The organism is Deinococcus depolymerans, assembly GCF_039522025.1.
Lineage (GTDB): Bacteria > Deinococcota > Deinococci > Deinococcales > Deinococcaceae > Deinococcus > Deinococcus depolymerans.
The window spans coordinates 55,270-112,940 of sequence record NZ_BAAADB010000021.1 but is presented as its reverse complement, the minus strand read 5'-3'; the positions used below and the strand labels follow the sequence as shown (position 1 = coordinate 112,940).

At 73.0% G+C, this 57,671-nt stretch carries 42 protein-coding genes (2 of these 42 only partly in view); 13 read left to right on the top strand and 29 right to left on the bottom strand.

Annotation, left to right across the window (positions count from 1 at the left end):
- From ABDZ66_RS11575 to ABDZ66_RS11560, 4 genes are all read right to left on the bottom strand, one after another.
- Positions 1-297 carry the beginning of a CheR family methyltransferase gene (locus ABDZ66_RS11575; protein ID WP_343758998.1) on the bottom strand. It extends 786 nt beyond the left edge of the window, so only the first 297 of its 1,083 coding nucleotides appear in the window; its start codon is at positions 295-297; the stop codon falls past the left edge of the window.
- Positions 285-617, bottom strand: coding sequence for a chemotaxis protein CheW (locus ABDZ66_RS11570; RefSeq protein WP_343758996.1), 333 nt, complete (start codon positions 615-617; stop codon positions 285-287). Before ABDZ66_RS11570 ends, ABDZ66_RS11575 begins: the two co-directional genes overlap by 13 nt.
- Before the next feature lie 220 nt (positions 618-837).
- Complete coding sequence (locus ABDZ66_RS11565) at positions 838-2,049, bottom strand: VanW family protein (protein ID WP_343758994.1); 1,212 nt, start codon at positions 2,047-2,049, stop codon at positions 838-840.
- 67 nt (positions 2,050-2,116) lie between these two features.
- Positions 2,117-2,593: a fasciclin domain-containing protein gene (locus ABDZ66_RS11560; protein ID WP_343758992.1), complete on the bottom strand. Its 477-nt coding sequence runs from the start codon at positions 2,591-2,593 to the stop codon at positions 2,117-2,119.
- Between the two features lie 236 nt (positions 2,594-2,829).
- On the opposite strand from ABDZ66_RS11560, the gene ABDZ66_RS11555 reads away from it, so the two are divergent.
- The 6 genes from ABDZ66_RS11555 (at position 2,830) to ABDZ66_RS11530 (ending at position 8,792) form a co-directional block, all read left to right on the top strand.
- Positions 2,830-3,558, top strand: a complete 729-nt coding sequence (locus ABDZ66_RS11555) for a hypothetical protein (protein WP_343758990.1) — start codon at positions 2,830-2,832, stop codon at positions 3,556-3,558.
- Between the two features lie 105 nt (positions 3,559-3,663).
- Positions 3,664-4,689 carry an ATP-grasp domain-containing protein gene (locus tag ABDZ66_RS11550; protein WP_343758988.1) on the top strand — a complete coding sequence of 342 codons (1,026 nt, stop codon included), beginning with the start codon at positions 3,664-3,666 and terminating at the stop codon, positions 4,687-4,689.
- Positions 4,686-5,861, top strand: a complete 1,176-nt coding sequence (locus ABDZ66_RS11545; protein WP_343758986.1) for a phosphoribosyltransferase domain-containing protein — start codon at positions 4,686-4,688, stop codon at positions 5,859-5,861. The genes ABDZ66_RS11550 and ABDZ66_RS11545 overlap by 4 nt, the downstream gene beginning before the upstream one ends.
- Positions 5,858-6,631, top strand: a complete 774-nt coding sequence (locus tag ABDZ66_RS11540; protein ID WP_343758984.1) for an HAD family hydrolase — start codon at positions 5,858-5,860, stop codon at positions 6,629-6,631. Before ABDZ66_RS11545 ends, ABDZ66_RS11540 begins: the two co-directional genes overlap by 4 nt.
- Positions 6,632-6,834: 203 nt before the next feature.
- Positions 6,835-7,866, top strand: coding sequence for a cysteine protease StiP domain-containing protein (locus ABDZ66_RS11535; protein WP_343758982.1), 1,032 nt, complete (start codon positions 6,835-6,837; stop codon positions 7,864-7,866).
- The gene (locus ABDZ66_RS11530; RefSeq protein ID WP_343758980.1) at positions 7,863-8,792 is read left to right on the top strand and encodes an HpcH/HpaI aldolase/citrate lyase family protein; all 930 of its coding nucleotides are present in this window, start codon (positions 7,863-7,865) and stop codon (positions 8,790-8,792) included. Before ABDZ66_RS11535 ends, ABDZ66_RS11530 begins: the two co-directional genes overlap by 4 nt.
- A 134-nt stretch (positions 8,793-8,926) precedes the next feature.
- On the opposite strand, the gene ABDZ66_RS11525 is transcribed toward ABDZ66_RS11530, so the two are convergent.
- The 8 genes from ABDZ66_RS11525 to pelF all read right to left on the bottom strand — a co-directional run bounded on the left by ABDZ66_RS11525 (position 8,927) and on the right by pelF (position 20,067).
- Complete coding sequence (locus ABDZ66_RS11525) at positions 8,927-11,140, bottom strand: AfsR/SARP family transcriptional regulator (protein ID WP_343758978.1); 2,214 nt, start codon at positions 11,138-11,140, stop codon at positions 8,927-8,929.
- 209 nt (positions 11,141-11,349) lie between these two features.
- Positions 11,350-12,174, bottom strand: coding sequence for an endo alpha-1,4 polygalactosaminidase (locus tag ABDZ66_RS11520; protein ID WP_343758976.1), 825 nt, complete (start codon positions 12,172-12,174; stop codon positions 11,350-11,352).
- A complete protein-coding gene (locus ABDZ66_RS11515) occupies positions 12,174-14,258 on the bottom strand; it encodes an Agd3-related carbohydrate-binding protein (RefSeq protein WP_343758974.1) in 2,085 nt (694 codons plus the stop codon). The genes ABDZ66_RS11520 and ABDZ66_RS11515 overlap by 1 nt, the downstream gene beginning before the upstream one ends.
- Complete coding sequence (locus tag ABDZ66_RS11510) at positions 14,239-15,168, bottom strand: NAD-dependent epimerase/dehydratase family protein (protein ID WP_343758972.1); 930 nt, start codon at positions 15,166-15,168, stop codon at positions 14,239-14,241. The genes ABDZ66_RS11515 and ABDZ66_RS11510 overlap by 20 nt, the downstream gene beginning before the upstream one ends.
- The gene (locus ABDZ66_RS11505) at positions 15,165-15,947 is read right to left on the bottom strand and encodes a nucleotidyltransferase family protein (RefSeq protein ID WP_343758971.1); all 783 of its coding nucleotides are present in this window, start codon (positions 15,945-15,947) and stop codon (positions 15,165-15,167) included. Before ABDZ66_RS11505 ends, ABDZ66_RS11510 begins: the two co-directional genes overlap by 4 nt.
- 67 nt (positions 15,948-16,014) lie before the next feature.
- Positions 16,015-17,010: a GDP-mannose 4,6-dehydratase gene (locus ABDZ66_RS11500; RefSeq protein WP_343758969.1), complete on the bottom strand. Its 996-nt coding sequence runs from the start codon at positions 17,008-17,010 to the stop codon at positions 16,015-16,017.
- Between the two features lie 160 nt (positions 17,011-17,170).
- Positions 17,171-18,616 (bottom strand): hypothetical protein, encoded by a 1,446-nt coding sequence (locus tag ABDZ66_RS11495; protein ID WP_343758967.1) that lies wholly within the window; start codon positions 18,614-18,616, stop codon positions 17,171-17,173.
- Positions 18,613-20,067, bottom strand: a complete 1,455-nt coding sequence (gene pelF, locus ABDZ66_RS11490) for a GT4 family glycosyltransferase PelF (RefSeq protein WP_343758965.1) — start codon at positions 20,065-20,067, stop codon at positions 18,613-18,615. Before pelF ends, ABDZ66_RS11495 begins: the two co-directional genes overlap by 4 nt.
- Before the next feature lie 198 nt (positions 20,068-20,265).
- Between pelF and ABDZ66_RS11485 the strand changes: the two genes are divergently transcribed.
- Positions 20,266-20,466 carry a hypothetical protein gene (locus ABDZ66_RS11485; RefSeq protein WP_343758963.1) on the top strand — a complete coding sequence of 67 codons (201 nt, stop codon included), beginning with the start codon at positions 20,266-20,268 and terminating at the stop codon, positions 20,464-20,466.
- Positions 20,467-20,693: 227 nt separating this feature from the next.
- Here ABDZ66_RS11485 and ABDZ66_RS11480 read toward each other — a convergent pair whose 3' ends face one another.
- The gene (locus ABDZ66_RS11480) at positions 20,694-22,154 is read right to left on the bottom strand and encodes an endo alpha-1,4 polygalactosaminidase (RefSeq protein ID WP_343758961.1); all 1,461 of its coding nucleotides are present in this window, start codon (positions 22,152-22,154) and stop codon (positions 20,694-20,696) included.
- A 749-nt stretch (positions 22,155-22,903) separates the two neighbouring features.
- Between ABDZ66_RS11480 and rsgA the strand changes: the two genes are divergently transcribed.
- Positions 22,904-23,926, top strand: a complete 1,023-nt coding sequence (gene rsgA / locus ABDZ66_RS11475; protein ID WP_343758959.1) for a ribosome small subunit-dependent GTPase A — start codon at positions 22,904-22,906, stop codon at positions 23,924-23,926.
- A gap of 80 nt (positions 23,927-24,006) precedes the next feature.
- Here the strand turns inward: rsgA and ABDZ66_RS11470 are convergent, their stop codons facing one another.
- Genes ABDZ66_RS11470 through ABDZ66_RS11460 form a run of 3 tightly spaced genes read right to left on the bottom strand, consistent with a single transcriptional unit; the run spans position 24,007 to position 28,360 of the window.
- Positions 24,007-25,191, bottom strand: a complete 1,185-nt coding sequence (locus ABDZ66_RS11470; RefSeq protein ID WP_343758957.1) for a sugar ABC transporter substrate-binding protein — start codon at positions 25,189-25,191, stop codon at positions 24,007-24,009.
- Between the two features lie 29 nt (positions 25,192-25,220).
- The gene (locus ABDZ66_RS11465) at positions 25,221-26,291 is read right to left on the bottom strand and encodes a glycoside hydrolase family 53 protein (protein WP_343758955.1); all 1,071 of its coding nucleotides are present in this window, start codon (positions 26,289-26,291) and stop codon (positions 25,221-25,223) included.
- Positions 26,288-28,360 carry a beta-galactosidase gene (locus ABDZ66_RS11460; RefSeq protein ID WP_343758953.1) on the bottom strand — a complete coding sequence of 691 codons (2,073 nt, stop codon included), beginning with the start codon at positions 28,358-28,360 and terminating at the stop codon, positions 26,288-26,290. Before ABDZ66_RS11460 ends, ABDZ66_RS11465 begins: the two co-directional genes overlap by 4 nt.
- Before the next feature lie 417 nt (positions 28,361-28,777).
- Between ABDZ66_RS11460 and ABDZ66_RS11455 the strand changes: the two genes are divergently transcribed.
- Positions 28,778-29,851: a LacI family DNA-binding transcriptional regulator gene (locus ABDZ66_RS11455; RefSeq protein WP_343758951.1), complete on the top strand. Its 1,074-nt coding sequence runs from the start codon at positions 28,778-28,780 to the stop codon at positions 29,849-29,851.
- Between the two features lie 19 nt (positions 29,852-29,870).
- Here the strand turns inward: ABDZ66_RS11455 and ABDZ66_RS11450 are convergent, their stop codons facing one another.
- The 11 genes from ABDZ66_RS11450 to ABDZ66_RS11400 all read right to left on the bottom strand — a co-directional run bounded on the left by ABDZ66_RS11450 (position 29,871) and on the right by ABDZ66_RS11400 (position 50,202).
- The gene (locus ABDZ66_RS11450) at positions 29,871-30,605 is read right to left on the bottom strand and encodes an ABC transporter permease (RefSeq protein WP_343758949.1); all 735 of its coding nucleotides are present in this window, start codon (positions 30,603-30,605) and stop codon (positions 29,871-29,873) included.
- Between the two features lie 49 nt (positions 30,606-30,654).
- Positions 30,655-31,428, bottom strand: a complete 774-nt coding sequence (modA, locus tag ABDZ66_RS11445) for a molybdate ABC transporter substrate-binding protein (protein ID WP_343758947.1) — start codon at positions 31,426-31,428, stop codon at positions 30,655-30,657.
- The gene (locus tag ABDZ66_RS11440; RefSeq protein ID WP_343758945.1) at positions 31,425-32,612 is read right to left on the bottom strand and encodes a substrate-binding domain-containing protein; all 1,188 of its coding nucleotides are present in this window, start codon (positions 32,610-32,612) and stop codon (positions 31,425-31,427) included. The genes modA and ABDZ66_RS11440 overlap by 4 nt, the downstream gene beginning before the upstream one ends.
- A gap of 55 nt (positions 32,613-32,667) precedes the next feature.
- On the bottom strand, positions 32,668-34,890 hold the full coding sequence (locus ABDZ66_RS11435; protein WP_343758943.1) for an HD domain-containing phosphohydrolase: 2,223 nt from the start codon (positions 34,888-34,890) through the stop codon (positions 32,668-32,670).
- Positions 34,891-34,993: 103 nt separating this feature from the next.
- A complete protein-coding gene (locus ABDZ66_RS11430) occupies positions 34,994-36,490 on the bottom strand; it encodes a sensor domain-containing diguanylate cyclase (RefSeq protein ID WP_343758941.1) in 1,497 nt (498 codons plus the stop codon).
- 188 nt (positions 36,491-36,678) lie between these two features.
- Complete coding sequence (locus tag ABDZ66_RS11425) at positions 36,679-37,323, bottom strand: hypothetical protein (protein ID WP_343758939.1); 645 nt, start codon at positions 37,321-37,323, stop codon at positions 36,679-36,681.
- A 187-nt stretch (positions 37,324-37,510) separates the two neighbouring features.
- Positions 37,511-40,354, bottom strand: a complete 2,844-nt coding sequence (locus ABDZ66_RS11420) for a Tad domain-containing protein (RefSeq protein ID WP_343758937.1) — start codon at positions 40,352-40,354, stop codon at positions 37,511-37,513.
- Positions 40,355-40,362: 8 nt separating this feature from the next.
- A complete protein-coding gene (locus ABDZ66_RS11415) occupies positions 40,363-45,120 on the bottom strand; it encodes a COG1470 family protein (protein WP_343758935.1) in 4,758 nt (1,585 codons plus the stop codon).
- Positions 45,117-46,661, bottom strand: coding sequence for a hypothetical protein (locus ABDZ66_RS11410; protein WP_343758933.1), 1,545 nt, complete (start codon positions 46,659-46,661; stop codon positions 45,117-45,119). Before ABDZ66_RS11410 ends, ABDZ66_RS11415 begins: the two co-directional genes overlap by 4 nt.
- Before the next feature lie 6 nt (positions 46,662-46,667).
- Positions 46,668-49,382 carry a beta strand repeat-containing protein gene (locus tag ABDZ66_RS11405; RefSeq protein ID WP_343758931.1) on the bottom strand — a complete coding sequence of 905 codons (2,715 nt, stop codon included), beginning with the start codon at positions 49,380-49,382 and terminating at the stop codon, positions 46,668-46,670.
- 382 nt (positions 49,383-49,764) lie between these two features.
- Positions 49,765-50,202 (bottom strand): RrF2 family transcriptional regulator, encoded by a 438-nt coding sequence (locus ABDZ66_RS11400; RefSeq protein WP_343758929.1) that lies wholly within the window; start codon positions 50,200-50,202, stop codon positions 49,765-49,767.
- A 45-nt stretch (positions 50,203-50,247) separates the two neighbouring features.
- Between ABDZ66_RS11400 and ABDZ66_RS11395 the strand changes: the two genes are divergently transcribed.
- Both ABDZ66_RS11395 and ABDZ66_RS11390 read left to right on the top strand, forming a co-directional pair.
- Positions 50,248-51,264: an imelysin family protein gene (locus ABDZ66_RS11395; protein ID WP_343758926.1), complete on the top strand. Its 1,017-nt coding sequence runs from the start codon at positions 50,248-50,250 to the stop codon at positions 51,262-51,264.
- Positions 51,257-53,542, top strand: a complete 2,286-nt coding sequence (locus tag ABDZ66_RS11390) for an FTR1 family protein (RefSeq protein ID WP_343758924.1) — start codon at positions 51,257-51,259, stop codon at positions 53,540-53,542. Before ABDZ66_RS11395 ends, ABDZ66_RS11390 begins: the two co-directional genes overlap by 8 nt.
- Positions 53,543-53,714: 172 nt before the next feature.
- Here the strand turns inward: ABDZ66_RS11390 and ABDZ66_RS11385 are convergent, their stop codons facing one another.
- Positions 53,715-55,583, bottom strand: coding sequence for an ABC transporter ATP-binding protein (locus tag ABDZ66_RS11385; protein WP_343758922.1), 1,869 nt, complete (start codon positions 55,581-55,583; stop codon positions 53,715-53,717).
- 84 nt (positions 55,584-55,667) lie between these two features.
- On the opposite strand from ABDZ66_RS11385, the gene ABDZ66_RS11380 reads away from it, so the two are divergent.
- Positions 55,668-56,705 carry a PIG-L deacetylase family protein gene (locus ABDZ66_RS11380; protein ID WP_343758919.1) on the top strand — a complete coding sequence of 346 codons (1,038 nt, stop codon included), beginning with the start codon at positions 55,668-55,670 and terminating at the stop codon, positions 56,703-56,705.
- Here the strand turns inward: ABDZ66_RS11380 and ABDZ66_RS11375 are convergent.
- Positions 56,656-57,171: a GNAT family N-acetyltransferase gene (locus tag ABDZ66_RS11375; protein ID WP_343759014.1), complete on the bottom strand. Its 516-nt coding sequence runs from the start codon at positions 57,169-57,171 to the stop codon at positions 56,656-56,658. The genes ABDZ66_RS11380 and ABDZ66_RS11375 overlap by 50 nt on opposite strands.
- 416 nt (positions 57,172-57,587) lie before the next feature.
- On the opposite strand from ABDZ66_RS11375, the gene ABDZ66_RS11370 reads away from it, so the two are divergent.
- A protein-coding gene (locus tag ABDZ66_RS11370) for a glycerate kinase type-2 family protein (protein ID WP_343758917.1) crosses the window boundary here: on the top strand, positions 57,588-57,671 show its start. The gene runs 1,197 nt beyond the window's last position; 84 of the gene's 1,281 nt are visible here — the first part of the coding sequence; its start codon is at positions 57,588-57,590; the stop codon falls past the right edge of the window.

Below are 57,671 nucleotides of genomic sequence, written 5' to 3'. Positions count from 1 at the left end.
GGTCGAGCAGCCGGCACTCCAGGCGCGTACGTGCGGGCGGTCGGCCAGCAGCTCCGGCAGCGCCTCAAAGTGCGCGCCGATTCGCTGGAACCACGTCTCACCGACCGTGAAGGCCGCCGCCACCTGCGACGCCACGTCCGGGCGGACCGTCGCGGCGCGCAGCAGGTCGTCCAGTCCGCCGTGCGCGCGGGCCAGTTCATCCAGACGGGCGCGGGCCAGGCCGTGCAGCTGCTCGGTCCAGCGCAGCCCGGCCGTGTCCGCCAGCAGTTGCGGCAGCGGGCCGGTCACGGGTGCCATACCACCGGCAGCACCTGACCGTCCAGGACGGCGTGGGGCGCGCCGGCCGGGACGTCCGCGAGCGGACCGACCTCATCCACCCACCACGCCTCGCGGCGCGGGCGGGTCACGACGATCAGGCGCTGCGTGGCCTCCGGTTCGGCCGGCGGCTGCCCCCACCACCCACGGGTGTCCTGCACGTCCAGCGTCTCGCCGCGCAGGTGCACGCGCGGCCCACCCTGACGCGCGGCGGGCAGGTGCACCATCGGGTACACCCGCTCGATCTGCGTCAAGGGCAGGTAGAACCGCGCCTGACCGCTGCGGCACAGCAGCGCGGGCACGGTCGTCCCGGCGGGAGGGGGTGTCGACGGGGGCGCAGCAGACGAAGACGGGGAAGACACGGTGAGCGGACCTCCGGTCAGGAGTGGGCGGTGGACAGGGGCCGCGCCGGCGGCGGAAACACCCCCAGTGTACGCACCCGGGGTCTTACACGCGCCATACAGTCCACGCGGCCGGCCAGATGAACCCCCCGCACCGGGAGGCTGCGGGCCGGCGTCCGGGTCAGTTGCGCAGCCGGTCGTCGCCGGGGGCGACGGCGAACACGCCTCCCCAGGGGCGGTAGCGGCTGACGAGCGTGTCGCGCCGGACCTGACCGCCGGGCAGCCGGACCTGACGGGTCACGCTGACGAGCGCGCCGGGGGCGGGCATGTCGATGCGGCGGGCCTCGTCGCCGGTCAGGGCGGGGTCGCTCACGAAGGTCGGGCCGGGCGCGGGGCGCACCTGCGACGGCTGCGGGGTGGCCGTCCAGCTGCGCCGCCCGTCGTCCTGGCCGAACAGGTGGACGTTCAGGCGGCCGGTGCGGGTGTCCCAGTCGGCCTGCACCAGCATGGGCGCGGGGGTGTCGTTGCGCCAGCGGAGGTTCTTGGCGGGGGCGTACACGGCGGCGTCCAGGCCCGGCTGGCCGTAGTACGCCACCTGGTAGGAGTGCGCGTGCCGTTCCGTGATGGGCAGGCCCGCCGTCCAGGCGGCGCGGAAGACGGTGGTGCTGACCTGGCACAGGCCGCCGCCGTCCTCGGTGCGCAGGCGGTTGCCGGTGATCACGTAACCCGGCGCGAAGCCGCGCGCGGCGGTGACCGGGCCGATCAGGGCGTTGAAGTTCAGTTCGCGGCCCGCTTCGATCCACTGCCCGTGCACGCGGGACGCCCCGACGCGGATGTTCTGCACGCGGAAGTCCGGGCTGCCCGTGAAACTGGAGGTGCCGCTGCCCAGGTGCGTGATCCGGCGGGTGGCGGCCCAGGCGACGCTGCGGGCCGGGGCGGTCAGGTTCACGCGCAGCGGGGCGCTGTTCCGTCCGGCCCTCAGGGCGTCCAGCACGGCGCGGTCCGAGGCGGCGCGGTCCACGGTCCAGCCGGTGCGGGCCTGCGCGGTCCATGTGCGGCCCGCGCGGCTGAAGCGCAGGTCGCGGGGCGTGCGGGCGTCCACGGCGGCGTACGCGCGGTCCAGGGCGCGGCGCAGTTCCGGGGTCAGGCGGCCACTGCGGCGGACCTGCGCCGCGGCGCCCGCCGGGACGGTCAGGGGCCGTGAGTGCTGAAGGACGGGCCGCTGCACCTGGCCGTTCACGAGCCGGGGTTCCGGGGCGCTCCAGCGCAGGCCCAGCGCGCCGGCCGGGGCGGCCAGCAGGGCGCACAGCAGCGTCAGGAACAGGGTGGTCCGCGCGGGGCGCGAGGGAAAGAGCAGGGAAGTGATGGCAGACCTCCGGGAGACAGGGGGCACCGGGGCAGCGGGGAGCGCGGGGCCGGGATGCCTCCCAGCGCCGCGCCCCCCGCTGCCGGACAGTGGATCAGGGCATGAGGACGGTGTCGATGACGTGAATGACACCGTTGCTGGCGCGCACGTCGGCCCGGGTGACGGTCGCGTTCCCGACCATGACCCTGCCGCCGCTCACGCCGATGTTGACGGACGCGCCGTTCACGGTCTTGGCGGAGGTCAGTTTCATGACCTGCGCGGCGGTCACGCGGCCCGGCACCACGTGGTACAGCAGCAGGGCCTTCAGCTGCGCGGGATCGTTCAGCAGGGCGTTCAGGTCCGCCTCCGGCACCTTGGCGAACGCGGCGTTGGTGGGGGCGAACACCGTGAACGGTCCGGAGCTGTTCAGGGTGTCGACCAGCCCGGCGGCCTGCACGGCGGCCAGCAGGGTGCTGAAGTTCGGGTCGTTCGCGACGATGCTGGCAATGGTGTTGCCGGCGGGCACCATGCCGCCGCCGCCGGCGAGGGCGGAACCGCTCAGCAGCAGGGTGGTCAGGATCAGCTTCTTCATGGTGGACCTCCAGGAATAGAGAAAGGCGCGAATCACGTTGACAGTGATTGCGGAATGTAGTGATGTGCGAGAAGGATGTCTTCTGCGACGCAGTGATCTTAGAGACGCGGCTTCCGCCATCAGCGTGGGGCGTCATACAATGAGAAGGCGTTAAAGTGGGCTGGCTTTCCGTGCCTCATCCTGGGCGGCGTCACGTGAGGACATGAGAACGCGGCGGGCGTGACAGAATGCCCGGCGTGACCGACCCCGACCTGCTCGTGCGCGCCCGCAAGCTGATGGGACTGTACCGGGGGGGCGTGGGCGGCGAGCGCGGCAACGCCGGCCGCCGCCTGGGCGCCTTCCTGCGCGAGCACGACCTGACGCTGTTCGACCTCGACCCCAGCCTGCCGGTCTCACAGGACCTCGCCGCGCTCGACGCGTGGCGCGAATCGGCCGCGCTGCTCACCCGCCTGGGAACCGACGCGCAGGACGACGCCCTGACCGCCCTGGTCGACGCCGACGACCTGACCGAACCCGAGATGCGCCGGCTGATGGACGCCGTGGACCTCCACCGACTCGCCGAGGTGCGCGTGGACGGCTGGGCGGCCCTGGACGGCCTGGACCCGGCCGCGCTGCGACAGGCGGCCGCCGCGATCACCCCCGCCGACGTGCTGGCCGCCCAGGGTTCCCTGGCCGCCCGCCTGCGGTTCGCGGCCGCCCGGCAGCTGTACTTCCGGACGCACCCGCCCCGCCTGATCCGCACCGAGACGCCCACCCAGGCGGCGTTCGTGCGCGGCCTGATCGAGACCCTGACCGGCCATCCCACCCTGCCGCCCGACCCGGAAGGCGTGCGGGCCCACCTGAACGCGCAGCAGCTCGCGCGGGTCCGGGCGCTGACCGCGACCTTCCTGCCCGAGGCGGAACGCCGCGCCGCGCAGGCCGCCCGCGAGTTCGGCGAGGCCCTCGCCCGCCAGGAACCCGGCTGAAGCGGCCCGCGCTCCATGACGCGGCCGCTGGCAGGGCCGGCCGTTTTCCGTCAGAGTGGGACGTCCGCGCCGCCGGCACCCGGGACGGTCCACACGAGGTCAAGCATGAAGAAGGTTCTGTTCAACAAGAATTTCAGCGTCACAGCCGCGCAGATCAGCGCGCTCCGCGGCAGCGGGTACGAGGTCTGGGCCAGTCACACGGACGCCGGGCACGGCATGCTGGCCGCCGCGCCCCACTCCTTCCTCGAACCGCGCGGCCTGATCGGCGACGGGTACGCCGACTGGCTGCGCCGCGCCTGCGAGGAACGCGGCATCGACGCCCTGGTTCCCGGCAAGGAACGCGAACTGCTGGCGCGGCACGCCCCGGCCTTCGCGGCGTCCGGCACGGCCGTGCTGGCCCCGGCCTCCGAGGAGACCCAGCGGCACCTGGAACGCAAGGACGAGTTCCTGCGCGCCTGGAACCCGGCCACGCTGCCCATCCCGCGCTGGACGACCTTCGACTCGCTGCGCAGCTTCGACGCCGCCTGGGACGCCCTGCGCGAGGACGGCACCCGCCTGTGCGTCAAGCCGGCGCGCGGCATCTACGCCAGCGGCTTCCGCGTGATCCTGGACCGCCCGGACCTGGGTTCGTTCCTGAAGGGCGAGCTGTACCAGATGAGCCACGCGGCCGCGCGCGAGCTGTTCGCCGCGCCGGACCTGCCCACCATGCTCCTGATGCACACCCTGGAAGGAGCCGAGCGCAGCGTGGACTGCGTGGCGTGGCAGGGCCGCCTGATCCGCGCCGTCGTGCGCCGCAAGTCCCCCGACGGGCAGCTGATCGAGGCCCGCCCGGACCTCGTGCAGGCCGCCGCGCAGATCGCGCGGCACTACGGCCTGAGCGGCATCTTCAACTTCCAGACGAAAGACGACCTGCGCGGCGGAACGCGCGTCGCGAACATGCTGGAGATCAACGCCCGCGCGTCCGGCGGCCTGCGGTACGCCATGGCGGCCGGCGTGAACTTCCCGCGGCTGCTGCTCGACGCCTGGAGCGGCGCGCTCGACTGGGACGCCCTGCCGCCCGTGCAGACCGGCCTGCACGTGGCCGAGGACAAGGCCGTGCGTGTCGTCCGCCTGCAACCGGAGCCCGCGTGACCGGCGCCCCGCCCGCCGCCGGTCAGTTTGCCCGGCGCCGCGTGACGCTGCCCAGCGGGGAACTGGACCTGCACCTGGAACGCTCGGCGCTGCCGCTGGACGACCTGCTGGACTTCGCGGTGCGCCGCAACCCGAAACGCGGCTTCCTGTTCGTCAGCCGCGTGCTGGGCAAGCACATCCCGGTGCGGCCGGCCGTCGCGGCCGCCACGCACGCGGCGCTCGCGGCGGCCCTGCCGCCCCTGACCCGCCCGCACTTCATCGGGCTGGCCGAGACGGCCACCGCGCTCGGCGAGGGCGTGTTCCGCGCGTGGCAGGCGCAGCGCACGCCAGCCGCAGACGCCCTGGCGGACGGTTCGTGGCTGGCCGCCGGGCCGGGCACCTTCCAGCACACCACCCGCTACCACCAGCACGCGCCGCTGCTGCTGCGCTTCGACGAGCCGCACTCCCACGCCCCGGCGCACCTCGTGTACGACCCGGGCGGGGCGGCCCGCGCCGCGCAGGAACTCGTGCTGGTCGACGATGAACTCTCGACCGGCACCACCCTGGAGAACCTCGCCCGCGAGTGGCTGGCCCGGCACCCGCACGTCACGCGGGTCGTGCTGGTCAGCCTGACCGACTGGTGCGTGCGCCGGGACGCCGTGCAGGCGGCCCTGCCGGTCCCGGTGGACTTCGTGAGCCTGTCGCGCGGCACGTTCACGTTCACGCCCGACCCGGCCTGGACGCCCGCCGCGCTGCCCGCCGTGACCGGCGACGGCGGCGACCGCAGCGCCCTGCTGCCCGCCCGCAGCGCCCGACTCGGGCATCCCGGCGGTCCGGACCTGAGCGCCTGGACGACGCCCGACGCCGACGCCGACCTGCGCGGCGGGCCGCTGCTGGTCCTCGGGACCGGCGAGTACCAGTTCCCGGCGTTCGCGCTGGCCCGCACCCTGGAGGCGCGTGGCCTGGACGTCCACTGGAGCGCCACGACCCGCAGTCCGGTCCTGCCGGGCCTCGCCATCGGGAGCGCCCTGACCTTCACCGACAACGTCGGGGACGACATTCCGAACTACCTGTACAACGTGCGCCCGGAGGCGTACGCCCGCATCCTCGTCACCTTCGAGGGCGGCTGCCACCCCGACCCGGCCCTGATGGAGGCGCTCGGGCCGCACGCGCGGGCCGTGAGGCTCTCGTGACCGCCGCGCCCACCCCCTCCACCGTGGTCTTCGCGGATCTGGACGACACGCTGTTCCAGACGCTGCGCAAACTGCCCGGCGCAGACCCCGCCACCCTGACACCCATGACCGTGGACTCGCGTGGGCAGCCGCACTCGCACGCCACGCCCGCGCAGGTGGCGCTGCTGGACCTGCTGGCCGCCCCGCACGTCACCCTGGTGCCCGTCACGGGCCGCGACGCGGCCGCCATGGCGCGCGTGACCCTGCCGCTGCGGTCCTGGCGGGTGCTGGACCACGGCCTGACCATCCTGACGCCCGCCGGCACCCCCGACCCCGCGTGGGCCGCGCAGGTCCTCGCGCACCTCGCGCCGTTGCAGGACGCCCTGCGCGCCGGGACCGAGGCGGTCGCCCCGCACGCCGCGCGGCTCGGGGCGCGCCTGACCTCGCACGCCGCGCACGGCACGCCGTTCATGACCGTCCTGAAACACCCGGACGCCGACCCGGCGGTCCTGGCCGAGTTGCAGGGCCGGCTGGAGGCCGCGCACGGCCCGGACCACCCGCTGCAGGTGATCGCGAACGCGAACAACGTCAGCCTGCTGCCCCGCCACCTCGGCAAGGCCGCCGCCGTGCGCTACCTGCTCGGCACGCACCTGAGCGGCGCGGCCCTGACGCTGGGACTGGGCGACTCGGTCAGCGACCTGCCGTTCATGGACGAGTGCGATTTCGCGCTCACGCCCCGGCGCGGCCAGCTGATGCGGACCCTGCGTGCCCTGACCCTCCCACAACGCTGACCCTCCCACAACGCTGACCCTCCCACCGCGTGGGTCGGCCCCGCAACCCGCGCCCCGCCCGCCGCGTACTGACAGCGGTGGGCCCGGCCCGGACCGCGGCCCCCGCAGACCGGGCCACCCCCGCAGACGCGCCGCTGACCCCCGCGTGCTTCCCTGAGCGGACACCCCGCGCCCCCACTCCCGCTTGCCGGAAGGACCCCCGCATGCCCATCCCCCTGACCCACACCCTGCCTTCCGACGACGTCACCGTGCAGCTGGACGCCGCCCACCCCCGGCTGGTCAGCATCGAGGAGAAGGAAGCCCTGATCCGCAGCGGCGTGTCCTACGGCGAACTCCTGACCCCGGAGCGACCCCCCGCCGCCGCGCAGACCGACGCCTACCACGCGGCCCTGAGCCGCAACGGCCCGCGCACCGGGCACCTGCTGGCCGCCCTGACCGCCGACCTGCTGCGCACCTACCCCCACCCCGTCCTGGTGTCCCTGGCCCGCGCCGGCACCCCGGTCGGCTGCGCCATGCGGAGGCTCGCGCGCCGCTGGGGCCGCGACCTGCCGCACCACACGCTCTCCATCATCCGCGGCAGCGGCATCGACCGGATCGCGCTCGCCGCGGTGCAGGCCGCGCACCCCGGCGCGCAGCTGATCTTCGTGGACGGCTGGACCGGCAAGGGCAGCATCCACGGCGCGCTGCGCGGCAGCCTCCCGGCGGACGTGCCGCCCATCCTGGCCGTCCTGAGCGACCCGGCCGGCGTTGCCCGCCACGCCGCCACGCACGGCGACCTGCTGCTCCCGCACGCCGCGCTGAACGCCACCGTCTGCGGGCTGCTCAGCCGCACCTTCGTCGCCGTGCCCGGCCAGCGGCACGCCGCCCGCACCGAGGACGCCCTGCGGCCCCACGACCTGAGCGGCCACTACCTGCGCGCCCTGGACGCCCTGAGCGCCCCGCACGGCCCCGACACCCCCCTCACCCCTGGCCCGCGCCCCCGGCAGCCGGTGCAGGCCGCGCTGCGGGCCGCCGCCGCCCTGGGCGTCCACGACCCCCACCGCGTGAAACCCGGCGTGGGCGAGGCCACCCGCGTCTTCCTGCGCCGCCGCCCCGCCCACCTGATCCTGCGCGGCGAGGCCCACCCGGACATCCAGCACCTGCTCACCCTCGCCCGCCACGCGGACGTGCCCGTCACCCAGCAGCCGGACCTGCCGTACCTGGCGGTCGCCACCATCGCCGGAGGTGCCGAATGACCCCCACCCCCCCCGCTCCCTTCGACCCGTGGAGTCTCGGCGCCAGCCTGTACGCGCCCGCCACCCGCCCGGACCTCGCCGAGCTCGGCAACGGCCGCTGGCCGGACCTGACCAGCCTGATCTACTGCACCGAGGACGCCGTGCGCGAGGACGACCTGCCGCTGGCCCTCTCGAACCTGCGGGCCGCCCTGCCGCTCCTCGGCCCGCGCGGCCCGCTGCGCCTGATCCGCGCCCGTAACCCCCGGGTGCTGCGCGCCCTGCTGAGCATGGACCTGCGCGGCGTGACCGGCTTCGTGCTGCCCAAGATCCACGCCGGGAACCTCCCCGAATACCTGCGCGAACTGCACGCCCCGGAACACGCGCACCTGCTGATCTTCCCGACCCTCGAAACCCCCGAGGCCCTCAGCGAGACCCACATGACCGCCCTGCGCGACCAGATCCTCCGCCGCGGCTGGCAGGCGCGGGTGGGTGGCCTGCGCATCGGCGGGAACGACCTGATGCACGCCCTCGGCGTGCGCCGCACCCCCGGCCGCACCGCCTACGAGGGCCCGCTCGAACGCGTGATCAGCCTGCTGATCGGCGTGTTCAAACCCGCCGGGTTCACGCTGTCCAGCCCGGTGTACGAGGTGCACGGCGACCCCGCCACCCTGGCCCGCGAGCTGCAGCAGGACCTGGAGTACGGCCTGTGCGGCAAGACCATCATTCACCCCGCGCAGCTGCCCACCGTGCTGCGCGCCTACGCCGTCCACCCGCACGACCTCGAAGAGGCGCGCGCCATCCTCGCGCCCGACGCGCCCGCCGTGTTCAGCATGAACGGCCGCATGTGCGAACCCGCCACGCACACCCGCTGGGCGAACGACATCCTGGCCCGCGCCGGCCGCTACGGCACCCTCTGCGCCGCGCCGAGCGAGGCCCTGCACTTCTGATCCGGACTCCGATTGAATGGGCTGCAGAGCCCGTTCAATCCGAGCGAAGCGAGTGGGAGCTTGGCGGGTTCCGGACGTGGAGTTGACAGATCGGTGGTGGTCCGATCTGTGAACGAACCAAACGGCAGTCCGTGTCAGGCGCTCAGGCCAGTGCCTGTCCAGGGTGGCCCGCGGTCGAGCAGCGAGCCGCCGCAACTCCAGTGCCGGATGATCAGGGCGATGTCCAGCGCCCGGACCTGCAGTTCCAGCGGTCCCCCCTCGGACTGTCCGGACAGCTGGAACCAGCGGTGCATCGGCAGGCGCAGCGCCGGCCGGCGCTCCTGCGAACTGAACGGCGCGCCGACCGGCAGGTACGTCTCCAGGGTGCGGGGCGTGCGCACGCCCAGCGCGAAGCATTCCTCACCGGCCAGCACCCCGAGTTCCGGCGCGGCCTGGAACACGTCCACCCGCGCGACCAGCCGCCAGGTGCCGGCCGGCACGTGCTCCCAGCGCAGCCGCAGCAGCGGGGGGCGGGCGTGCTGGCCGCGCCGCATGATTTCCAGTTGCTGACCGTCGAGCGCCACGCGGTAGGCGTTGCCGGTGCGGCGCTCCGTGCGGGGTCCAGCCACCGCCGCGGACGGCGGGTCGGTGGCCGGCAGCACGGTATACGGGGGCGTGCCCGGGACCGCGCCGCCGGCCGGTCCCAGCCGCTCCAGGGCCAGCCGGGTCAGGTCGGGCAGGTTCGCGCCGCGCGCGTAGTACAGCGCCAGCGCCGGGTCGGTGGGCAGCAGGTGTTCGGCCAGGACGGTCCGCAGGTGCCGCCGCTCGCTGCTGGTGAGCAGGCCGGCCAGCGTGACGCGGGCAGCCTCGCTGATCAGCGTGAGCCGGCTGTCCTGGTCGGAGGGCCGGTAGCCGGCGGCGGGCATGTGCATGATCTCCTCGGGAGCGGCCGTGACCAGCAGGCCGCGCCGCTCGCCTTCGAGCAGCGCCTCCGGGTACGGCGGCTGCACGATCAGTTCCGCGACCGCCGGGCCGAGCGTGCCGTGGACCATGGCCAGCTGCGACAGGGCGCGGCGCAGCGGCGGCGGCACGTCCAGGCTGCCCACCAGCGCCGAGCGGACCACGTCCGGCACGCGCTGCGACGGGACCGGGGGCTGCTCGATCAGCGCCTGGGCGTGCAGGTCCCAGCCCTCGGATTCCTGGGCGATGCGGGCCGCGCGCTGCAGGCTGAGGTCCGCGCTGGCCGGCGGGGCGCGCAGGTCGGCGGCCTCCGCGATCTCCTGGACGCTCAGTGGCGGCAGTTCCAGCTGATGCACGCGCGACAGGTCGAACGCGCCCTCCGAGGTGTCCAGCGGGACCGGGCCGCGGAGCGCCGCGCCGGTCAGGACCAGGGTCAGGCTGCAGCGCAGGTTCATGGCGAAGTGCAGGCTGCTCAGCAGCGACGGGGACAGCCGCGCGACATCATGAATGGCGATCAGCAGCTGCTGGCGGCTCTGCGCGATCAGGGTCCAGACCCGGATCATCTCCTCGCTCAGTTCGGCCGGGCGCGTGGCGGGCAGGTGCGGTTCGGACAGCCCGTCCGGCAGCATGATCCGCAGGACCTGGTGCAGCAGCGCGGCGTGCTGCACGTCCGGCTGGGCCGCTGCTTCCAGCTCCAGGACGTGCCAGCTGGTCTGCTCGGTGCAGCGTTCGATCAGGTCGTGCCGGCCCGGTCGGCTGGACCCGCTCAGCAGCACCAGCTGCGGTTGCTGCTCGGCGCGCGACAGGATCTGCTGCAGGCGCGCGCGGAGCGGCCGGCGCTCGAACTGCACGGCGGTCGTGGTGGGGGCCGGCGTGGCAGGCACGATCCGCAGGCCCAGCTGCCGGATGTGGGTGCGCACCGCGTGAGCGGCGCCGTGCTGACCGAGCTGCAGCGCCCGGTCGTACACCTGCGAGAGGGTCCGTTCGATCTGCTGGCTGAGCGCGGCCCGCTGCGCGTGCACCCACTCCTGGAATTCCGGGGTGCCCAGGTCGTCCAGGCCGTTCAGGGGCAGGGTGCTCACGCTCGACAGCCAGTCGTTCAGGCGCGTGTCCGGTTGCGTGGCCGCGCCGCTGATCCAGTCGTCGAAATCGGTGGGAATGGTCAGTTCCAGCATGGGTTGATTCACCGGGAACAGTTCCAGCCCGCGCTGGTTCAGTCGGCTGAGTTCCACCCGCAGGTTGCGCAGCGCACCCGGCGTGTTCCACAGCAGGTTCGCGAGCCGTTCGCGGTGCTGCGGGCGGCCCTCGCGGACCAGGAAGGTGATCAGCGCCACGGCCTTCTGCGAGAGTCGCAGCGGCCGGTTGTCGGAACTGAGGTACGTGTGGCCCAGCAGGGAGAGTGTCAACACGAGCATTTCCGTCCTTTGATCGCGCACCACAGGGATCGGGCGGGGGCAGTGGCAGGCAGGACGGACGACCGGAGCAGGACGCGGGAAGGCGGTACCAGTACACCGCTGACCGCTTCCGCTTGACTATAGGCCGCGCCGCCCACGCTGCCTACAGCCCTCCCCCAGCGGCGGTGGGGGGACCCACCCCGCCTGGGACGCGGCCGGCACGCTCAGCCGGACGAGGGGGGCGCGCCGGTCGACGCGCGGAATCCGCCGGGCAGCGTGAGGTTCCGGTTGGTGACGAAGGTCGGCACGCCGAGCGCCGCGGCGCGCCGCAGCGCCGTCCGCCGCAGCGCCGGCGTGTCGGCGTAGTCCAGCGCGTAGACTTCCAGTCGCAGGCGGCGGGCGGCGGTCAGCAGCGCCTGGGTGTAGGCCAGTTCGTGCCCGCTGTACGCCCGGTACCCGCCGTGCCAGGTGGTGGTGAACGATTCGATCAGGACCGCGTCCACCGTGCCGCGCAGCCGCTCGAGCAGGCTGAAGCCCCGGTTGGCCATCAGGTAACGCCCGCCGCTCCAGGCCCGCACCTGCCGGATGAGTTTCAGCATGGCGCGTTTCTGCTGCGCGTCGTTTCCGGCGCTCTCGAGCGTGTCCAGCAGGAACCCGTCGAAGCGGGTGGCCGCCTCGACCTGCGCGCGGACCCGGTGGGCCCACGCCGGATGCCGCAGGTCCACCTGGAAGGTGTTCCAGGTCGGCAGCGCCCCCCCGAGCCGCCAGGGGGCGTGCGGGTCGGTGTCCTCGCCCAGGCTCAGGTACGCCAGGACCTTCACGCCCTGCCGCTGCAGCCAGATCACCTCGTTCGCGCGGAAGTGACCGGGTTGCACCGCCACGCGCCGGTAGCGGGCCAGCTGGCGCAGCCCGTCCTGTCCGTAGTACACCGCCAGCGCGCGGTGACGGGCCGGATCGTCGCGCGGGTCCGGTTCGGCCGGGGCCAGCGGCTCCCGCCAGCCGGCCCGGACGGGCGGCGGGGTGCGTGAACGAAGCTGCGCGGTGTTCATCAGGGGGCCGGGGCCGTGGCCGTCTGTCCGGCGGTCATGTCGAAGCGGCTGATGACCCGCCCGGCGTAGGTTTCGGACCTGCCGAGCGTGACGCCGGTCAGGTAGCCCACGCCGCCGTTCGTCGAGCGGACCGTGATCACCCGCGTCTGCCGGTTCCAGCTGCCGGTCAGGCCGCTTTTCATGAACGACGTGCGCCGCTGCACGTAGGCGCCCAGGGCGTCCCATTTCAGGTTCATGAGCGGCATGGTGGAGTACGCCGCGTAGCGGCCCACCAGGTTCATCTCCCAGTCGAAGGCGATGCTGCGGCCGGTCGCGTACTGCCGCAGGTTCCCCTGGTGCATGTAGTGCGGGAAGGCCGCGCCGCTCAGGACGTGCGTGAGGGCAATCTGCCCTTCCTGGTCCAGGATCTCCTGGTAGGTGAGCGGGTGATCCCAGAACGGCGCGCTGCCGCCGGGACCGTACACCGAGTTGTACGCCGCGACGACCTGCGCGGGCGTCGTGACGTGGTAGAAGATGTTCGTCGGCCAGCGCGGCACCAGGAACACCGAGGGCTTCAGCGGGTGCGGCAGGCCGCAGCTGGCGCAGCTGGGATCCCACTGACCGGCCACCGAGCGGTTCGACGCGAGGTACTTCACGCCGCTGTTCTGCGCGGCCTGCAGGAACGCGGTGTTCGAGGCGCCCAGGCCGTAGTTGGTTTTCGGGCCGTCCCCGGCCGGGTTGTAGTACCCCAGGCCGGACATGTCGCCGGTCACGAGGCTGGCGGCACTCATGGACAGCCCCAGCGCCGTTCCGACATTCACGTTGTTCTGCAGCTGCGCGGTCGAGTCCGCGAGGTTCAGGAAATCCATGTACAGGTGATCGAAGGTGTGACTGACCCAGTCGAAGTCCCCGTTCATGCAGCGTGAGACGCTCGACAGCGGATCGGGGCTGACCACGGAGGCGTTGCAGCTGGCCGGGGCCGCCGTGTTCGCGCCGCCCCCGTTGAACATGACCGCCAGCTTGAAGCCCGCCGTGACCGGGTAGGTGTTGCGGAGCGTGCGCTGCTGCGCCGGCAGGGCCAGCGCGTCGCTGGCGCGCAGGCGGAACGCGTCGGGCTGAATGCCGCCGGTCGTTTCGTTGTAGACGTCGCCCGGCAGGAACCAGTCATCCACGTCCAGCTGGTTGTAGCGGCGGTACTCGCCGATGTACACGCCCCGCGTGAGCCAGCTCAGCAGGCTGTCGTTCAGCAGCGCGGTGTGCAGCAGGTTGGGATTCTGCGCGAAGGTCAGCGCCAGCCGCTCGCGGCCGCCGGTGTCGGACTGCGCAGCCAGCACCCGCCCGGCCGGATCGGTCAGCAGGGGCGTGGTCGTCACGCCGCTGACCGGCACGGTCGTCGCCGGGTAGTTGTAGGCATTCCGGACCGGCAGGGTCGCGCCGGACCGGATGTCCTTGAACACCGACCCGCCGGCCACCGTGACCTTCATGTCCGCGCTGGCGGCGGCCACCCCGGCGTCCCGCAGGCCGTAATCCTCGGGCCAGCTGCTGGGGTAGGTGTACAGCGACAGTTGCCGCGCCTGGAACGTGGACTCGTACTGCCACAGCAGGTTCCACGCGCCCCAGTCCAGCGCGCTCTGCCACACGCCGGGGGAGGCCTCGTAGGCGAGGTTCCCGCTGGTGAGGATCACGCCCTGGTAGCGGCCGCTGCCGTCCGCGGCGATCAGCGAGTCGGTGGTGAGTGGCGTGACGGTCGGGTCGATCACGTCGTACGGCACGCCGGCCTGATCGAGCATGGTGCGCGCGCTGCTCAGGCCGTAGTCGTTCGGGGCGGTCACGATCAGCACCCGCAGCGCCACGACCGCCGGGTTGGTCAGGCCCAGGCTGCGCAGCGGGGCCAGCGTGGTGGGGCCGCGCAGGTCCGGCAGCGGATTGAGGTTACTCGCCGGCGGCAGGGCCGGCGGGGCCAGCGGCAGGCCCGGCTGGGCGACCTCGTGCGGGCCGGAGCCGGCGGCTGTCTGCTCGGCGGGCGGCGCGGAGGAACACGCGGCGAGCAGCAGGCAGCTGAGCTGCGCGGCGCGCCGCAGGTGACTAGAGGTGAACAGAGCCATGAGGGGTCTCCTTGTGCGTGGGGAAGGTCGGGGGAAGGGAATGCCACAGGTCCTCGAGGGCACCTCCGAGCGTGAACACCGGTGACCAGCCGAGCGCGCCGGCGGTCCGCAGGTCCGCCTGCTGCCACAGCACGGCCGCGGAACGGGCCGAGGGGGGCGCCTGCTCCGTGATCTCGCCCCGGTATCCGGCCAGGCGGGCCAGGTCGCGGACCAGGTCACGGGCCAGCGTCGCCTGACCGGACCCGATGTTCAGCACCGGCGGGCCCTGTTCCAGACGCGCGGCGAACAGCGCGGCGGCCGTCACGTCCCGCAGGTTCACGAAGTCGCGGGCCGAGTCGAGCGGGCCGAAGGCGACGGTCTCGGCCCCGTCCAGCAGCGCCTGACGGAACTTCAGGGCGGCCTGGCCGGGCAGCGTCTGCGGGCCCTGCCCGGCCCCGACCGGATTGAAGATCCGCAGCGTGACCCCGCGGGCCTCCCCGCTCCCGAAGTGCCGCAGCAGCAGCTGCGTGGCGTCGAACTTGCTCTGCGCGTACGAGCTGGCCGGATGACCCGCGAACGATTCCGGCACCGGCGCGCGGTCGGTCGGGCCGTACTCGGCGGCGGAACCGAACTGCACCAGCCAGGGCGTCAGCCGCAGGCGTTTCAGGTGCCGCAGCAGCGTGGCGACCAGCAGCGTGTTGTCCTCGTGCACCTCCTGGAGGGTGCCGCTGGTGCGCCCGGCCGCGTTGATGATCACGTCCGGGACCGGGTCGAGCAGCAGCCGGTTCCAGTCGGCGTCGTGCGCGCTGAGCAGGTCCAGGGCGCTGCGGCGCGGCGCGACCTTCAGCGTGAAGTCCGGCGCTTCCTGCAGCGCGCGCGCCACCGGCCGGCCCAGGAAACCGCCGGCTCCCAGCAGCAGCACCTGGGTCATGGCGTCACCGCCGCGTTCAGCGTGCCGGGGTCCAGACCGGCGGGCGGGACGACCGGCGCCGCGCCGGCGCGGCCGGGCATCAGGACGTCGATGTACCGGTCGAATTCCAGGTTGGCCCGGTCGTAGTCGTCGGGCCGGCCGATGTCCAGCCAGTACCCGCCGAAGGGGTAGCTGGCCGGGTGTTCCCCGCGCGCCAGCAGGTCCAGGATCAGCTGGTCGAAGCCGAAGGGCTGCCCGGCCTCGTAGCGTTCCAGGGTGGTGCGCCGGAAGGCGTAGATGCCCATGCTGACCATGAAGTCGAACACCGGCTTCTCGCGGAAGCGGATGATCTCGCCGGCCTGCACGTCCAGCACCCCGAATTCGCTGCGGACCTCGCGGGCGTAGGTGGCGACCGTGACCGGCGCGTCCGACTGGCGGTGCGCGGCCATCAGCGCCGCGTAGTCCAGGTTGGTCAGCACGTCCCCGTTCATGACCAGGAACTGCTCCGGCAGCTGGTCGAGGGCGCCCAGCATCGGGCCGATGGTGCCCAGCGGCGTGTGCTCCTCGAGGTAGTTCACGCGCAGGTTCCAGCGGCTGCCGTCCCCCACGAACGAGCGGATCAGGTGCCCCATGTGCCCGATGGCCAGCGTGACGCGCGTGAAGCCGCTGTGCGCCAGCTGGTGGAACACCACTTCCAGGATCGAGTACCGGTCCCCGATCGGCACCAGCGGTTTGGGAACGCAGGTGGTGTAGGGACGGAGCCGGGTGCCTTTACCGCCTGCCAGAATGACTGCGTGCATGGGGGTCTCCTTGAACGGGAAGGTGGGGGCTGTCGGGGGGGGCGGCCGGGTGCCGGACGGGCCCGGCTCAGACGGCGTACAGGTCCGGGCGGTAGTGCGCGAGGTTTCCCGGGTCGAGGAACCAGCGGCTGGTGATCGCCAGGCCCTCGTGCAGGGTGTGGCGCGGCTGCCAGCCGGTCACGGCGCGCAGCGCGGAACTGTCCCCGACCAGACGCATGACCTCCGAGGCGTCGGGCCGCAGCCGCTGCGGGTCCTGCTCGATCTCGACGTGGCGTTCCATCACGTCGGCGATGGCCTGCACCAGCGCCTGCACCGAGATCTCACTGCCGGTCCCGGTGTTCAGGGTCCGGCCCACCACCGCCCCGGCCGGGGCGGTCCCGACCGCGATGAACGACGCGACGGTGTCCGCCACGAAGTTGAAGTCACGCGTGGGTTTCAGCGCCCCCACCCGGATCACGGGGTGCCGCGCGGCAATCTGCGAGATCACGGTCGGGATGACCGCCCGCGCCGACTGCCGCGGCCCGTAGGTGTTGAAGGGACGCAGGGTCACGACCGGCAGCCCGAAACTCAGGTGGTAACTCTCGACCAGCTTGTCGGCCGCGATCTTCGACGCGGAGTACGGCGACTGCGCCTGCAGCGGGTGCGTTTCGGGAATCGGGACGTACCGGGCCGTGCCGTACACCTCGCTCGTGGAGGTATGCACCATGCGGGGAATCTCCAGGTCCCGCACGGCCTCGAGCACGTTCAGGGTGCCGACCACGTTCGTCTGCACGTACGAGTGCGGCGCCTGGTACGAGTACGGAATGGCGATCAGCGCCGCGAGGTGGTACGCGACCTCGCAGCCGCGCAGGCACTCCCGCACCGACAGCGGATCCCGCACGTCCCCGAACGTCACCTCCACCTGTTCCATGACGTCGGGCCTCAGGCGTTCAAGCCAGCCCAGCGACCCGAACGAGTTGTACAGCACCATGGCCCGCACCCGGAACCCGGCGTGCACCAGCCCCTCGACCAGATGTGAACCGATGAAACCTTCTGCGCCAGTGACGGCCACCAGTGGGGTCATGCTGTCCTCCCTGACCTGCGCCGCAGGCCGCTCGTTGCTCCGGGGTGATGCCCGGTCCAGTGGGTGACGGGTGACGGAACGCGGCGCAGGCAGGCGCCGGGAGAGGCGGGCCGCGGCGGCGGTCGGGGCGGCGGTCGGGGCGGCGGTCGGGGCGCGGGCGTCACAGCAGGTGCCTCACGTCACGGACAGCCAGGACGGTCAACCACCCCAGCCCGGCCGCCGCGACCGCCGCCCCCAGCAGGTAGGCCGCGCCGGGACCGGCCAGCAGCAGCGCCGCGAGTTGCGCCGCCACCGCCGCCGCCCAGGCCAGCAGTACCCGGGGCAGCAGCCCGAAGTTGTTCAGCAGGCCGCTCAGCAGCAGGGACAGCGCCATCAGCAGGTGAGCGGCCAGCACCGGGGCGGGCAGGGCCGGCACGCCCAGCGCGGCCGCCACCCCCCCCGCCAGCAGGTACGCCCCGCCGAGCAGCGCGAGGTACAGGCCCGCCCCGGCGCCGATCTGCCCCAGCGCCCCCCACACGATCCGCCGGACCGGGTCGAGCCGCTGGGCCTGTTCCCGCAGGCGGCGCTGCACCCGCGCGATCCCGAGTTCCATGACGCCCAGCGTCAGGACCAGCGGCGCCAGACTCCAGGACAGCCCCATCAGTTCCGTGGCACTCAGCGAGAACGCCTGCAGGGGCTGGCCCGACAGCGGCGCCAGGAACACCAGTGACAGCGCCGCGGCGCACAGCCAGCCGTACACGCAGTGCAGCCCGGCCTGCGCCCACGGAACGCCCCGGCGCGACCCCTGCACGGCGCCCGCCAGTCCGGCGTGCCGCGTCGCCTGCCACGCGGCGAGCAGCGGGCCACCCACGGCCAGCAGCAGCGTGACCGCCGGGACGACCGGCAGGTGCGCCGCGCCTGCGACTTCCGGCGTGCCCGGCCATACCCGCGTCAGGCCCAGCCACAGCAGCGCCGGCAGACTGGCGGTCAGCAGCGTGACCTCCTGCGCCAGCACCAGCAGGGCCGTGGCGGCCGCCAGGTACACGGATACACTCAGCGCGGCCAGCGTGACCAGCGCGGTGTCCTGACCCAGCGCGGCCGCCACGGCCAATCCCAGCAGCCCGCCCAGCGTGGCGGCGCCGACGCCGGTCTGCCGCAGGCGCCGGGCGGCGACGGCCGGCGCGAGCGCCAGGCCCGTGAACCCCACGTACGCCAGTCCCTGCATCCACCCCCACCCGAACAGCGACGCGATCAGCAGGCCCAGGCCCGCGCCCTGGAACACGTCCGGCGCCGGCCCCAGCGACAGGATCGCCGGGGTCCACAGTGCCGGCAGCAGGTACAGGCCGCCGCGCAGCAGGCTCCGCAGCGGCAGCGGGCGCCGCGCGGCCGGCACGACCGGCACGGCCGGCGCGCGGTACGGCACCAGCTGGTAGAGCCGCTCGGCGCAGCTGAACACGCTGGCCTCCCCGTACCGCTGCTGCGCCAGGCTGTCGGTCAGGCCCTCGGCCTCCAGGATGGCGGCCAGTTCCAGCGGCTGCACGGCCGCCGTGCAGGCCCGGTTCAACTGCCGGGACAGCTGCGCGAGCGGCGCGGCCGACCGTTGCTCCATGCCGGCGGCGCGGGTCATGCGCTCCACCTCACGGCGGGGGCCAGCGCCGCCACTTCCGGGTAGATCAGGCGGTACACCTTCAGGAAACTGTCGAGCGTGAACTCGCTCAGCACCCGTTCACGCGCCGCGTTGCCCAGCCGGGTGCGCAGCGTCGCGTCGCTCAGCAGTTGCAGGCTGGCGCGCGCCACGCCCGCCGGATCGCGCGACGGCACGACCAGGCCAGTCTCGCCGATCGCCTCGGACACGCCGCCCACGTCGGTGGCGACCGTGGCGCGTCCCGCTGCCATCGCCTCGATCAGCGTGTACGGGAACCCCTCGGAGATGCTGGTCAGGGCCACCATGTGCCCGGCGTGGTAACCGGAGACGACGTTCTCGATGCGGCCCTCGAAGGCGGCCGAACCGGTGAGTTTCAGGTCGTCGATCAGGTCCTGGCAGTAGCGGGCGTAACCCTCGTTCCCGCGTGGCACGCTGCCGAACATCCGTAGCCGCGCGGTCGGCAGGTGTTCACGGACCATCCCGAACGCCCGGATCAGCGTTTCGAGATCCTTGAGCGGATCGATGCGCCCCACCCAGCTGATCGTCGGGTCGGACGGTTCGCTGAACGCCTGCGGGAACGCCGCCGGGTTCACCCCGTTGTACACCGCGTGAATCCGTTCCGGCACGGCCCCCTGCTGCCGCTCCCAGCGCTCGTTGTAGTGCGAGCCGGGCGTGATCAGGTCGGCCATCTGATAGGCGGCGGCGCTCAGCTGACTGTAGAAGCGCAGCAGGAACGACTTGAAGGCCGGGGTGTGCCCGGTGAAGCGCAGTTCCAGGTACCGTTCCCGCAGGTAGATGCCGTGCTCGGTCAGGATGACCGGCGTGTCGTACGTCCACTTGCAGCCGAAGGCGAGCAGCGGACTGAGGCCGTTCGAGGTCGCGTGGCACACCTGCGCCCGCGAGGGCCTGCACGACAGCGGCCGCAGGAAATGCTCCAGCCACGCGTGGGCCCGCAGCGCGTCCGCCAGGGTGGGCGGCAGCAGCAGGTCCCCGCTGCGCGGAAGGTGATCCTGCGGCGCTCGGGCCGCCGCGCGCCACATCTGGTACAGCTGCGTGGCGCGCGGGCCGGTATTTAGGGCGCGGGACAGGTCCCAGCGCTGCGCGTAATCGAACAGTTTCCGCAGCGCCGCCAGGAACTGCGCCGGGCTGACCCCGGGGATGAGCAGGCTGTAGAGCAGCTGCGCGTACCCGTCGTTCAGATCCTGGTCGCGTCCGGCGCTGCGGCGCGGCTGATCCGCCGCCCAGATCGGCACGCTGACCAGCTGCGAGACGTTCAGCGGCAGGTCGTGATCGGAGCGGCGCACCGGCTGGCCGCTGATGGCGTACACCTCGAACTGATGTTCCGGCAGGCCCGCGATCAGCTGGTCACACCAGACGCTGACGCCACCTTGCGTGTGTGGATACGTGCCCTCGCACAGCAAAGCAATCTTCATCGACATTCGCCCCCCAGGCTGAACCGGTGTCCCTGAACACCGCCGCGCAGGTCTCCTTGGAGATCCGGTCACGTGTAGGCGACGTTACACACGGGGCCGGCACAGCGCCGTTGCACGCCGACCGATGGCGCTACAGAAACGTTGCAGCCCTGCCCCGGCGGTGGAGGCCAGTCCGGGCCGAAGCTGCTACATTGATTCATGACAGAGAAACTCACGGTGGCGACCAACGACTTCAACACCCGCGCCCTTGAGATCGCGTCCGATCTGTCGAGCTTCGGCAACCTCGATCACGGGGGCAAGCAGGGTGAGGCGTGGGCCCGCGCCCGCGCGGCCTACATCCGCGAACTGTACGAGATCCTGACCGCCACCCAGCGGCCCACCCCGCCCAGCATCGACTGACCGGCCCGGCGCCGACGGACCGGGGCATCCGGGCGCACTGAGAGCTGGCCGCAACGCCCCTGAAGCGGGCGGCGTGAGCTGCCGAACACCACGGCGTTTGTAAATTGAATTGAGGGGCGTCAAATACGCCCCTCAATGGAATGGTCCGCTGCTGTCGGTCCTGCTCCTGCCCGCATCCGCTCGGATTGAATGGCCCTGCAGGGCCGTTCAATCCGGGTGCATATATATCAGTTGCAGGTCTGGCGCTGGTAGCCGGACATGTTGCCGCCGACGAGGCCCAGGTCTTTTTTCAGGGCGTTGACGCCCAGGGTGCTGAACTGCGCGCAGTTGAGGCTCAGGCCCTGCTTGTATTCGACGTTCAGGGCCAGCTTGCCGCGCTTGGTGTACTCGGCGAGTGCGCCGCACTCTGCGTATTCCTGGCACTGCTCGTTCAGGATGCCGTCGAACTTCTCGACCATCATCTTGCCGGTGCGGTCACGCAGCAGGATCTTGTCCGGACCGTTCTTCTGGAAGACGGCGAGGCCCACGGCGTGCGCCTGATCGGCGACCCAGCCGTTGAAGTCGATCTGCTGCTGCGTGGTGATGCGGCCGCCGCTGACGTTCTCGTCGTTCTGGAGGTTGTCGGGTTCGATGGCGGCGAAGCCCTTGTCGCGGCACATCTTGAAGCGGTTCTGCAGGATCACGGCCAGCACGGAGTTGGGTTTGAAGACGTCCGTCACGTCCAGGAAGTACTCGGAGGGCCAGTCGGGGTCCTGCTGGATTTTCAGGTAGCTGGGGTACTGGCTGGAGTCCGGGCGGCCGGGTTCGTAGCTGCCCACGTCGAGGTAGCAGACGGTGTACAGGCCCTGCTGGTTGAGCTGCGCGACCTTGGCGGCCGACGCCGTGAACCCGTCGATGTCGATCAGCTGCGCGCCGGCCGGAACGACGATGTTCGAGTCGCTGCTGGCCCCGATCTGCCAGTCCCAGCTGACCTTGCCGGTCGGCGGGGCCTTCACGCCGGTCACGGGGGCCGGGGTGGGGGCGGGTACCGGGGTGGGCGTGGGCGTCGGGGTGGGCGTTGGGGTCGGCGTCGGGGTCGGCGTGGGGGCAGGGACCGGCGTCGGGGCAGGGACCGGCGTGGGGGCCGGGGCGGGCGTGGCGGTGGCGGCGCGGTCCACGGTCAGGAAGTCGATGATCGCCGCACGCTGCTCGCTCGCCACGCCGTTCACGAGGACCAGCTTGACCGTGTCCCCGGCGTTCAGGGTCACCGTGCCCAGGGAGATCGAGGCGTAGGTGGCGTTGCTGAGGGTGACGCGGGTGACTTCCCGGCCGTTGACGCGCAGGGCGACGACGGGAGCGCCCTGGTAGCTCACGCCGCGGGCCTGCACCTTCACGGCGTACGGGCCGCTGGTGCCGGTTGGCAGGGCGAAGCGCACGGCCGCGCCGGTGTAGTCGAGTTGCGCGGCGCGGCCACCGCTGGCCGCCGGGTCGCTGATGACGGTGGCGGAGCGGGTGCCGGGTTCGACCACCGCGGCGGCCTGCATGCCGGTGTCCGTGCCGAGTTCCGCCGCTTCCGCCTCGAAGGCCTGTGGGGGGGTGGCCGTGGTGGAGGCAGGCGTGGACCCGGTGGAACTGCAGGAGGCCAGCAGGGTGCCGGTGAGCAGGAGGACGGAGGGCCAGAGGGCGGGGCGCAGGGTCAAGGTTTTCATCGAGAGTCAGCGTACTTGTGACCGGCCGTTCAGCTTGTTAAAAACCCGACAGGGACGCAGAAAACCCGTGCGGTTCCCCCAATCTGAGAAGCTGCTGTCGGTGGCCTCAGCGTTCGGTGAGAACCGCGGTGGCCCGGCGCAGGAGCGTGGTGGCGTTGCAGCCCGACTGGGCGTGCGTCGGGGCGGCTTTGCCAAGAATTCCACAGCGGGTCCGGCCGGCCGTTTCAGTTGGTATGTACCGCCGCGCCGCCGCCGTGGGGGGTGGGCGGGAATGCCCCGTCAGTGCCGCGTGGCTGCGGGGGCCGCGGGCCGGTCCGGGCCGGCCAGAGATGAGAAGATCAGGTGAGTTCTCATGCGGTGTTGCTCCCCGTCCCCGGGTGGGGCTGTCCCGGGTCCGGCGGCTCCTGTCCTGCCGGACGCCGCCCCTGGAGAATCAATTCCCGGTCATCGGGAACGCCGTTGCCGTGGCGTCTGGGGGGTGCGGGTCCCCCACTGAATGGAGGCTGGATTGATCGCGGGTGCCTGCCGGCTCCCTGGCGAGATGGTCGAATCGAAATTTCTCATTAAGGAAAAATAAAGGCAGTCTCACCGGCCTGTTCCGCCGGCCCACCCGGCGGTCCGCCGACCGGATCGCGAGCGGTGTCGCAGCGGCCCCCGCACGCCCGGCGCTACCCTGCAGGCATGAAGCTTCCCTGCCACGCCCGCCGCGCGGACCCGTCCACCCCGGCCCAGCCCGCCGGAGCGCCCCGGTGATCCCGGCCCCACCCGCGCCCGACGCCGCCCTGCTGGCCCTCGGCTGGACCGACGACCTGCAGGAGGCCCTGCGGGACACCCTGAATGCCGCCGACCCGCAGGACCGCCCCACCCTGCACCCGGCGCGCGTGGCGGGCGTCGGCCGGTCCTCGCTGCGCCTGTGGGCTGCCGACGGCGAGCACGACGCCCTGCTGACCGGCGCGATGCGGCAGGACCCGGACACGCAGCCGGTCATGGGCGACTGGGTGGTCGCGCAGACCCTGCCGGACACCCCGGAGCGGCGGGTCACGGCGCTCCTGCCGCGCCGCACGACCTTCGCGCGCGCCGTGAACGGCGGCCTGGGCCGGCAGGTCATCACCGCGAACGTGGACACGGTCCTGATCGTCACCGCGCCCGACCAGGACTTCGACCTGCCCCGCCTGGAGCGTTACGTGGCGGCCGTGCAGGCCAGCGGCGCGCAGCCGGCCCTGATCCTGAACAAGACCGACCTGACCCCCGACCCGCAGCGCTACCTGACGGACCTGCGCGCCCTGGCCCCGGACGCGCCGCTGCACGCCGTGAACGCCCGCACGGGCGGCGGGCTGGGCGGCGTGCGCGCCCTGCTGCGCCCCGGCCTGACCGCCGCGCTGATCGGGTCGTCCGGGGTGGGCAAGAGCACCCTCACGAACGCCCTGCTGGGCCGCGAGGCCGCGCAGACCGGCGGCCTGATGGCCGAGGGCCTGGGCCGCCACACCACCACCGCCCGCACCCTGTACCGCGTGCCGGGCGGCGGGCTGCTGGTGGACAATCCGGGCCTGCGCGACATCGCCGTGTGGGACCCGGAGGGCGTGGCGGCCGATCCCGCCCGCATCGAGGAGATCGCCGCCGACTGCCGGTTCCGCAAGTGCACCCACACCGGCGAGCCGGGCTGCGCCGTGCAGCGGGCCGTGGCGCGCGGCGAGATCAGCGCCGGGCAGGTGCAGGCGTACCAGGCGCGCCGCGCGCCCGCCCGCCGGGGTGCGGGCCGTCCCCGCCGCTGAAGCGCTTCGGGGGGGGCGTCACGGGCGCGCCCCCTGCCGGGTGACAGGGGGCGCGCCCGACCAGGTCTGCGCGATCGGCGCTACTTCATGTTTCCATTGATCTCCTTCATGGCGGCGTCCAGGATGGACCGGTAGTCCGGCGTGGGTTTCTGCACGGCCTGCGCCACGGCGTTCCCCCACGGTCCCCAGATGGACCCCATCTGCGGCACGTTCGGCATGGGCGTCCCGGCCGAGATGGCCCGCCCGAAGCCCTGCACGACCGGGTTGCTCTTCAGTTGCGTGCGGGCCGCGAGGCTGACCGGGATGCGGCCGCCCGCCTGGTTGAAGCTGGTCTGCGAGGCGCGGCTCACGAGGCTGCGCGCCAGGACGCTGGAGGCGACCTTGTTCTTGCCGTAGGCGTTCAGGATCACGCCCTGCACGCCCACGAACGGGCTCCACCGGCCGGTCGCGCCGGGAGGGGTGGGGAGCGTCGTGATGCCGAAGTCGATGCCGGCCTTGCGGATGTCCCCCATGTCCCACGGTCCCGTGATGAACATGGCGAGGCGGCCGTCCACGAACGCGCCCTTGGCGGCGTCGGCGCTGACGCCCTCGGGCACGAGTTTGTACCGGTAGCGCAGGTCGTTGAGCAGACCCAGGGCCTTCTGCGCGCCGGCGTTGCCGATGCCGACGTCCTTGACGTTCAGGGTGCCGGCGTTGTTCTTGAAGATGTAGCTGCCGTACGCGCTGAACACGCCGTAGTTGGCGTAGGCGTTGCTGAGGTCCATCAGGAAGCCGTAGCGGCCGTTGGCGGTGTTCGCCTGGGCGGCGCGGATGAACTCGTCCCAGGTGGCGGGCGCTTTCGGCACGAGTTTCCTGTTGTAGATCAGCGCGACCGACTCGGCGAACATGGGCAGCCCGAACAGCTTGCCGCCGTACGTCATGGCGCTCAGGGCGGTTTTATCCAGGTCGGTGCGGGTGGTCAGGTAGCGGTCGAGGGGTTCGACCACGCCGGCCGCCGCGAGCTGTCCCAGGCGGTCTTGCGGCAGCGTGACGATCAGGTCCGGTCCCTGGCCCTTGGGCGCGGCCTGGATCAGCTTGTCCGGAATCTGGTCGAGCGGCACGGACACGATGCTGACCTTGTTGCCGCTGGCCCTGGTGTAGGCGGCGGTCTGCGCCTGGAGCCACGCGACCTCGCTGGCGTCCGTGAAGTGGTTCCAGACGGTCAGGGTGGCGGCCGAGGCCTGGGTGGTCAGCACGAGGGCGGTCAGGGTGAGCAGGTTCTTCATGGAGTCCTCCGGGGTGGGGGCTGGGGCAGTCAGTTCAGGCCGTCGATGGCGGGCGTGGCGCGGGCGTCGTCGTCGAACAGCGAGCGGCGCGAGGCGTCGTCGTCGGTCCAGTCGGCCTTCAGCCAGCGGCGGCTCTGGGACCAGAAGGCGCCCCAGTAGAACAGGCCGCTGCCGCCCGCCTGCCGCACGACCGGCGTGAGGGCCCGCAGGTAGTCCAGCTGTCCCTGACGGGTCTGCGGGTACGGGACGTTGTCGTAGCCCTTCTCGTTGGTGTCCCAGTACAGCGCCGTCTCGGCGACGATCACGGGTTTCCCGAACGCCTCTTTCAGCTGCCGGATGGCGTTGCCCAGGTCGTCGAAGGTGCCGTGCCACATCGGGTAGTACGACAGGCCGATGGTGTCGAACTGCCCGCCGGCCTTCGCGAAGGCGCGGTACCACGAGGCGGTGTCGTCGGCCGAGCCGATCTTGGCGATGTGGATCATGACGGGCGTGCCGGGCTGGGCGTCGTGCACGGCGCGCGTGCCGGCGTTCGCCAGGGTCGCGAAGGTGGTCATGTCGTCGTTGCGGATGCGGCCCGGTTCCCACAGCATCCCGCCGTTGATCTCGTTCCCGACCTGCACCATGTCCGGCGGGGTGCCCTGCGCCGTCAGTTCGTTCATGACGCCGCGCGTGTAGTCGTACACCGAGGCGCTCAGGGCAGCCGTGTCCTGGCCCTTCCAGCGGTCCGGGAGCCACTGCCCGCCGGGATCGGCCCACCAGTGCGAGTAGTGCAGGTCGAGCAGCACCTTCAGGTTGTGGTTCCGCGCGTCGAGCATCACGGCCTTCACGTACGGCAGGTCCTGGGTCAGGCCGTAGCGGCCGTCCGGGTCGATCATCAGGCGCACCCGCACCCAGTCGTAGCGGTGATCCCGGATGAGCTGCAGCGCCGGTTTCACCTGTCCGTCCAGGTCGCGGAACTGCACGCCGCTGCGCTCGGCGTCCCGGGCCTCGGAGACGTCCACGCCGCGCATGAACGCGTCGGTCTGTGGGGGGGTGGCCGCGGAGCAGGCGGGCAGCGCGAGGGCCAGCAGGGCGGTGAGCGGCAACAGTCTGGAATTCATGTGGACTCCTTGAGGCGGGGCCCGGCAGATGCGGCGGGCGGGGGGTCGGGTGAGGGGTGCAGGTGCGGCGCGGCGCGGGCCTGCACCTCGGCGGTCCGCAGGAACGTGGTGCTGACGGGCGCAAGCTCCAGGGCGCACCACGTCACGGGCCGCGCGTTCCAGTTCTGCAGGAGCGTCACCTCGCCGCGCCGGGACAGGCGCACGCCCTCGGGCAGGTCCAGGGTGGGGATGTTCGCGGCCCGCAGCGCCCCGGCCAGCACCTCGCCGATCAGGCCGGGGCTGTGCGCGCCGATCAGGGTGACCAGTCCGCGCCGGGTCACGGCCGCCTCGCCGTCCAGCGGGCCACCCTCGTAGCGGTGCAGGACCTCGGTGGCGGGGTCCTCGGGCACGTAACTTTCGGCCCACAGGTCCGCGCGGTGCCCGCCGACCGCCTGCGGCAGGCCCACCGGCAGCGAATCGAAGTTCTGGAGCCGCGCGCCGGTCAGCTGCGCCAGGAGGCCGCCCAGCGCGGTCTGCGCGGCCCGGCCGGACGCGGTGCGGAAGGCGGTGCGCGGCCCGAACACCACGCGGCTGCGTCCGGCGGCGGCGTGCAGGTGCCGGGCGCGTTCCGGGGTCATCAGGGTCAGGGCCGGCGCGACGATCAGGTCGTAACGGTCGAGCGGGCTGTCCGGGTGCAGGATGTCCACGTCCACGCCCAGGCGGCGCAGCTCGCGGTAGTACGTGAACACCTGCGCCCAGTAGTTCAGGTGCTGCGCGTGCGGCTGCGCGCCGTACAGCCACAGGCTCTCGTAGTCGTGCAGCAGCGCCACGCGGTTGCGGACCGGCACGCAGGGGTAGCGGGCCGGGTCGATGCCCGCGACCTCGGCCGCGCCCCGGTCGGGCGTGCCGTCGTGGCGCAGCAGGCCCGAGTGCAGGATCTCCTGCGCCATGGTCGCGGCCTGCCAGCGGAAGTACGTCACGGCGTCCGCGCCGTGCGCCCAGGCCTGCGCCGTCCACAGGTTCACGGCGCCCGGCGCGGGCAGCGGGTTGCTGGGCGCCCAGTCCACCTGCCCGCACTGCTGTTCCAGGATCCAAAGGCCCCGCCCGGCGCCGGTCAGGCCCCGGTACAGGTCGTGGTTGAAGGCCGTGACGTCCGGGTGGCCGGTGCGGGCGTACGTCAGCGCGAACGCCGGGTCCAGCAGCTTCCACTCGTCCAGGGCGCCCAGCGTGCCGGTCGGGTAGTTGTCCCAAGCGGCGAAATCCAGTCCGGCGGCCACCTCGTAGTGGTCGAAGGCGCTGAAGAAGCCCATGAAGTTGTGCGTCACGAAGCGCCCCGGCGAGTATCGGCGCAGCAGCGCCACCTGATCCGCCTGGAATGACGCGACCTGCGCGGAACTGAAGCGCATGAAGTCCAGCACGTGCGACGGACTGCTGGCCGACACGCCCTGACCGGGCAGCGGGATCTGCGCCCAGTCGCTGTACTCCATGCTCCAGAACACGTTCCCCCACGCGTCGTTCAGGGCGTCGGTGGTGCCGTAGCGCCCGCGCAGCCACGCCTGGAAGGCCGCCTGCGCGGCGGGCGTGAAGCCCTGCGCGGTGTCGCCCCACCCGAACTCGTTGTCGGTCTGCCAGCCGATCAGGGCCGGGTGCGCGCCGTACCGCCCGGCCATGGCCTGCGTGATCCGCGCGGACGCCTCCCGGAACGCCGGGCTGCTGAGGTCCGCGTGCCGGCGCGACCCGGCGGTGCGGCGCCGTCCGTCACGGCCGACCGGGAGGATCTCCGGGTGCGCCTCGACCAGCCACGCGGGGGGCGCGGCGGTCGGGGTGCACAGCACCACCTGCAGGCCCGCCGCGACCGCGACCTCGATGGCCCGGTCCAGCCAGGCCCAGTCGAACTCGCCGGGGCGGGGTTCCAGGCGGCTCCAGGCGAATTCGGCCAGCCGCACGAAGCGCAGGCCCAGCGCCCGCTGCTGCCGGGCGTGTTCGGGCCAGCTGGCGGGGTCGACGTGTTCGGGGTAGTCGCACACACCCAGCAGCAGCGGCGCGGGCCGCAGGGTGGACAGGCTGGAGGGGTGGGTGGAATCGCGCATACGTCACCTGCTGGAAAGAGCTACTGGAAGGAGTTGACAGGAGGGGGTGCTGGACAGGGAAGGGCCATCACGGAAAGGGGGGAGGAGCAGAGGCCAGGAACCGGCCGCGTGCGCCGTGGGTGGACGGCAGCCCTGCAGACGGCAGGTGTGGACGCCCGGCGGCGTCCTGGGCAGGAAAAGGGTGCAGTGATGTGAAGCCCACCCTAGAAATTGTGAAGGTTAACATGTGTGCGTCAGGCACGGTTGCCCGGCGGGTCGGCAGAAGGTCCGCTGACCGATGGGAGTTTTCTGTCGACCAGATCGGCTGCGATATCGCAGGGTGCCTCTCCGTGGCCGACCTGCCGGTCGCCTGCTCCTGCCCTGCCGACGCCACGCCGGCCTTGGAAACGTGTGGATGTTTGGGTTAACATGCCGGTCATGCGTGCCTGTACCCCCGTCACCCTCGCGGACGTCGCCGCCCTCGCCGGGGTGTCGCAGCAGACCGTCTCGCGGGTCGTGAACAACCTGCCGAACGTCTCGGCCCGCACCCGCGCGCGCGTCACGCAGGCGGCCGCGCAGCTCGACTACGTGCCCAACCGCCTCGCCACCAGCCTCGCGCGGCAGCGGACCTTCACGGTCGGCTTCGTCACGAACGACCTGTCCCTGCACGCCCCGTCCCAGCTGACCGCCGGCATCGAACGCGCCGCCCGCGCCGCCGGGTACAGCCTGATCGTCTCCATCGTCCCGGAAGACAGCCTCGCGGCCGTCACGCAGGCCGTCCGCGCCCTGCGCGAGCGGCAGGTGGACGGCGTCCTCATCAACGCCTCCATGACCCCCGCCGACGCGACCGCGCTGCGCCGCCGCCTCCCCGACCTCGCGTGCGTGTTCATGGACGTCACCCCGGACACCCCGGTGCCTGCCTCGCTGCTCGACCAGGAGTACGGCGCCCGCCTCGCCGCCCGGCACCTGCTGGACCTCGGGCACACCCGCGTCGCGTTCATCACGCCGCCCGGACAGGCGGTCGTCGAGAACACCCGCGAACACGGCTGGCGGCACGTGCTGGCCGAGCACGACCTGACGCCGGTCGCGGCCGTCAGCGGCGACTGGAGCCCGCACGGCGGGTACCTCGCCGCGCAGACCCTGCTGGCCGGCCCGCCCTTCACCGCGCTGCTCGTCGCCAACGACCAGATGGCCGTCGGCGCGCTGCGCGCCCTGTGGGAACGCGGCCTGAACGTCCCGGCCGACGTCTCGGTCATCGGGTACGACGACACCCCGGAGAGCGCGCTGCTGATCCCGCCGCTCAGCACCGTCCGGCAGGACTTCCCCACGCTGGGCGCCCGCGCGTTCACGCACCTGCTCGCGCAGTTCACGCAGGACCCGCCGCCCGCCCCGGTCGTGACCCGCCCGGAACTGATCCTGCGCTCCAGCACCGCCCCGCCCCAGGCACCGGACCGGGCCGCCGTGCAGGACGCACTGGCCCTGCTGGCCCGGCACCTCGCGGCGCGCGGGTAGAGGCCGCGAGGTGGCCGCGTCAGCCGCGCCGGGCCGCGAGACTGCGGACGACCAGCAGCACCGTGAACGCCACGCACACCATCACGGCCGACAGCACCAGCGCCGGACCCAGGTCGCTTTCCAGCGCGGCGTACACGGCGAGCGTCACGGTGCGCGTGCGGCCCTGCAACGACCCGGCGAACAGGATCGTCGCGCCGAACTCGCCCAGCGCACGCGCCCAGGCCAGCACCAGGCCCTCGAGCAGGAACGGGAAGGCCAGCGGCCACGTGATCAGACGGAACACCTGCGCGCCGCTGGCCCCGTCCACCCGCGCGGCCTGCTCCGCGTCGCGGTCCACGCTGCTGAAGCCCGCGCGGGCGGCCCGCAGGTAGAACGGCGCGGACGTGAACAGCTGCGCCATGACCACCGCGGCCGGCGTGAACGCCAGATTCAGGCCCGCCAGTTCCAGCGGGGCGCCCAGCAGCCCCTGACGGCCGAAGGTGAGCAGCAGGCCCAGGCCCGCCACGACCGGCGGCAGCACGACCGGCAGGTCCAGCAGGGTTTCGAGTACCGCCTTGCCCCGGAAGTCGAAGCGGGCCAGCAGGAACGCGACCGGCGTGACCAGCCCCACGGTCAGCAGGGCGCTCAGGCCGGTCGTCCACAGGCTCACGCGCAGCGTGTCGGTCACGGCCGGACTCAGGAGGGTCGGCAGGAACGAGGCGTTCAGGCCGCGGGCCAGCAGCGCCAGCGTGGGCAGCAGCAGGAACGCGGTCATCAGGCCGCCCAGCAGCAGCGGCAGGGTGGGCGGGCGCCGCTCGGCCCGGCTACGGCGCAGGGCGGAACCCCCAGCGGCGCAGCGTGCGCTGCCCGTCGGCCGAGAGCAGGAACGCCACGAACGCCCGCGCCTCCGGGCCGCTGCGGGCGCCCACGGTCACGCCGACCGGGTACGCGGCGGGCATGTTGAAGCGGCTGGGCAGCGCGACGACCTGCACGGCGCGTTTCAGGGCGGGCGTCACGTCGCTGCTGTACACGACGGCGGCGTCCGCCTCGCCCAGCTGGACCTTCAGCGCGACCTGCCGCACGCTGGGTTCCTCGCTCACGACGTTCTTCATGAAGCGCGCCGAGTAGTCCCGGCCGTAGGTGCCGGCGCGGTCCACGGCGCCCAGCATGCGCCGGGTGTACTCCCCGACCGGGACGGTCGGCGCGGCGATCACGATGCGCAGGCCCGGCCGGGTCAGGTCCGCGAGGGTCTTCACGCGCGCGCTGCCGCGCGGGACGATCACGCTCAGGGTGTTCCCGGCGAACACCTGCCGCGCCGTGACGATCTTCCCGACCAGCGGCGTGAACTGCGCGTCGTTCGCGCTGGCGTACACGTCGGCGCGCGCCCCGCCCTCCAGCTGGGCGCGCAGCGTCTGCGACCCGGCGAACTGGAAGGTGGTGCGGTTGCCGCTGCGCCGGTCGAATTCCCGGCCGATCTCGGTGAAGGCGTCGGTCAGGGAGGACGCGGCGAACACGGTCAGCGTCGCGGCCCGCGCGCCGCCCGTCAGGAGCAGCGCGCCCAGCAGGACGCGGGCGCAGGACCGGCGCAGCCGCTTCACTGGACCTCCAGGGGAGCCGGGGAGTGGGGGAGGCTGCGCTGCCAGGGCTCGCCGGACCCCGCGGCGTCGTACCCGCCCAGGCCCTGCAGGTCGGCGCGGAACGCGGCGCTGCGGGCCGCGCCGAGCAGCGCCGCGACGCCCGGGTGCCGGGCGTGCGCGTCGGGGACGGCCAGGTCGAAGCGTTCGGTCTGCAGCGGAAGGAAGGCCAGTCCGGCCGCCAGCGCCGCCGAACGTGGTCCCGGCGCGGCGTCCGCCTGCCCGGACGCCACGAGCGCCGCGGCCTCCAGCGGACTGCGCGCGGTGAGCGGCGCCCGGCCGTGCGGGTCCGGGACGCCCGCCGCGCGCAGCCAGTGGTCCAGCAGCAGCCGGCTGCCGGACCCGGGTTCGCGGGTGGCGAGGCGCACGTCGGGGCGGCTCAGGTCGCCGGGACCGCGCAGCTGGCGCGGATTGCCCGGGGCCAGCAGCAGGCCCTGTTCCCAGGTCCACAGCGTGAACAGCGTGGCGGGTCCCAGCGTGCGCTGCGTGAACGGCAGGTTCGAGGTGCCGGTCGTCTCGTCCCACAGGTGCAGGCCGGCCGCGTGGGCCTGCCCGGCCGCCACGGCGTGCAGGGCCGGCAGGCTGGACGCCGGGCGCAGGATCACCCGCGCGGCGGGGTCGAGCCGGGCGGCGTGGGTGATCAGCAGTTCCAGCGCCGGGTCGCAGCCGGTCAGGACGGCCGTGCGGGCGGCGGCGCTCAGGACGTCCCCGACCGGGGCGAGCAGCTGCGCGGTCCGCGTTCCGCCGGGTCCGGGGTCCTCGCCGGTCACGTGACCGTCGGCCGGCACGTGGAAGGCCGAGGCGGGCAGCGGCACGGCGAGCAGCTGCCCGTCTGCGTGGTGGGTGTCGCCCGGCAGGCGGGCCAGCACGACGCGCGTGCCGGGCAGGAGGGGCCCGGCCGGCCGGACCTGCAGCTGCCCGTGCGGGCCGGGACCGCGCAGGCTGAACAGATCGTCGACCCGGCAGTGCAGCGCGCGGGCGAGCGTGAAGGCCAGCAGCGTGCCCGGAACCGAGCTGCCGGTCTCGATCTTGTGCAGCGCCTGACGTGAGATGCCCAGGTCCCGCGCGAGGTCGCCGGGTCGCAGGCCCAGCCGCTCGCGCCGTTCACGTACCCGCGTGTGCAGGGTCAGGTCCGGCCGGGTGGTCATACCGAAGGTTAACCGTGGGTTGACGGACCGTCAACCCAGGGTGACGCGCGGCGGGTCAGCCGTCCGGCCCGGCGGGCGCCCCCCCCGGCCGCGCCGCGCGCCGCAACTGCACGAACGCCGCGACCAGCTGCGGGTCCAGCACCCGCCCCGCCATGCCTTCCAGTTCCGCCAGCGCCTGGTCTTCCGGCCACGCCGCCTTGTACGGCCGCGCCGAGGTCAGCGCGTCGAAGGTGTCCACCACCGCGAACACCCGCGCCAGCAGCGGTATCCGCGCGCCGGCCAGCCCGTGCGGGTAGCCGTTGCCGTTCCAGTGCTCGTGGTGGTGCAGCACCACCTCCAGGCAGGCCGCGCCCAGCGCCGGCGTGTGCCGCAGCATCTCGTACCCGGTCACCGGATGCCGCCGGATCAGTTCCCACTCGTCGGGGGTGGGCCGCCCCGGCTTGAGCAGAATCTGGTCCGGGATGGCGATCTTGCCCAGATCGTGCAGGTACGCGCCGCGCCGCAACTCGTCCTGCTGCTCCCCGCTCAGCCCCAGCCGGCGCGCCAGGTCCAGGCTCAGCCGCACCACCCGGTCGGTGTGCCCCTTGGTCTCGTAATCCCGGAATTCCAGCGCCACCCCCAGGGTCCGCAGCGTCTCCTCCCGGGTCGTGAGGATCGTCTGCAGGTACTGGTCCTGCTCGACCGCGACCGTCATCAGCTGCGCCGCCTGCCCCAGCAGCCCCGCCAGCCGCACCGACGGGCCGCCCGGCGCGGCGCGGTACGCGGCGATCACGCCGATCACCTCACCCGTCCGGGACGTGACCGGCATCAGCCACAGCGCCCGCACGCCCATCCGCGCCGTCGCCAGCCGGAACGGCGTCCAGCTTCCATCCTCGTTCAGTGCGCAGACCGTCAGGTCGCGGCTGTGCAGGGCCGTCACCCACGCCGGATGCAGCGCCTCGGGCCGCACCGGGCCGCTGAACACGCCCGCCAGTTCCGGCGGCAGCGGCCGCCCCGGCGCGGTCTGCAGCGTCCCGCCGCGCACGGTCAGCAGCTGCACCTGCAGGCGTGAGGCCTGCTGCGCGAGCAGGTCGGCGATCAGGTGCAGCGTGTCGCCCAGCGGCTCCCCGGTCGCGATGGACCGCAGCACCCGCGCCCGGTACTGCTCGCCGATCTCCTCACGCCGCTGGTCGGTCACGTCGGTCGCCAGCGCCACGGTGCCCACCGTCTGGCCCGACTCGCTGTGCAGCGGACTGACCTGCACCTCGAACAGGTGCTCCCGGAACGGATGCGTGTACCGGCCCCGCTGCCCCGCCAGCGCCGACATGTGTGCGCTCACCCCCTGCTCGGCGTGGGAGGACCCGCGCAGCAGGTCCGCGATCCGCTGCCCCACCAGCGGCGCCGAGTCGAGGTTCAGCCGCGCCAGCCCCCCGCCCGAGACCATCCTCACCCGCAGGTCCTGATCGGTCGTCCAGGACAGGACCGGCAGTTGCTCGTACATCAGGTTCAGGTGCAGCGCCTGCTCACGCAGTTGCCGCTGCGCCGCCTGCTGCTGCGTCAGGTCCTGAATGAACGCCGTGTAGAACAGCTCCCCCTCGATCAGGACCGGCGTCATGCTGACCGCCACCAGCAGCCGCTCCCCGTCCCGCCGGACCGCCTGCAGTTCCACCCGCCGGCCCGAGAACCGCCCCTCGCCGGTCTGCTGGTGCCGGCTCATGCCACTCAGGTGCGCGGCCCGCGCCTCCGGCGGCACGATCAGGTTCACCAGCGGCTGGTGCAGCGCGTCCTGCTCGCTGTACCCGAAGGTCCGTTCCGCCGCGCGGTTCCAGACCACCACCCGCCCATGCCGGTCGATGGTGACGATCGCGTCCGTGGCGACGTCCAGCAGCGCCTGCCGCCGGGCTTCCAGCGCCCGCGTACGGTCCTCGGCGGCCCGCTGCGCCGAGAGGTCCCGCACGAACACCAGCCGTTCCCCCGGACGGTCCAGTGGCAGCACGTTCAGTTCGCACCAGCGCCCACCCCCACCGCTCCGCAGCCGCCCGGTCAGGCGGCGCGTCTGATCCGTCAGGCCGTCCAGCGCGGCGCGGTCCTCGGGCACCAGCAGGTCGGCCAGTGACTGCCCCGGCAGCGTCTCCGGCGCGGTGCCCAGCAGCCCGGCCACGTTGCCCTGCGCCGCCTCGATCCGCCCCTGGGCGTCCACGGTCAGCAGCATGAACTCGGGCTGCGAGGTGAGGAACGTGAGCAGGCTACGCCCGAGGGCGGCCGGCCGGCCGGGTTGTGCGTTCGGTCGCTGCGTCATGAACTCCCTTCCGCCCCGGTCCGGACCGGGGGCGGGCGCTGCTCCCGGCACGCGCCGGATCTCCTGCTTCACGCCAGCATACGTCCGGACGACCCCCGGCGGGTCAGCGAGACGGTGACCGCTCGCGCTTGCGGTGGTACAGCCGCGTGTCGGCCAGCTGCAGGGCCGCGGCGTGATCCGTCACCTCGTCCGGCCAGCGCGCCACGCCGAACGAGGCGTCCACGTCGCTGAAGCCCGCCGCGTGCACCGCCGTCACGGCGCCGCCCACCCAGCCGCTGACCAGCGCGTCGCTCCCGCCGCCCGGCAGCAGCAGCGCGAACTCGTCCCCGCCGATCCGGTAGGCCGCGCCGCGCTCCGGACCGAGCGCCCGCAGCGCCCGCCCGAACACCCGCAGCAGCTCGTCGCCCGCCGCGTGCCCCTGGGAGTCGTTCACGCGCTTGAGGCCGTCCACGTCCACCGCCACGAGGCAGCCGCCGGGCAGGCCCGCGTCCTCCAGAAACGAGCGGCGGTTGCCCAGGCCGGTCAGCGGATCCGTGCGCGCCGACGTCTCGGCCTGCCGCGTGATCTCCCGCATGTTCATGGCCTGCCGCATGACGCTGGCCGCCGCCTCGAACAGCTCGCGCTGCCGCGCCGACCAGCTGGCCTGCGGCCGCAGCAGCGCGAACAGCACCACGAAGCTGCGCCCGCCGAACTCACCCAGCGGCAGCCACGCGACCGCCTGCGCGCCCGCCTGCACCACCGACGCCGACGCGCCGGACACCGAAGCGTAATGCTGCTCGTAGCGCGCCTCGCCGCTGCGCGCGACCGTCCACACGACGCCCTCGCCCGGCGGTAGATGCTGCGGCATCAGCTCCGAGAAGGCCTGCCCGGCCGGCGTGACATTCCACATGTTCAGCGCGCGGCTGCCCCCGGCATCCACGGCGGCCAGCGCCGCCCAGTCCACCTGCGCGGCCTGCGCGACCAGTTCGATCGCGAAGGCCGCCGTGTCCTGCGGCGGCAGTTCCAGCTGCGCCAGGGTGCTGACCCCCAGCAGCGCCTCGTTCACCGCCTGCGTCTCACGCAGGAAATTCATCATCTGGGCGCGCCCCTGCACCTCGGTCTCCAGTTCCCGCTTCGCGAAACGCAACTCCAGTTCGCTCACCACGATGCCGGCCAGATCGGCGAGTGACGCCCGGTCCTCCGCACTGAACGCCGCGCGAGGCTGCGTGTCGATCACGCACAGACTGCCGAGCTTGAACCCGTCCGGCGTGACGAGCGGCGCGCCCGCGTAGAAACGGATGAACGGCGACCCCGTCACCAGTCCGTTGCGTGCAAAGCGCGGGTCCTGCCAGGCGTCCAGGATGACCATCACGCCGTCACCCAGGATGGTGTGCGCGCAGAACGACAGGGACCGGTCGGTCTGGCGGGTGTCCAGGCCCAGGCAGGCCTTGAACCACTGCCGGTCCTGATCCACCAGCGAGATCAGCGCGATGGGAGCGCCGAACAGCCGCGCCGCCAGGTGCGTGACCCGGTCGAAGGCGTGCTCGGGCAACGTGTCGAGCACCGCGTACCGGGCCAGCGCGGCCAGCCGCTGCTGTTCTGCGTTCGCTTCCTGGCTCATGGACCCATCATGCCAGACCCAGGGGCGGGCCGCGCAGCGGTGACGCGGGGCCCGCCGGCGCGCCCACACGGTTCGTTGACAACCCGGAACGGCACCGGGTCGTCAACTCCACGTCCGGAACCCGTTTCTCTCCTACTCGCATCCGCTCGGATTGAATGGCTTTATAAGCCATTCAATCCGAGTCCGTCTCAGGGCAGCAGCGGCACGTCATCCCAGTCGAGGCTGGTGCTCCGCAGCACCACGGCCTGCAGGTCTCCCAGCGCGGCGCGCAGGGCCCGGAGCTGCCCCTGCACCTCCAGTTCCGCCTGCGTGCCCGACTCGTCCGCGGGAGCGCGGGACCGCCGGAACGAGAACAGCCCGCGGGCCGGGACCGGCTGCGCCGCCCGCAGCTGCGCGTCCAGCGCGGCGGCCAGCGCCTGCGTCTGCGTCAGCACCTGCGCCTCCGCGCCGGTCGGAATGACTTCCAGCACCCCGCCGGCCGCCACCAGCGCGTGCAGCGGGGCGGGATCCGTGCCGAGCGGCGCGGCGCAGCGTCCCAGCAGGTGCTGCGCGTGCCCCAGCGACGACCCCAGGCCCACGCTCGCGCCCGGCCGGTGCAGGCGTTCGCCCAGCAGCGCCGCGACCTCCGGGACCGGGCCCGGCAACAGCAGCAGCCGCAGCCAGTGCCCCTGCTGCCGGTGCGCGTGAATGACCGACACCGCCTGCGCCACGCGGTAGCTCAGGTCGTCACTGTGCAGGACCTGTTCGAGCAGGGCCGGCCGGCGGGCCGGGCGGGACGTGGAAGGAAGGAGGTCGGGTGCCGTGAGAGACGCGGAGAAGAGATCGGACGGCATGAACTGCATGGTAGGTCAGTGGCGCCCCTCCAGGTGTCCCTCACCCCGGATGGGGGCAGTCCCGCCGGCCCACGGACAGTCCCGGCCTCCTGCGCCCCCCGGCCGGCGCGACCCACGCGGACGCGCACGGCGGGGCAGACGGACTCCGGTTGAACGGGGTGCCAACACCATTCAATCCGGAGCCGGATCAGGGGACCAGCACCTCGAAACACACCTGCTGCGTCGCTCCGGCCGCCAGGTCGAACAGGCGCACCGTCACGGTCCGGAGCACGATCTCGCCGGCGTCGGTGTCAGGCGCGTCGCTGAGCGTCACGCCCTCGAGGGTCAGCGTGCCCGGCACGTACGCCGCCACGCCCTGCAACGCGTCGGAGACCGTCACGCCCGTCAGGACGTCCGCCGTGGGGTTGCGCACGTTCAGGCAGTAGCGCAGGCGGTCGCCCGGCAGGGCGTCCACCGCCGAGGCGACCACGCCCAGGCCGCGCGTGCGGTTCTCCACCGTCTTGACCAGCGTCGCGCCGGCCGTCACGGTGGTCGTGTCCGTCACGCTCGCCAGGTCCTGCACCGCCGGCCGGTTGGCCCAGGTGAGGCTGGCGGTGACCAGCGCGGTCTCCACCGTGCCGACCGCCGTGCCGGCGGGAACCGTCACCTGGACCTCCAGCGCGCAGCCCGCGAGGTGACCGTCCGGCAGGCGGGGCCAGCGGTCGTCCACCGTGACGCTGCCCACGGGCGTCCGTTCGGCCTGCGTGACCGTGCCGTCACAGTCGCGGTCCAGGTACACCTGTCCGCTGAAGGGGCCGCTCTTGGCGAACGACACCGTGCCGGTCGTGCCGGGCGTGAAGGTGTGGGCGTAACGCACGGTCAGGGGCGCCTCGCCGCGCGCGCTGCGGTCCGGGCTCAGCGTGGCGCGTCCGGTCAGGCCGGCGTTCAGGGTCTGGTCCGCGCCGCTGGGGGCGGGCAGCGCGTACTCCCGCACGGCGGGGTCGCTCACGTCGCCGGCCAGGGTGGCCGCGCCGTTCAGGCGCAGGCCGGTCAGGGTCTCGGTGGCACTCAGGTCGGTGCGCAGGGTCAGGCCGGACCAGTCGCCCGGTACGAACAGGGTGTACGTGCCGTCGGTGCCGGTCACGGCGCTGCGGGAGACCGCCGCGCCCGCCCGTGTGCCGCTGACGGTCAGGGTGCGCGCGGCCAGGACCGTCTCGGCGCCCTGCCGGGCGACGTCGTGCGCGGCGCCGCCGGGGCCGCGTCCGTCGTCCCGGAAGACCTCGCCGCTCAGGCGGTCACCGCGGAACAGGCCGAACGTCTGCTCGGGGACCGAGGTGCTGGCGGCCGTGATGGTCACGGTGCTGGTGCCGCTGACCGGATTCACGAACACGAAACCGGCGGGTTTCTCGGCGGTGGTGGCCGCGGCGCTGCGGGCCACCGACAGGGTGTAGGTGCCCTCGGCCAGGGCCAGCGTGAAGCGGCCGGGGCCGGCCGGGACGCCCGCCGAGCCCTGCACGCGGCCGCCTGTCACGGCGTTCACGAAGGAGGCCGGGCCGTCCCAGTCCTCGGCGTTGAGGGTGCCGTCGGGTTGCCGGTCGTGGTACAGCACGCCGGTGACCGTGCAGACGTTCCCGGCGCCGCCGACCGTGAACACGGCCTCGCCGATGCCGATGCCCAGCAGGCGCAGCACCTGATCCACCGTCGCCATCAGCACGGTTTCCAGGATGGGTTGCAGCGCGGCCCCCAGGGTGGAGAGCACGCCGGACGTGACCGAGGTGATGGTGCTGGTCAGCAGCGCGGTCGGGACCAGCGGCGCGGGGTCCCGGAGTTCCAGGGTGAGGTTGCCGGGCGTGCCCAGGCTGGTCAGCAGCGTGCCGACCAGCGTGCCGACGGCGGCGCTGCTGCTGCCCACCGTGTACGTCCGCGGGTAGGGGGGAGCGGCGCTGACGGTCGCCAGCGGGTAGGTGCCGTCCGCGAAGGCCTTGGCCTTCACGTTCAGCACGATCGGAACTTCCAGCAGGGGGGTGACCCGCACGCTCAGGTCCACCGTGCCGATGATCGCCTGCGTGAGCGACGCGAAGGGATTGGCGACCGAACGGTTGAAGAACACGCTGTCGCTGATCTGCCCCAGGCCCAGCTGCGCCACGCCGGGCTGCGCGTCCAGGCTCAGGGCGCGGGTGACCGCGTCGATGGTGCCGATGGTGCCGCTGGCCTTGGCGACTTCCAGGTACAGGTCCAGGGTGGTCAGCGTGAGTTTCGCGCCGGCCACGCCCAGCACGTTCAGCTGCGTGCCGCCCAGGTCCACGTTCAGTTTCGCGCGGATGGCGGCCGTGTTGAACTGCGTGCCCTGCGGGCCGCAGCGGTACACCGGCGGTTCGATGACCTGCAGGTACACCTTCACGGTCGGCGTGACCGTGTTCACGCCCAGCCCCAGGCCCGACAGGTTCACGCCCACCGGGTTGAGGGTCACGGGCGTGGGGGTGGTCAGGGCGTTGCGGTAGTTGAACAGCTGCGCGCTGCCGGTCAGCAGGTTCAGCAGGTTCACCTGCGAGGTCAGGAACGCGGCGCTGTTGCCCTCCAGTTTCAGCAGGTCACCCAGCCGGATGGTGCCGTTCAGGCCGGACACCGCGGGGCGCAGCAGGTTCAGGGCGTTCACGGCGGCCGTGTTTCCGGAGGTCTGGGCCGCCTGGGCGGCCACGTCCAGCACCTTCAGGACCGTCACGTCCGCGTCCAGCGCTTCCCGGGTGGTGCCGACGCCGGCGCCGGCCTGCAGGGCGTCGAGGAACAGGCCGAGGTTCACGTCCGCGTTGGCGATGGCGTTCCAGTCCGCGGCGCTCAGGTTCAGGGACCCGCCGCCCAGCAGACCCTGGAACAGGGCGTTCAGGATCACGCTGCGCTGCGAATCCACGCTCAGCAGGCGCGGGCCGGCGGCGACGCAGGCCACGGCCGCGCAGGACCCGGCCTGGGCGGCTCCGGTCCAGGTGGTGATCAGGAGGGTCAGCAGCAGCGTCAGGTGGGACAGCCAGTGCGTGACCCGGTTCGGTCGGTTCATTCGGGGCATCAGCGGCCTCCAGACAGGTCGGCGCGCAGGAACACGCCGGGGTTCGCGCCGGGGGTGAGTCCGGCGGTGGTGCCGGTCGCGCCCGCGGTGTACCCGGCCACGAGGCGCAGGCCGTCGTTGACCCGGTAGCGCAGGTCCGCGCCGTAGGTGAGGTTCAGGGCGTTCAGGCCCGGCTGCGAGATCAGGTAGGTGTTCAGGCCGGCGCTCAGGCGGTCGGTGATGGGCAGGGTGACGCTCAGGCCTCCCTGGTAGGTGCTCTTCTCACGCTGCGTGACGGGCACGCGGTACGCGAAGCTGGGTTGCAGGGACAGGCGGCGGGCCGGGGCGTCGTTCTGCCCGGCGCCCGGGGTGCCGTCCGGCGTGGGCGTGCCGGCGGGAGCCCCGGCCGGTGCGTCCGTGGTGTCCGGCGCGCGGCGCAGCGGCACCTGCGCGTCCAGGGCGATCTCTCCCTCGAACACCGTGCCGACACTGCCGGCGTCCGTGTTGCCCAGGCGGTGGTACTGCAGCAGCGCGAGGCGGTCGTTGCGCCAGGCGTGACTGAAGGTCATCTGCGCCTGGGTGGTCGGGAGGACCTGCACGCTGCCGTCCACGCTCAGGACGTGCTGCCCGAGCGTGCCGGTCGCGCCGCCGCGGACCGTCAGGCGGGTGTCGGTGCCGCGGGTGGCGTCGGCGCCGAGCGACGCGGAGAAGGTCTCGCCCAGGTACCGCACGCCGACCGCGCCGGTCGCGGAGTTCAGGCCGGTGGCGAGTTCACGGGCGACCGACGCGCTGACGTTCGCCTTGACGCGGTCGGTCACGTTGATCGGCACGTCCACCCCGAAACGGGCGCGGCTGCTCTGTCCGCTCGCGCCGGGCAGCTGGTACGACACGTTCAGGTTCGCGTTGCCCAGCTGCTGCTGCACGCCCACCTCGCCGATCAGTGAGCCCTGGTCTCCCCAGGTCTGCTGCACCCGCCCGAGCAGGCTGGCGGTGCTGCTCAGGCGGTAGTTGACGTTCAGGCGCGACTGCGGGCGGCCGCTGCCCAGCAGCGGCTGCGAGTGCTGCAGTTCGGCGCTGGTGCGGTCCAGGGCGTAGCGGGCCAGCACCACGCCGTTCAGACCGGTGCCCTGCGTGGCGGAGGGCCACACGATCTCCGCGCCGGCCCCGACGGTCCAGCGGGCGTCGAGCGGTCGGTCGGCGGTCAGCGTGACCCGCTGGTCGCCCGCCTGCAGGCGGTGCTGCAGTTTCACGCCGAACGTCGGTTGCCGGTAGGTGACCTCGCCCACGCCGCTGACGGCGGCCTCACTGGCCGCGCCGGGATCGTAGGTGTACGCGGCGCTGGCCGTGACCGGTCCCTCGTGGTACTGCGCGTCGATCCCGAACCGCCCCTGCGGGTGCGTGCCCGGGTCGCGCAGGTACGAGGCGAGGACCGTGAGCGGCAGCGTGCGGTACTGCACCTGCGCGCCGTACCGGAAGTCCGCGCCGGTGCGGGCCACGCCGCCGTCCACGGTCCAGGGGCCCTGCGCGTAGCTCAGGCCGGCGCCCAGCGTGAGTTCGCGGGCGTCGCTGCCGTCCGGCACGTAACTCACGGACAGCTGCTGCGGCTGGAAGTCCGGGCCGTACAGGCCCAGCGGCGCCGCGAGGGTCAGGCGGCCGCCGAGGGCGTCGAGCTGGTAGTCACGGCCGGCCTGCAGCACCTGCTGGGTCGCGCCGCTGATCAGCGTGACGCGCTCGCTGCCGGTGCGTGGCGAGCGCGACAGCAGGTAACTGCGCCCTCCGTCCGGCTGGATCAGGTCCGTGACGCTCCCGGTGGGCGTGCGGGCCACCAGTCCGCGCACGCTCCAGGGACCGGCGCGGAGTTCGCCGCGCAGCGCACTGGCGCGCGGCAGGGTGGACAGCGGCGGCAGGGCCAGCGCGCCGTCGTAGTAGCCCAGGCTCAGGTCGCGCCGCTCGTAGCGGAACGCGAAGCCCAGGTCGCTGCTGAGGTTGGTGCGGGACTCGCTGCCGCTGCCGGTCAGCGCGAAGCGTTTCCCGACGGTCGCGGCGGAGGTCACGCCGGGCAGTCCGGCGGTGTCGCCCGACGCCTGCAGCGCCCCGCCGAGCAGCGGAACCTCGGCGTACCCGCGCGCCTGCCCCTCGAAGCGCAGGCCGCCGGCCGGCGAGTAGCGCAGCCCGGCGCTGGCCTGGTAGGTGACCAGGGTCTCGTTGGGAACGTCCACGAACAGGGCGCGGGTGGCGCGCAGGTTGCCCAGCGCGGCCTGCACGTTCACGGTGCGGGCGCTGCTGATGGGTTCAAGGCGCACGCGCGCCACGCCGCCACTCAGGTTCACCTGGTACCCGGCGGTCTGCGGGTCGGCGTCCGGGTCGAGCGGTTCGAGGTCGGTGGAGACCGTGACCTGCCCGGACCCGCTGGGGAGGCCCTGGGCGTCCACCGTGCGGACCAGGAGGGCCACCGGGCTGCTGCCGTCGGCGGTGACGCCGCTGTCGAGGGTCAGGTCCAGCCGCTCGGCCTGGCCGGGCACGCGGACGCGCACGCGGTCGCTCTGCTGCCCGAAGCTCGCCTCGATCAGGTTCTCCCCCACCGTGAGGGGCAGGCCGATGTACACCAGCCGGGAGATGCCCTGCGCCTGCCCGGCCTCGCCGAGCAGCGCTTCCGGGATGACCTGGCCGTTCACCTTCAGCGTGACGGGCACGTCCGCCGGGCCTTCGAGGGTGACGTTGGTGCGGGCGCCCTCGGCGAGGATCACGCCGTCGCGCGGCGAGCGGATCAGGCCGTCGCGTTCGGTGGCGCTCAGGGTCGTGGCGCGCGCGGCGTCGGCGGCGTCCACGCTGCCGGACAGGATCAGGTCGCGTTCGCCCACGCGGGCGCTCAGGCCCAGCGGTTCGGGGCTGCCGATCACGCCGACGTGCGCGACGGTGTAGGTGAGGCTGCCCTCGGCCGTGCCGGCGGGCAGGGTCCAGTACAGGCGGCCGCCCTCGCCCACGCGCGGGTCGGGCAGGGGCCGGACCTGCCCGGCCACGCGCAGCGCGCTGCTGCCGGCGCGGTACGCCGCGCCTTCCGGCGGCAGGTGCGCGGCCAGCAGGGAGCCGGTGGTCAGGCCGCGCACGCTGAACGGCAGGGTGATCACGGTCGAGCGGCTGGCGAGCGGCCGCGCCGTGAAGGTCAGCGGGCCGCTCTGCGGTGCGCCCACGACCGCGCCATCCACCTCGGGCGTGACGGTCAGGGTCGTGACGCCCTCCTCGTCGGTGGTGAAGGGAATGCGGGTGACGCCGCTGCTGTAGGGGGAGAGGGTCAGCAGCGGGCGCGTGTCCTCGGGTTCGGCGGGGGTGTCTTCTTTCGGGGCGGGGGGCGCGCCGTCCGCTTCCGGTCGGATGGGAACGCGTGGCGGCTGAACCACCACGGAGGGCGGGCTGGCGACGTTTCCCAGCCGGACCGTGACGGGCCGTCCGGTGGGGTTCTGCACGAAGACCGGCAGTTCCGCGCCGGAACCGGCCTCCTGCGCGGGGGCCGGCAGGACCCGCAGGCCCAGCAGCGTGCGGCGTACCGGGGCGCCCAGACGCAGCGCGGACAGGTCGCCCGCGCCGCGCACCTGCACGGTGCCGGTCTCGGGTGCGCCGAAGGCCACGCGGGCCGTCCACTGACGCTGCGCGCCCTCCCCGGCGGCGACGGTCAGCGGGCCGGCCGGCGCGTCCTGCGGGGTCAGCCAGGCGGGCCACTGCACGCTCAGGTCGCCGCCCGCGGCGGCCGCGCCGGCGTTGCGGACGTCCAGGGTGACGGTCACGGTCTCGCCGGGCAGCGGGTCGGGGGGGCTGACGCTCAGCGCCGCACGCAGGTCCGGCAGGACCGCCGTGAGCGGCACGCGGGTCACGCTGCTGCCGAGCGTGACGGTCGCGGCGGCGTCCGGGCCCTGCACGTCACCGCTCAGGGTCAGGACGCGGCTCTCACCGCTGTCCAGCGTGAGGGTGCTGACCGGCTGGCCGTTCTCGCTCAGGCGCAGGCCGGTCACGCCCGCGCCGCTCAGGGAGACGGGGACGGTCAGGGGCGCGCCGGGATTCTCGACCGTCAGGGTCGCCCGGCCCGCCACCTCCAGGTCCGGGGTGACGGTCACGGTCAGCCGGTCGGGCTGCGTGCCCTGCACCTGCGCGGTGACCGGGGTGTCCAGGCCCGGCAGCGTGACCCGCACGTCCAGCGGCCCGGCGCTGCCGACGAGCACCGGAAGCTCGGTGGTGACGCTGCCGCCGGCCGGGACGGTCCGGGTGAGGTTGGTGGTGCCCAGCGGCACCAGGCCCTCGTCGAAGCTGAGGTCCGGCGTGAAGGTCAGCGGCTCGCTGTAGGCGCTGCGCAGGGTCAGGCGGGCGGTGACGGTGCTGCCGACCGCCGCGGACGCCGGGAGGTCCAGCGTGGCTGTCACGTCCGGCTGCACCGTGAGCGTGAGGTCGGCGCCGCCGGGACCCACGTCCAGGCGGCTCTGTTCCAGACGGGCGCCGGTGCCGTTCAGGCGCAGCGTGTAGCTGCCTTCGGGCAGGTCCAGCAGCGTCCCGCCGACCGGCAGGCGCAGCTGCTGAACGCCGCCCGGGAGGGCGGCGCCGCGCAGTTCGACGCTGGCCGCGACGGCGGTTCCGTCGGGGCTGCTCAGGGTGGCGCGCAGGATCACGGGGGCCGCCTGGGCCCCGCTGAGCAGCAGGGCGCCGAGCGCCAGCAGGCGCGGCAGGCGGCCGGAGGGTGGGGGCGGCGTGGCGACGGGGGGGCGTGAAGAAGGTGTGAGGGGGACCTTCATGGTTCTCTCCAGAGCACGTCCGGGTCGTTCGAACCGGCCGGTGTGAGGGTAAGGTACTGCAGTGTAACGGGATCCGTCAGGGCCCCGAGGTTGAAGGCGCGTTCCTCGCTGTCCTGACTGGCGCGGTCGGTGACGACCACGTCCTGAACGGGCCGGGCGCTGCTGACGGTCAGGGTCACGACGCTGCCGCCCGCCGCGGTGGCCGTCACGCGGCGCGTGATCAGCAGCGGTCCCCTGCGCACGGTGGTGAGGCTGGGGGAGGCCCCGCCCGGCAGGTCGCTGCCGGTCACGGCGCTGGGCTGCTGCAGCGCGAAGTCCACGCGGGTCAGCGCGAACACGTCCACCACGCGCGGCCCGAAGCCCGGCACGGGCGCGAAGGGCGCGGTGTCGCGGTCGAGCGTGACCAGCCAGGGGCCGGGCACCAGGTTCCGCAGGGCGTAGCGGCCCATCTCGTCGGTCACGCCCTGCACGCCGCTGGCGAGCAGCACGCGCGCGCCGGCCAGCGGGGAGTCCTGCGGGTCGCGGCGGCCGTTGCCGTTCAGGTCCAGGAACACCTCGCCGACCAGGGTGGCGCGGCGGTCGAACACGCCGGGCGTGACGCGCACGGTGGCGGCGGCCTCGTTGCTGCGGGTGGTCCGGCCGTCCGGGCCGGTCAGGCTGGCCACCCCGACGGCCGTCAGGTCCTGGTCGCCGCCGGAGCTGCCGACGGCGTCCACGCCGACGCGGGCGCGGTAGGTGACGGTCAGGGTCTGCCCGGCCGGGACCGCTCCGGGCGTGAACGTGACCTGCCGCCCGTCGGCGCTGACGGTCGCGGGGACCGGCTGGGCGCCGCGCTGCGCGCTGTCCGGGATGAAGTTCAGGCCGGCGGGCAGCGTGACGGTCAGGGTGGGTGACCCGCCGTCCGGTCCGCTGAGCGGCAGGGTCAGGGTGAAGGTGGGTTCGTCGCCGGGCTGCGTGGCGGCCGGGGTGACGCTGTGGCCGAGCAGCAGCGCCACTTCCGGCTGCAGCTGCACCTGCGTGACGTTCACGCGGTCGCTGCGCGCGCCGCAGGTCGCGGCGAGGTTCACGTTCAGCGTGGCGTTCAGGGCGCGGGTCACGGTCACCGCGACCGTCACGTCCCGCGACTGGCCGGGGTTCAGGGTCAGGGTGGTCAGTTCGCGGGCGTCGGCGGCGGCGCTGTCCTGCACGCGCACCTGCACGCCGTCCACAGCCTCGAGCAGGCTGGCCTGCAGGGTGACGGGGCCACCCTGGTCGCCGCTCACGCTGACGGTGTAGGGAATCAGGATGGTGCCGGGCGCGGCGCTGCGGATCACCCGCGAGGGCGCCCCGCCCTGTCCGTCGGGCGTGACGCTGGGCGTGCAGGCTTCCAGTCCGCGCAGCGTGACGGTGTTCGACGGAATCAGGACCGGGGTGCCGCCGGGCGCGCTGACGCGCAGGGTGGCGGTGTTACGGATCTCCCCGGCACGGACCGTCCCAGCGCCGAGCAGAGCCAGCGTGATCAGCAGGGCCGACCGGAATGGGATGGAGGGGAGGAAGGACATGCGGCCTCAGTTGACCCGGACCACGAAGGTCACGGTGAAGGTGGCGCCGGGGTTCAGGACGTCCGCGTCGGTGATGGTGCGGTCCCCGTCGGTGTCGAGGGCGGCCAGGAAGCTGCCGGCCGCGCCGTTCAGGCTGGCGGGCGAGGTGGCGCTGCTGAACCAGCTGGTGCCGCCGTTGGTGCTGAACAGCACGTCGGAGCTGCTGGCGCCCAGCTTCACGTAGCTGGTCACGATGTTGCTGCTCGCGTCGACCGGCAGCTGGTCCTGCAGGACGACGTTCTTCAGGGCGCTGGTGCCGTCGTTGCGGACCACCAGGGTGTAGCGCAGGTAGTCGCCGGGGTTCGCCTTGCCGTCCGTGATGGGGGTGGCGGTGTTGCACGCGGCGTCCGCGCACAGCTGGACGGTCTTGTTGACACTGGCCAGGACGGACTGCACCGAGGTGGTGTCGGTGACCCGCAGGGTGACGGTGGCGCGCGGGTCGCGCTGCGCGGTCAGGTTGACCTCGACCGTGGCGGCCTCGCTGGGCGTGCTGGCGCTGCCCACGGTGGGCGCGGTGACCTGCACGTAGATGGCCTGCGTGCCGCCCTGCGCGACCGTGCCGCTCAGGGTGGAGGTGAAGGGACCGGCGGCGCTGGTGGAGAAGGCGTACGCGAAGCCCTGCGCGGAGGTGACGGCCGGCACGGTGAAGTTGGCGGCGTCGTTGCTGGTGTTGGTGAGGGTGTGCGTGTAGGTCACGCGGCCGCCGCTGATGGTGCTCTGCGCGCCGTCCGGCGCGAAGGTGCCGCTGGTGACTGCGTTGGTGCGCGCCACGTCGCTCACGCTGGTCGTGCGGCCCGCGTCGGTGGTGGAGGTCGCGGTGAAGGTGACGGGGGTGTCGCCGGCCGACCCGTTCGCCGGGATGGGGGTGACGGCCAGCAGGAACAGGGTGCCGCCGGGGGTGATCGGGGCGGTCGCGCCGGTCAGTTCGGTATCGCCGGCGTCCAGGACGCCGTTGTTGTTCGCGTCGATGTAGTAGCGCGTGCCGGTGGGGCCGCTCAGGGTGAAGGCCTCGTCGGCCGGGCCGCCGTTGCGCAGTTCGAGCGGGAACACGGCGTTGCTGCCGGGGTTCGCGCTGACCGTGACGGACGTGGTGCCGGGGGCGGTGGTCGGGTCGCGGTCGCTGTTGCCCAGGACCGGCAGGCCGGCGGCCGTGACGCGGGTGACGACGCTGGTGGTGGTGTCGGCCGCGCCGCCGCTGGGGGTGGCCGTGACGGTCAGGGTGGTGTTCGTCGTGCCGGCGGCCGAGAAGGGCACCGAGCAGGTGACGGCGAATTCCAGGGTGTCGTTGACGTTCAGGGACACGGCCGAGGAGATCGCGCTGCCCAGCGTGCCGCTGGCGTCGATGTTGCGCACGGTGCAGGTCCAGCCGGCCGGGACGCCGCTGACGGCCAGGGTGAAGGTGTTCGTGGCGTTGCCGGTGTTCTTCAGGGTCTCGCGGAAGGTGACGCTGCTGCCGGCCACGATGTCGGTCTGGGTGGTCTGCGTGTCGTCGTTGCGGGCGATGGTCACGCCGCCGATGGTGTACGTGCCGGTGGAGGGCGCGCCGGCTTCCGGGAAGCTGAACGGCCCGACGGCGGCGCGGCTGACGGTGGCGACCTGGACGGTGGTGGTCAGGCTGACGGGCTGCTCGCCGGTGTCGTTGCCGTCCGCGTCGGCGTTGCCGTCGAAGGTGCCGCTGACGGTGTTGGTGATGCTGGTGTTCGCCAGGGCCGCATCGGGCACGCGGGTGCTGAACTGCAGGCTGACGCTGTCGCCGCTGCTGAGCAGGTCGCCGCTGCCTTCCACGAGCAGCGCCACGGCGTTCACGTTCGCGGGCGTGGCGGGCGCGGTGGCCGTCCAGGTGGCGCCGCCGTCGGTGGAGTACAGGCGCAGCAGCGTGGGGGTGCTGCTGCCGCTGCCCGGGGTGAAGGTGGCGACGCCCATCGCGCTGAAGGTCTGGTTGCTCAGCGGGTCGCGCAGCAGGATGCCGTTGCGGGGCGTGCCGTCCACGGTCACGACGCCGGTCACGCCGCGCGCGGGGTTGCCGCTGGGCACGGTGGCGGTGAAGGTGTAGGAGAGCGTGCTGCCGGGGGTGACGGGGCCGGTGGGGGAGACGCTCAGGCCGAGGTTCAGCTGGCCGGCGGTGCTGACGCTCAGCTGCGCGTAGTTGTCCGAGTCGGTGACGGTGGCGCTGCCGTTCGAGGTGGCGACCAGCGCGAAGCGCGAGGCGAGGCCGTCGGGGGTGCCGGCGGGAACGGTCGCCTCGATGATCAGGTCGGCGGTGGCCTCGGCGGCCAGGGTGATGGGACCCGTGACTTCGACGCCGCCGCGCAGGATGCGGATGCCGGCGTCGAAGCCGTCGCCCGTGGACTGCGTGACGCTCAGGGTGTAGGTGTCGCTGCCGTTGCCGGGGTTCTTCAGGGTGTAGGGGATCTGGCGGGTGCCGCCGGCGAAGGTCGCGAAGGCGCGGGCCGGGGCGATGGGCGTCTCTGGGCTGTCGGGCGTGACGGTCACGGCGAACACCTGGCGGACGGTGACGGTCGCGACGTTCGAGTCGACGGTCCGGTTGGCGTTCAGGGCGTCCTTGTAGGTCAGGACGGCCTTGTTGGTGATGACGGTGTTCGCGGCGGTACCGGCGGCGAGCGCACCTCCGGACAGGGCCAGGGCAGCGGACAGCAGCAGCATACGGGGAACGTTGTTCATGAGGTGACCTCCAGGTCGTGAGGGGGTGATGGCCTGCCAGAGACGGCCTCTTTCCGTGACGTTACGGTGGGGGGGCCTACGCCCCTCTTACGCCCGCCGCTTGACGGTTCATGAAGGACTCAGGTGGGCCGAATGCAAAAAAAATCACACTGCGCGGGGCGAAGTGTGAAGAATCCGGGCTGGTGGGGGGGGGTGTGCAGGCTGGCTGCCCGGGTCCCCCCCCCGGCGCCCTTCATGAAGTCCCGGTGGGGGAATGTGATTTCTGACAGAACCCGGACATAAAGGGGGACAGCCGGACCCCCCGGTCGGGGGGGACGGCCGGTGGACATGAAGGTTGTCTGCAGGACAGTTCAACTGTCGCTGAAGGCGGCCCGGGCTGCTTTCAGGTGAGCTGCAGCAGGCGTGCGTGGTCGCCGCTCTCGGCTTCCAGGATGAGGTCGCGCAGCGTACTGCGGTCGAGCACGTCGCGCAGGGCGTCATCGACGCGCTTCCAGAGGGCCTGGGTGCCGCAGACGCCGGCGGCCTGGCAGGCGTGGTCGGGCTCGACGCAGGCGACGGGCGCGAGGCTGCCTTCCATGACGATGACCACCTCGTAGGCGGTGATCTCGTGGGGGGGGCGGGCGAGGCGGTAGCCGCCGTGCGCGCCGCGGACGCTCCTGATGAACCCGGCGCGGCGCAGGGGGCCCACGAGCTGTTCGAGGTAGTGGTGGCTGATGCCCTGTCGTCTGGAGACGTCGCGCAGCGACACGAACTGCCCGTGGTGACGGCCGATGTCGATGAGGGCGCGCAGGCCATACTGGGCACGGGTGGAGAGCCACATGCGCCAATCTTGACTTATTTAATCGGATTAGTCCAATATCTCGGTATGAAGTTCTGGCTCCCCCTGGCCCTCGCGCTCAGCACCACCGCCTCCGCAGCGGACCTGAGCGGCGTCAAGACCTACCTCGACACCCGGCTCACCACCCAGCTGAGCGGCACGGCCGCCCTGAAAACAGCGGCGGACACCTACTACGCCGCCGCGAAGGCCGCGAACTTCAACTACCGCCGGCTCGCCACCCAACCCGGCGTCCGCACCACCCTGCAGGCCGCCCGCCAGGGCTGGCAGAAGGCCAGTCCCGCCTACGAGAACATCGAGGGCATCGTCGCCGGCGTCGAGTCCCTCGCGGCGTTCGACGTGATCCTCGACGCCGGGACCAGCGCCGCCGACAGCCCCGAGGACGCCGTTCCCTTCGACCTCACCCTCCCCAGCGGCCGGGTATTGCCCAGACCCGGCAATCTGTTCGGGGTGACCGAAGGCACGCTGTGGGGCACCGTGAAGGCCTACAGCAGCGGCGTGCCCTTCGACGTGAACGGCAACGGCCGCACGGACCTCGGGGACCAGCTGCCCGACGCGAACGTCCTGAAAGCCGCGTCGGACCGGCTGCACAGCGAGAGCCAGCGCCTGCGCCGGGCCGCGGCCGCCTGGAACCCCACCCGCGAGGACGTCTTCGGGGCGCTCGTCGCGAACGTCCCCACCGTCGGCCCGGTCTTCTTCGAGGACTGGAAGACCACCCCCTTCGTCCTGGGCGCCCAGAGCACCCGCAAGGACTTCGTGGTGATCTCGCGCCTGAGTGACCTGAAAGGCAACGTGGCCTCCTGGCAGGCCATGTACGCCGGGCTGCGCCCGGACGTGAAAGCCAGGAGCGCCACCCTGGACACCCAGATCGGCAGCGGCCTGAACGAACTCGCCACGTTCGTCGACCGCCTGCTCCAGCGGGAGAAGACCCGCCGCTACACCCCCGAGCAGGCCGAGCAGCTCCAGAAGGAAGCGCAGAACCGCGCCACCGTCATCACCGGGCGGATCACGCAGGCCGCCGCGCTGCTGGGCGTGCACGTTGAATAGGCGCGCCGCAGGCCGCGCCGGGCCGTTCCTCCTCGCGCTGCTGGCCCTGGGCGGCTGGACCGCGCGCGCCGCCGACCACGCCACCCCGGCCGAGGCCATGCGCAGCCGACTGGCCGAGGCGACCCTGGAAGTGAGCTTCGACCCCCCGGCGGCCGCGCAGCTTGTCCGTGAGGCGCGCCGGGCCTCCGGGGCGGTGCCGGCCCTGAACGGCTCCCAGGTGCCCGCCGCCCTCGCCCGCGCCGAGCAGGCCGCGCGCCGCGGCGACGCGCCCGCCCTCGCCGCGGCCGGCGCTCAGGCCTGGACGGCCCTGCTGCGCGAGTCGTACACGCAACTGGAACGCAGCCTCGCGGCCGGGGACGTCCGCGCGGCGAGCGACTGGCTGGTCGTCCGCGAGTACCGCAGCGCCAGCCCGCTGAGCCGCCTGAACGCCGACGCCACCACCGCCCTGCAGGACCTGAGCGCCGGGAAGATCACCGCCCGGCAGGCCCTGTCGGCGGTGCATTCAGACCTGCTCGACGCGTATCAGTCGCGGCTCAACGACGCCCTGCGGGAACTGCGGGTCGCGCAGGAACGCAGTTTCACGACCCTCAGCGCCGAGAACAAAGCCCTCGCCCAGGGGTACTTCCGCCTGCTGGAAGCGCCGTACGCCGCTCAACGCGGCCCGCAGGCCGCGCGGCAGATGACCGCGCAACTCGCGGCGCTGCCGGCCTCACTCCCGGCCGTCCAGGCGGCACTGGAAGGCTTCCGCGCCGCGCCGCTCAGCGAGCTCGAACGCAACGGCCGCTCGGCGCAGGTCGTGCGGTTCCTCTCGCTGGTGCCGGTCGAGTACGCGCGCGGCGTGAACATGAACGGACCGCATGCCGTCGTCACGCACGAGGTCGAGGTCAACGAGGCCCGCACCTTCCACGCCGGCGCCGTGTCGGCCCTGTCCGACATCGCGCCGCTGCTGCCCGACCAGGCACGGGCGAGGCAGCTCACCGCGGCCCTGCACGCCCTGGGCGGACAGCTGTCCCCCCAGGCGATGAAGCGGTCGGTCCTGCCCCCCGACGGACTGCAACGGCAGGTGCAGACCCTGCTGGCCGACGCGAACGCCGCCATTCCCGCCGACTGGCGCAGGACCGACGCGAACGCCGACCTGGACGTCATCCGCACCCAGCTCGACGCGGTGGTGGCCGCCGCGCAGGACGGCGAGTGGACCGCCGCCGAGACCGCCCGCCTGGACGCCTACGCCCTGCTCGAAAGCGGCACCGAGGCGCGGATTGCCGTGTTCAACCCGGACCTCAAGGTCAGGCTCGAGGACCTGCTGTGGAACGGCACCCGCCCCCGGGGGCTGGCCGCCCTGATCCGTGAACAGGCGACCCCCGACGACTTCAGCGCCACCCGCGCCGCCCTGCAACTGACCCTCGCGGACGTCGGGAAGATCCTGGGCACGGACGTCGCGCCGACCGCGGTGGCCACCAACGCCGGCATCATCGTGTTCCGCGAGGGCCTCGAAGCGGTGCTGATCCTGGCCGCCCTGATGGGCAGCCTCCGCAAGGGCCCGCTGGTCAGGTTGCGCCGGCCGATGTGGCTGGGCGCGGCCGGCGCCGGCGTCGCCACCGTCCTGACCTGGCTGGCCCTGCAGCAGACCCTCTCGCTGCTGGGACGCTACGGCGAGAAACTCGAGGCCGTGGTGTCCGTGATCGCCATCGGCGTGCTGCTGCTGATCATGAACTGGTTCTTCCACCAGGTGTACTGGACGGACCGCATGGCCGCCTTCCAGAAGCACAAGCATGAACTGACGCACGCCCCCGCCGCCTGGAAGGCGCAGTGGTGGGGACTGGCGGTCCTGGGCTTCACCAGCATCTACCGCGAGGGCTTCGAGACCGTGCTGTTCCTGCAGTCGCTGGTGCTGCAGGCCGGCGTGACCCCGGTGCTGAGCGGGACGGCGGCGGGCCTGGCGGCCGTGACCGGCGTGGGCGCGCTCGTCTTCACTTGGCAGGCGAAACTGCCCATGAAGAAACTGCTGATCTGGACGGGCGTCCTGATCGCCGCGGTGCTGGGCGTGATGGTCGGCAACACGGTCCACACGCTGCAGCTGGTGGGCTGGCTGCCGGTTCACCCGCTGCCGCTGACCGTGCCCGCCTGGCTGGGCCTGTGGCTGGGCCTGCACGCCACCTGGGAGGGCGCGCTGCTCCAGGTGGGCGCGCTCGTGGCGGTGATCGGCTCGTTCTACCTGGCCGAGGGACTGAAGGAACGCGAACTGCGCCGCAGACGCCAGGGCGCGGCCCTGTCGTGAGCGGCGCGGCCGTGTCATACGGATTCCGTTTATTTCGTTGACAGATCGGAACACCACCGATCAGCCAACTCCACGTCCGGAATCCGGTTTTCTCCTGCTCTGCGGAGCAGCTCTACGAGTCGCATCCGCTCGGATTGAATGGGCTGCAAAGCCCATTCAATCCGAGTCCGTATCAGTGGCTGCCGGCCCCGCCGGACGGGGCGTACCCGCTGGCCTGCAGCTCATACAGTTGCGCGTACCGGCCGCGCCGCGCCATCAGCGCGTCGTGACTGCCGCTCTCGGTGATCTGGCCGCCCTCCAGCATGACGATGGTGTCGGCCAGCCGCACGGTCGAGAAGCGGTGCGAGATGATCAGCGTGATGCGCCCGGCCGCCTCGGCCCGCAGCGCCTGGATGGTCTCGAATTCCGCGCGGGCGTCGAGCGCGGCGGTCGGCTCGTCGAACACCAGCACCGACGCGTTCCGGAAGTACAGCCGGGCCAGCGCCAGCCGCTGCCACTGCCCGCCCGACAGCTGCCGCCCCCCCTGGAACAGCCGGCCCAGCGGGGTGTCCAGCCCGCCCGGCAGGCTGTCCACGAACCCGGCCCCGGCGCTCGCCACGGCGCGCTGCACGCCCGCGTCGTCGTTCAGGCGGCCGCTCTCGGCCAGGGCGACGTTGTCACGGGCGGTCATCTGGTACTGCCCGAAATCCTGGAAGATGATGCTCATCTCGCGCTGCACGCTGCGCGGACTGAACCGCGCGGCGTCCTGGCCGTTCAGGAGGATCTGCCCGCCCGTCGGCTGGAACAGCAGCGTCAGCAGCTTCACGACCGTGGTCTTGCCCGCCCCGTTCTCCCCGACGAGGGCCAGTGACTCGCCGCGCCGCACCGTGAAGTTCACGCCGCGCAGCACGTCCCGTTCGGTCAGCGGGTAACGGAACGCCACGTCCCGGAACTCGATGGTCTCGATGCGGCCCTCCCAGGTGTCCCCGGCGTCCAGGTCCCGGCCCGGCAGTTCCAGGAAGGCGTAGAGGTTACGCATGTACAGCAGGTTCTGGTAGATGCCGCTCACGCCGGTCAGCAGGCCGCTGACGGTCGCCTGCACCTGCGCGATCCCCAGCACGAACACGCTGAAATCCCCCACGCTGATCTGCCCGGCCGCCGCCCGCCGCAGGATCAGGGCGCTCGCCACGCCGATCAGCAGCGCGGAGAGCAGTGACGCCCCGAAGTTCCACGCGGACCGCTGCCGCACCAGCGTCTCGAGCTGCGTGCGGAACCCCAGGTAGTAGGTACGCCAGCGGTCCAGCAGGTACGGCTCGAACCCGAACAGCCGCACCTCCTTGACCAGCGTGTCCGAGGTCAGCAGGCTGCCCAGGTAGTTCTGCACGCGGGCGTCGTGCGTCTGCCGGCGCAGCATGCGGTAGCCTTCCACCCCGAAACGGTTACTGATGATCACGCCCGGCACGCTGGCCAGCACGACCAGCGGCAGCACCCACACGCCCAGCTGCGTCATGAGCGCCCCCACCGATCCCAGCGTCACGACCGCGCCCGCCAGGGACACCAGCTGCGTGGCGACCCCCAGCGGCCGCGACCCGACCTCCCGGTACGCCTGCTGAAGGCGGTCGTAGGTGTCGGCATTCTCGAAGGCCTCGACGCTCAGGGTGGTGGCCTTGTCCAGGATGCGGCGGCTGACAGTGTGCTGCAGGCTGTCACCCAGTAACTGCTGCGCGGCGTTCTGCACGGTTCCCAGCAGGCTGCCCAGGATCACCAGCCCCACCTGCGCGGCCAGCAGGCCCAGCAGGGCGCGGTACGTGACCTGCCCCTGCGCCGCCTGCGCCACCGCGTCGAGCAGGTGCTTGCCGACAAGCAGGTTCGCGGCCGGCAGGGCGCTGCCCAGCAGACTGGTGGCCGCGAAGGTCAGTGCGTGGCGCGGACTGGCCGTCCACACCAGTCTCAGCGTGGCCTGCAGGTCCCGCCACCGTTCGGCCGGCGTCAGGGGCGGTTCGGGGGGCGTGGGGGTCGGGCGGGCGGGGGAGACCGGGCCGCCCCGGAAAGGAGCACTCATCAGCGCCGAGTCTGCCGCACCCGGCCGGCCGTGAAGGTGACGTGAGCGCGGCCCGGGTGCGGGCCGGGGGCTATGATGCCCCGCATGCCCCGCCCGCCCGACCTGCCCCGCCCTGCGGACCCCGCGCGGACCACCCCGTTCCGGGCGGCGCGGCCCGACCCCCCCCGGGGACGGCGCCGGCTGATCGCGCTGGGGGCCGTGCTGGTCGCCGCCGCCTGGATCAACCTGCCGGTGTGGACGCCGGTGGACCGCGGCGGCGCCCGCGTGCAGGCCCTGCCGGTCGCGCCGCCCTACCGCGCCGGGCAGCGGGTGCTGGTCCTCTCCCCACACCCGGACGACGAGACGCTGTGCTGCGCGGCCTCGATCCTGCAGGCCCGCGCGGCGGGCGCGGAGGTGTTCGTCGCGTGGATCACGCCCGGCGACGGCTTCGAGTTCGACGCGGCCCTCACGCAGCGGGTGCTGAATCCGGGCCCGGCGAACCTGCGTGCCCTCGGTGACGTCCGCGCCAGCGAGGCGCGGCGGGCGGTGGCCCTGCTGGGCGTGGACGCCCGGCACACTCTGATGCTGGGCTACCCGGACGGCGGGCTGTTCCAGCTGTTCACCCTGCATTACGCCTCGCCGCTCACCTCACCCCGGACCGGCGCGGCGGCGGTGTACGTGCGGGGCGCCCTGCGGCCCGGCCGGCCCTTCACCGGGCAGGCGCTGGAGGCGGACCTGCGCGGCGTGCTGCGCCGCGTGAACCCGGACGTGGTGCTCGCCCCCGCCCCGCAGGACTTCCACCCGGACCACCGGACCGTGTCGTTCCTGGCGCTGCGCCTGATGGCCGAGCGGCACGCGGAGCAGCGCCTGCGGTTCTGGGTGGTTCACGGCGGACTGGAGTGGCCGCTTCCCAAGGGCCTGCACCTGAACGGGCCGCTGACGGTGCCGCCGCGCGCGCGGGCCCTGCCGTGGCAGCGCGTGCCGCTCACGCCGGCGCAGCAGGACACCAAGCGGCGGGCGGTGGAGGCGTACGGCACCCAGACCGAGGTGCTCGGGCGGTTCATGCGGGCGTTCGTGCGCCGCAACGAACTTCTCAGCCCGCAGGCGTTGCCGGGGACGGCGCCCGCAGGGACTGAACCATGACCACGTGCCGCGCCGGGCGGCCCAGCCACGGCGTCCACAGGTCCGAGTCCCGCTGCGCCGCGACCTCGAACCCGGCCCGGGTGTACAGCCGGAGGGCCGCGACGTTCTCGGTGGTCGTCGAGAGCTGCGTGCCCGGCACGCCCGCGTCCCGCAGGGCCTGCAGGTGCGCGAGCAGCAACTGGCGGCCCACGCCCTGACCGCGCGCGCCGGGCAGCAGGTTCAGGTGCAGGTGCGCCGGGTACTGCCGTTCGTCCGCGTGCGGCCCGGGGTGACGTGCGGCGCGCAGCAGGTACCGCAGGCTGAGGCGCGTGTCCGGCCGCACGATCCGGCCCGCGACCCGGCCTGCGGCGGCCAGCAGCGCCCGGCGGTACCCGCCCGGGTCGGCGCGGCCCAGCACGTACCCCAGGAGCTGCCCGTCCCGTTCGGCCAGCAGGCAGCCCACACCGCCGCGCAGGTAGGGGTCGATCCACAGCGCCGTGAACAGCGCGCGGTCCGGGAAGTACCGGGCCGGCTCACCGAAGAAACCGGTGGCGTGGGCGACGGCGCCCAGCGCGGCGCGGTCGGCGGGCGTGACGGCCCTCAGCGTGACGGGCCCCGGCGGAGGGAAGGCGGACGGGGTGGGCGTGGCGGGCAGGTGGTCCTCCGGGAAACGTGGGGGTCATGGGCGCGGCTCGCGTCTGGAGCATGGGCCATGAAGAGGCAGGCTGTCTGGCCGGGCGGACTTGTCACGCTCCGCAGGAGAGCGGGTGAGTGTCGACGGGCAGGACGGACGGGAACAGCCGCGAAGCAGCGAAGGGAGGCATGGGAAGAACAGACTTCCGACGCGGTCGAAAGCGGCTCTATCATCATGGCAGGCCGCGCCCGCCGGCCGAGGAGGCAGCCATGACCGACCTGCGGCCCGGTTCCCTGGGCGACCCGCGTGCGTTGCTGCGGGACGCGTTCCTGCACGCACTCACGGTGGCGTCC

Excerpts from the sequence above, each read along its gene's own strand:
- ABDZ66_RS11410 (WP_343758933.1), bottom strand. The coding sequence starts at position 46,661 with ATGTCCTTCCTCCCCTCCATCCCATTCCGGTCGGCCCTGCTGATCACG.
- ABDZ66_RS11380 (WP_343758919.1), top strand. The coding sequence starts at position 55,668 with ATGCCCCGCCCGCCCGACCTGCCCCGCCCTGCGGACCCCGCGCGGACC.
- ABDZ66_RS11425 (WP_343758939.1), bottom strand. The coding sequence starts at position 37,323 with ATGCCGTCCGATCTCTTCTCCGCGTCTCTCACGGCACCCGACCTCCTT.
- ABDZ66_RS11550 (WP_343758988.1), top strand. The coding sequence starts at position 3,664 with ATGAAGAAGGTTCTGTTCAACAAGAATTTCAGCGTCACAGCCGCGCAG.
- ABDZ66_RS11435 (WP_343758943.1), bottom strand. The coding sequence starts at position 34,890 with ATGACGCAGCGACCGAACGCACAACCCGGCCGGCCGGCCGCCCTCGGG.
- ABDZ66_RS11495 (WP_343758967.1), bottom strand. The coding sequence starts at position 18,616 with ATGACCCGCGCCGCCGGCATGGAGCAACGGTCGGCCGCGCCGCTCGCG.
- ABDZ66_RS11560 (WP_343758992.1), bottom strand. The coding sequence starts at position 2,593 with ATGAAGAAGCTGATCCTGACCACCCTGCTGCTGAGCGGTTCCGCCCTC.
- ABDZ66_RS11520 (WP_343758976.1), bottom strand. The coding sequence starts at position 12,174 with ATGAACACCGCGCAGCTTCGTTCACGCACCCCGCCGCCCGTCCGGGCC.
- ABDZ66_RS11485 (WP_343758963.1), top strand. The coding sequence starts at position 20,266 with ATGACAGAGAAACTCACGGTGGCGACCAACGACTTCAACACCCGCGCC.
- ABDZ66_RS11530 (WP_343758980.1), top strand. The coding sequence starts at position 7,863 with ATGACCCCCACCCCCCCCGCTCCCTTCGACCCGTGGAGTCTCGGCGCC.
- ABDZ66_RS11400 (WP_343758929.1), bottom strand. The coding sequence starts at position 50,202 with ATGTGGCTCTCCACCCGTGCCCAGTATGGCCTGCGCGCCCTCATCGAC.
- ABDZ66_RS11480 (WP_343758961.1), bottom strand. The coding sequence starts at position 22,154 with ATGAAAACCTTGACCCTGCGCCCCGCCCTCTGGCCCTCCGTCCTCCTG.
- ABDZ66_RS11510 (WP_343758972.1), bottom strand. The coding sequence starts at position 15,168 with ATGACCCAGGTGCTGCTGCTGGGAGCCGGCGGTTTCCTGGGCCGGCCG.
- pelF (WP_343758965.1), bottom strand. The coding sequence starts at position 20,067 with ATGAAGATTGCTTTGCTGTGCGAGGGCACGTATCCACACACGCAAGGT.
- ABDZ66_RS11450 (WP_343758949.1), bottom strand. The coding sequence starts at position 30,605 with ATGACCGCGTTCCTGCTGCTGCCCACGCTGGCGCTGCTGGCCCGCGGC.
- ABDZ66_RS11455 (WP_343758951.1), top strand. The coding sequence starts at position 28,778 with ATGCGTGCCTGTACCCCCGTCACCCTCGCGGACGTCGCCGCCCTCGCC.
- ABDZ66_RS11460 (WP_343758953.1), bottom strand. The coding sequence starts at position 28,360 with ATGCGCGATTCCACCCACCCCTCCAGCCTGTCCACCCTGCGGCCCGCG.
- ABDZ66_RS11440 (WP_343758945.1), bottom strand. The coding sequence starts at position 32,612 with ATGACCACCCGGCCGGACCTGACCCTGCACACGCGGGTACGTGAACGG.
- ABDZ66_RS11535 (WP_343758982.1), top strand. The coding sequence starts at position 6,835 with ATGCCCATCCCCCTGACCCACACCCTGCCTTCCGACGACGTCACCGTG.
- ABDZ66_RS11465 (WP_343758955.1), bottom strand. The coding sequence starts at position 26,291 with ATGAATTCCAGACTGTTGCCGCTCACCGCCCTGCTGGCCCTCGCGCTG.
- ABDZ66_RS11505 (WP_343758971.1), bottom strand. The coding sequence starts at position 15,947 with ATGCACGCAGTCATTCTGGCAGGCGGTAAAGGCACCCGGCTCCGTCCC.
- ABDZ66_RS11405 (WP_343758931.1), bottom strand. The coding sequence starts at position 49,382 with ATGAACAACGTTCCCCGTATGCTGCTGCTGTCCGCTGCCCTGGCCCTG.
- ABDZ66_RS11470 (WP_343758957.1), bottom strand. The coding sequence starts at position 25,191 with ATGAAGAACCTGCTCACCCTGACCGCCCTCGTGCTGACCACCCAGGCC.
- ABDZ66_RS11420 (WP_343758937.1), bottom strand. The coding sequence starts at position 40,354 with ATGAACCGACCGAACCGGGTCACGCACTGGCTGTCCCACCTGACGCTG.
- ABDZ66_RS11415 (WP_343758935.1), bottom strand. The coding sequence starts at position 45,120 with ATGAAGGTCCCCCTCACACCTTCTTCACGCCCCCCCGTCGCCACGCCG.
- ABDZ66_RS11385 (WP_343758922.1), bottom strand. The coding sequence starts at position 55,583 with ATGAGTGCTCCTTTCCGGGGCGGCCCGGTCTCCCCCGCCCGCCCGACC.
- ABDZ66_RS11430 (WP_343758941.1), bottom strand. The coding sequence starts at position 36,490 with ATGAGCCAGGAAGCGAACGCAGAACAGCAGCGGCTGGCCGCGCTGGCC.
- ABDZ66_RS11500 (WP_343758969.1), bottom strand. The coding sequence starts at position 17,010 with ATGACCCCACTGGTGGCCGTCACTGGCGCAGAAGGTTTCATCGGTTCA.
- ABDZ66_RS11395 (WP_343758926.1), top strand. The coding sequence starts at position 50,248 with ATGAAGTTCTGGCTCCCCCTGGCCCTCGCGCTCAGCACCACCGCCTCC.
- ABDZ66_RS11515 (WP_343758974.1), bottom strand. The coding sequence starts at position 14,258 with ATGGCTCTGTTCACCTCTAGTCACCTGCGGCGCGCCGCGCAGCTCAGC.